The organism is Rhizobium sp. BK251 (assembly GCF_004345245.1).
GTDB lineage: Bacteria > Pseudomonadota > Alphaproteobacteria > Rhizobiales > Rhizobiaceae > Rhizobium.
This window is the reverse complement of record NZ_SLUQ01000008.1, coordinates 455,639-499,800: the sequence shown is the minus strand read 5'-3', so window position 1 is coordinate 499,800 and position 44,162 is coordinate 455,639. Positions and strand designations below refer to the sequence as shown.

42 protein-coding genes (1 of these 42 cut by a window edge) are annotated in these 44,162 nt (G+C 62.7%); 21 read left to right on the top strand and 21 right to left on the bottom strand.

Annotation, left to right across the window (positions count from 1 at the left end):
* Positions 1-169: 169 nt before the first annotated feature.
* From EV286_RS22880 to EV286_RS22865, 4 genes are all read right to left on the bottom strand, one after another.
* Positions 170-583, bottom strand: a complete 414-nt coding sequence (locus EV286_RS22880; RefSeq protein WP_165932914.1) for an SH3 domain-containing protein — start codon at positions 581-583, stop codon at positions 170-172.
* A 62-nt stretch (positions 584-645) separates the two neighbouring features.
* Positions 646-1,173: a hypothetical protein gene (locus EV286_RS22875; RefSeq protein WP_132959451.1), complete on the bottom strand. Its 528-nt coding sequence runs from the start codon at positions 1,171-1,173 to the stop codon at positions 646-648.
* An 87-nt stretch (positions 1,174-1,260) separates the two neighbouring features.
* A complete protein-coding gene (locus EV286_RS22870) occupies positions 1,261-2,604 on the bottom strand; it encodes an ATP-binding protein (protein ID WP_132959450.1) in 1,344 nt (447 codons plus the stop codon).
* A 3-nt stretch (positions 2,605-2,607) separates the two neighbouring features.
* On the bottom strand, positions 2,608-3,324 hold the full coding sequence (locus EV286_RS22865; RefSeq protein ID WP_132959449.1) for a response regulator: 717 nt from the start codon (positions 3,322-3,324) through the stop codon (positions 2,608-2,610).
* Positions 3,325-3,497: 173 nt separating this feature from the next.
* Between EV286_RS22865 and EV286_RS32785 the strand changes: the two genes are divergently transcribed.
* The 17 genes from EV286_RS32785 (at position 3,498) to EV286_RS22785 (ending at position 23,128) form a co-directional block, all read left to right on the top strand.
* A complete protein-coding gene (locus EV286_RS32785; RefSeq protein ID WP_281041104.1) occupies positions 3,498-3,623 on the top strand; it encodes a hypothetical protein in 126 nt (41 codons plus the stop codon).
* On the top strand, positions 3,620-3,868 hold the full coding sequence (locus tag EV286_RS22860; RefSeq protein ID WP_132959448.1) for a hypothetical protein: 249 nt from the start codon (positions 3,620-3,622) through the stop codon (positions 3,866-3,868). The genes EV286_RS32785 and EV286_RS22860 overlap by 4 nt, the downstream gene beginning before the upstream one ends.
* Before the next feature lie 191 nt (positions 3,869-4,059).
* Positions 4,060-4,851 carry a pseudouridine synthase gene (locus EV286_RS22855; RefSeq protein ID WP_245500796.1) on the top strand — a complete coding sequence of 264 codons (792 nt, stop codon included), beginning with the start codon at positions 4,060-4,062 and terminating at the stop codon, positions 4,849-4,851.
* A gap of 15 nt (positions 4,852-4,866) precedes the next feature.
* Positions 4,867-5,568 (top strand): phosphoribosyltransferase, encoded by a 702-nt coding sequence (locus EV286_RS22850; RefSeq protein WP_132959490.1) that lies wholly within the window; start codon positions 4,867-4,869, stop codon positions 5,566-5,568.
* Between the two features lie 89 nt (positions 5,569-5,657).
* Positions 5,658-7,397, top strand: coding sequence for an SLC13 family permease (locus EV286_RS22845; protein ID WP_132959446.1), 1,740 nt, complete (start codon positions 5,658-5,660; stop codon positions 7,395-7,397).
* A 91-nt stretch (positions 7,398-7,488) separates the two neighbouring features.
* A complete protein-coding gene (locus tag EV286_RS22840) occupies positions 7,489-8,439 on the top strand; it encodes a phosphoribosylaminoimidazolesuccinocarboxamide synthase (RefSeq protein ID WP_132959489.1) in 951 nt (316 codons plus the stop codon).
* A 138-nt stretch (positions 8,440-8,577) separates the two neighbouring features.
* Complete coding sequence (locus tag EV286_RS22835; RefSeq protein ID WP_132959445.1) at positions 8,578-9,180, top strand: TetR family transcriptional regulator; 603 nt, start codon at positions 8,578-8,580, stop codon at positions 9,178-9,180.
* Positions 9,181-9,392: 212 nt separating this feature from the next.
* On the top strand, positions 9,393-10,616 hold the full coding sequence (locus EV286_RS22830) for an efflux RND transporter periplasmic adaptor subunit (RefSeq protein ID WP_132959444.1): 1,224 nt from the start codon (positions 9,393-9,395) through the stop codon (positions 10,614-10,616).
* 52 nt (positions 10,617-10,668) lie between these two features.
* On the top strand, positions 10,669-13,761 hold the full coding sequence (locus EV286_RS22825; RefSeq protein ID WP_132959443.1) for an efflux RND transporter permease subunit: 3,093 nt from the start codon (positions 10,669-10,671) through the stop codon (positions 13,759-13,761).
* A 153-nt stretch (positions 13,762-13,914) separates the two neighbouring features.
* Positions 13,915-15,336: an efflux transporter outer membrane subunit gene (locus EV286_RS22820; protein ID WP_132959442.1), complete on the top strand. Its 1,422-nt coding sequence runs from the start codon at positions 13,915-13,917 to the stop codon at positions 15,334-15,336.
* Positions 15,337-15,611: 275 nt separating this feature from the next.
* Positions 15,612-16,688 (top strand): LacI family DNA-binding transcriptional regulator, encoded by a 1,077-nt coding sequence (locus tag EV286_RS22815; RefSeq protein ID WP_132959441.1) that lies wholly within the window; start codon positions 15,612-15,614, stop codon positions 16,686-16,688.
* Positions 16,685-17,707, top strand: a complete 1,023-nt coding sequence (locus EV286_RS22810) for an ABC transporter substrate-binding protein (RefSeq protein WP_132959440.1) — start codon at positions 16,685-16,687, stop codon at positions 17,705-17,707. The genes EV286_RS22815 and EV286_RS22810 overlap by 4 nt, the downstream gene beginning before the upstream one ends.
* 87 nt (positions 17,708-17,794) lie before the next feature.
* Positions 17,795-18,622 (top strand): ABC transporter permease, encoded by an 828-nt coding sequence (locus tag EV286_RS22805; protein ID WP_132959439.1) that lies wholly within the window; start codon positions 17,795-17,797, stop codon positions 18,620-18,622.
* Positions 18,619-19,398: an ABC transporter permease gene (locus tag EV286_RS22800; RefSeq protein ID WP_132959438.1), complete on the top strand. Its 780-nt coding sequence runs from the start codon at positions 18,619-18,621 to the stop codon at positions 19,396-19,398. Before EV286_RS22805 ends, EV286_RS22800 begins: the two co-directional genes overlap by 4 nt.
* Positions 19,391-20,419: an ABC transporter ATP-binding protein gene (locus EV286_RS22795; RefSeq protein WP_132959437.1), complete on the top strand. Its 1,029-nt coding sequence runs from the start codon at positions 19,391-19,393 to the stop codon at positions 20,417-20,419. The genes EV286_RS22800 and EV286_RS22795 overlap by 8 nt, the downstream gene beginning before the upstream one ends.
* A gap of 4 nt (positions 20,420-20,423) precedes the next feature.
* On the top strand, positions 20,424-21,344 hold the full coding sequence (locus tag EV286_RS22790) for a nucleoside hydrolase (RefSeq protein WP_132959436.1): 921 nt from the start codon (positions 20,424-20,426) through the stop codon (positions 21,342-21,344).
* Complete coding sequence (locus EV286_RS22785; RefSeq protein WP_132959488.1) at positions 21,344-23,128, top strand: adenine deaminase; 1,785 nt, start codon at positions 21,344-21,346, stop codon at positions 23,126-23,128. Before EV286_RS22790 ends, EV286_RS22785 begins: the two co-directional genes overlap by 1 nt.
* Here EV286_RS22785 and EV286_RS22780 read toward each other — a convergent pair.
* The 7 genes from EV286_RS22780 to EV286_RS22750 form a co-directional block, all read right to left on the bottom strand.
* A complete protein-coding gene (locus EV286_RS22780) occupies positions 23,125-24,300 on the bottom strand; it encodes a M20 aminoacylase family protein (protein ID WP_132959435.1) in 1,176 nt (391 codons plus the stop codon). The two genes, EV286_RS22785 and EV286_RS22780, sit on opposite strands and share 4 nt — an antisense overlap.
* 175 nt (positions 24,301-24,475) lie before the next feature.
* A complete protein-coding gene (locus tag EV286_RS22775) occupies positions 24,476-25,981 on the bottom strand; it encodes a tripartite tricarboxylate transporter permease (protein WP_132959434.1) in 1,506 nt (501 codons plus the stop codon).
* 9 nt (positions 25,982-25,990) lie between these two features.
* Positions 25,991-26,452, bottom strand: coding sequence for a tripartite tricarboxylate transporter TctB family protein (locus EV286_RS22770; RefSeq protein WP_132959433.1), 462 nt, complete (start codon positions 26,450-26,452; stop codon positions 25,991-25,993).
* Positions 26,453-26,680: 228 nt separating this feature from the next.
* Positions 26,681-27,664, bottom strand: coding sequence for a tripartite tricarboxylate transporter substrate binding protein BugD (locus EV286_RS22765; RefSeq protein WP_132959432.1), 984 nt, complete (start codon positions 27,662-27,664; stop codon positions 26,681-26,683).
* Positions 27,665-27,939: 275 nt separating this feature from the next.
* The gene (locus EV286_RS22760; RefSeq protein ID WP_245500795.1) at positions 27,940-28,635 is read right to left on the bottom strand and encodes a gamma-glutamylcyclotransferase; all 696 of its coding nucleotides are present in this window, start codon (positions 28,633-28,635) and stop codon (positions 27,940-27,942) included.
* 47 nt (positions 28,636-28,682) lie between these two features.
* Positions 28,683-30,014 carry a sigma-54 dependent transcriptional regulator gene (locus EV286_RS22755; protein ID WP_132959431.1) on the bottom strand — a complete coding sequence of 444 codons (1,332 nt, stop codon included), beginning with the start codon at positions 30,012-30,014 and terminating at the stop codon, positions 28,683-28,685.
* The gene (locus EV286_RS22750; RefSeq protein WP_281041106.1) at positions 30,011-31,819 is read right to left on the bottom strand and encodes a sensor histidine kinase; all 1,809 of its coding nucleotides are present in this window, start codon (positions 31,817-31,819) and stop codon (positions 30,011-30,013) included. The genes EV286_RS22755 and EV286_RS22750 overlap by 4 nt, the downstream gene beginning before the upstream one ends.
* A 268-nt stretch (positions 31,820-32,087) precedes the next feature.
* On the opposite strand from EV286_RS22750, the gene EV286_RS22745 reads away from it, so the two are divergent.
* The gene (locus tag EV286_RS22745) at positions 32,088-32,750 is read left to right on the top strand and encodes a sulfite oxidase-like oxidoreductase (RefSeq protein WP_132959430.1); all 663 of its coding nucleotides are present in this window, start codon (positions 32,088-32,090) and stop codon (positions 32,748-32,750) included.
* A gap of 23 nt (positions 32,751-32,773) precedes the next feature.
* On the opposite strand, the gene EV286_RS22740 is transcribed toward EV286_RS22745, so the two are convergent.
* The 5 genes from EV286_RS22740 to cyoA form a co-directional block, all read right to left on the bottom strand.
* Positions 32,774-33,487 carry an SURF1 family protein gene (locus EV286_RS22740; protein ID WP_245500801.1) on the bottom strand — a complete coding sequence of 238 codons (714 nt, stop codon included), beginning with the start codon at positions 33,485-33,487 and terminating at the stop codon, positions 32,774-32,776.
* Between the two features lie 122 nt (positions 33,488-33,609).
* Positions 33,610-34,005 carry a cytochrome o ubiquinol oxidase subunit IV gene (gene cyoD / locus EV286_RS22735; protein WP_132959428.1) on the bottom strand — a complete coding sequence of 132 codons (396 nt, stop codon included), beginning with the start codon at positions 34,003-34,005 and terminating at the stop codon, positions 33,610-33,612.
* On the bottom strand, positions 34,002-34,634 hold the full coding sequence (gene cyoC / locus EV286_RS22730; protein WP_132959427.1) for a cytochrome o ubiquinol oxidase subunit III: 633 nt from the start codon (positions 34,632-34,634) through the stop codon (positions 34,002-34,004). The genes cyoD and cyoC overlap by 4 nt, the downstream gene beginning before the upstream one ends.
* A gap of 3 nt (positions 34,635-34,637) precedes the next feature.
* Complete coding sequence (cyoB, locus tag EV286_RS22725; protein WP_132959426.1) at positions 34,638-36,641, bottom strand: cytochrome o ubiquinol oxidase subunit I; 2,004 nt, start codon at positions 36,639-36,641, stop codon at positions 34,638-34,640.
* Between the two features lie 41 nt (positions 36,642-36,682).
* The gene (gene cyoA, locus EV286_RS22720; RefSeq protein WP_132959425.1) at positions 36,683-37,852 is read right to left on the bottom strand and encodes a ubiquinol oxidase subunit II; all 1,170 of its coding nucleotides are present in this window, start codon (positions 37,850-37,852) and stop codon (positions 36,683-36,685) included.
* Positions 37,853-38,466: 614 nt separating this feature from the next.
* On the opposite strand from cyoA, the gene EV286_RS22715 reads away from it, so the two are divergent.
* Complete coding sequence (locus tag EV286_RS22715) at positions 38,467-39,804, top strand: MFS transporter (RefSeq protein WP_132959424.1); 1,338 nt, start codon at positions 38,467-38,469, stop codon at positions 39,802-39,804.
* A gap of 66 nt (positions 39,805-39,870) precedes the next feature.
* Here the strand turns inward: EV286_RS22715 and EV286_RS22710 are convergent, their stop codons facing one another.
* A complete protein-coding gene (locus tag EV286_RS22710; protein WP_132959423.1) occupies positions 39,871-40,257 on the bottom strand; it encodes an EF-hand domain-containing protein in 387 nt (128 codons plus the stop codon).
* A 20-nt stretch (positions 40,258-40,277) separates the two neighbouring features.
* Positions 40,278-40,529, bottom strand: a complete 252-nt coding sequence (locus EV286_RS22705; protein ID WP_132959422.1) for a hypothetical protein — start codon at positions 40,527-40,529, stop codon at positions 40,278-40,280.
* Positions 40,530-41,034: 505 nt separating this feature from the next.
* Between EV286_RS22705 and EV286_RS22700 the strand changes: the two genes are divergently transcribed.
* Both EV286_RS22700 and EV286_RS22695 read left to right on the top strand, forming a co-directional pair.
* A complete protein-coding gene (locus EV286_RS22700; protein ID WP_132959421.1) occupies positions 41,035-42,165 on the top strand; it encodes a calcium:proton antiporter in 1,131 nt (376 codons plus the stop codon).
* Positions 42,166-42,269: 104 nt separating this feature from the next.
* The gene (locus EV286_RS22695; RefSeq protein ID WP_132959420.1) at positions 42,270-42,734 is read left to right on the top strand and encodes a cupin domain-containing protein; all 465 of its coding nucleotides are present in this window, start codon (positions 42,270-42,272) and stop codon (positions 42,732-42,734) included.
* A 43-nt stretch (positions 42,735-42,777) separates the two neighbouring features.
* On the opposite strand, the gene EV286_RS22690 is transcribed toward EV286_RS22695, so the two are convergent.
* The 3 genes from EV286_RS22690 to EV286_RS32270 all read right to left on the bottom strand — a co-directional run.
* On the bottom strand, positions 42,778-42,975 hold the full coding sequence (locus EV286_RS22690) for a hypothetical protein (RefSeq protein WP_132959419.1): 198 nt from the start codon (positions 42,973-42,975) through the stop codon (positions 42,778-42,780).
* A 909-nt stretch (positions 42,976-43,884) separates the two neighbouring features.
* A complete protein-coding gene (locus EV286_RS22685) occupies positions 43,885-44,079 on the bottom strand; it encodes a hypothetical protein (RefSeq protein WP_132959418.1) in 195 nt (64 codons plus the stop codon).
* Between the two features lie 78 nt (positions 44,080-44,157).
* Positions 44,158-44,162: the final stretch of a hypothetical protein gene (locus EV286_RS32270; RefSeq protein ID WP_207909913.1), read on the bottom strand. The gene runs 166 nt beyond the window's last position; the window shows 5 of its 171 coding nt (coding positions 167-171); its start codon lies off the right edge, out of view — the gene reads right to left on this strand; its stop codon occupies positions 44,158-44,160.

Sequence of the window (44,162 nt, the reverse complement as noted above, 5' to 3'; positions counted from 1 at the left end):
AAAGTTTTTTGACATTTTTGTAACATGCTGATTTTAAAAGGGAAATTTGAGCGACCAGTTTGGGGATAACCAATCGCGTCGAAGGCGCCCCAAAATTCCTTTTCCAACTGGTCAAAAAAAGAGACCGGCCCCTTCGGCCGGCCCCATTTCCATTCCTGAGCCCTCCCCTTCACCGCACGATCCAGACATGCGGCCAGGGATGCGTCACTCGCGGATTGGGCCGATACCACGGCTTGCGGATATAGTGACGCTGCCAATAGGCGTCGTTGAACTCGACGACCCCGATGCCTGCCACGGGTACGATGGCCGGACGAAGCACCACGTCGCGGCCCTGGTACGTCACCTGCATATAGTTCGCCGAGACCCATCCGCGCTGGCCCCGCCAGCCGACATCGCACCAGGACCGGTCCGCGAGGCAGCCGTGGACGGCAAGCGGTTCGCCGGTGCGAAGCGCGACGACGATGGGATAGACCGTTCCGGGACCAGCGCGCAGGTTGACGCCGGTCCGCGACACCGCTGGCGTCGCCGCAAGTGCACTACCTGCCGTCGCGAGCGCCGAGGCCAGGACCGCTGCGAATGCCATGCCCGATCCCGCAGCCTTCCATCCGGATATTCCTTCCGGCGATTTCCTGCCCATCGGACGTCTCATCCGGGAAAGCGGGCGCGATCAAGCTGCTCGGCGGTGAGCTGCTTGCGCAGTTCGGTCACCGCCAGCTTCAGGTCCTGCGCCTTCTTGCTGTAGGCAATCAGCGCGTCGGCGACGTGCTCGGCCCGGCCGAAAGCCTGCTGCGGCTCGTCCTCGCTTGCGCCGATCGAATGCACGACTTCATTTTCGGGAACCATCGCCATTATCGCCTGCGTATAGGCGCGCCAGGCCGCCTGTTGGTCGGCTCTTATGCCGATTGCGGTTTCCTGGGCCGACAGGACCATGCCGATCCGCAGGCGAAGCCGTGCGGAATCGTAGCGGTCCTTCATATAGCCGAGGCGGCCCGCATGACCGAAATGCCCCCAGCCGGCAAAGCCGCCGGCGGCTTGCAGCGGCAGATCGCGGGCCTGCCCTTCTCCGGGTGAGCTCTCGGCGGGCGGCGTGATGTCCTGGGCTCGGGAAGGACCATGCGATGCGAGCATGAAGCCGCCGGAGAGGAGAACGGCAGCAGTCGTCCTGAATGTCATGACTGATCCTCGATGTTGATGCGAGGATTGGAGTGTGACCTGCCTCTGTTGCGGCAATCGTTCAGCCGCGTAACGAAATGTAACGGCTCACGCGGCGGCGCGGTTCTCGGAGATGAGCGGCAGGGAAACGATTGCTGTCAGCCCGCCTCCCGGCCTGTCCTCGAAGGCGATCAGGCCGTTATGCGCATCCAGTATCTGCTTGACGATGGTCAGGCCAAGCCCGTTCCCGCCGAGCTCCCGGTTTCGGGATTCCTCGAGCCGCACGAACGGTTCGAGAACTTCCCTTCGCTTCTCCGCCGGAATGCCAGGCCCCCGGTCGGCCACCACGAGCAGCGCGAGCCCCTTGCGGCGCTCGACGGTGATATCGGCCCTGCCGCCATAGCGAACCGCGTTGCCGACGAGATTGTCGAGGACCCGCCGCAGCGCCGTCCGGCTGATCGCGACGGGTACCGCCCCCTCGGGCAGCTGCAACGAGACCTTCTCCGCGCTATCATGCCGTTCGTCGAGAGCCGACCGCACTGCGGCGGCGAGGTCGAGCTCCTCCTTCTCGTCGGCCACGATGGTGCTGTGGGCAAAACCGAGCGCATCCTCGACCAGCTGCTCCATGGCCTCGACATCGGCGATTGCCTTCTCGCGATGCGGCGTTTCGGGCATCATCTCCATGCGCAGGCGGAAGCGCGTGAGATAGGTCCTGAGATCGTGCGAGATCGCCCCCAGCATAAGCGTCCGGTTGTTGACGAGCGCGGCAATGCGCAACTGCATTTCGTTGATCGCGCGGATCAGGCTGCGAAGCTCGCAGGCGCCCTCTTCGGGGATTTTCACCGGGGTGAGGCCGTTGCCGAGCGAATTCACGTGGCGGCTGAGCCGCGTCAGCGGCCGCGTCTCGCGTGCCACGGCGCAGACGGCGATGACAGCGACGAGCAGGCCGAGCAACCCGGCCATGAAACCGACGGGGATGCCGCGGAGGCGAACGGTCGGCGTGTCCGGAATGTCGAAGACCGCGACCCTCCCTCCGGTGATGCCCACGGTCACCTCTATGGTGCGGTCGGCGCGGCCGACCGAAAACCACTGCTTGGGCCGCTCCGGAAGGCCGCGCACGCGCAGGAACCTCGTCTCGCCGGAAAGGTCGCTCTTCAGGCGGTGATGCCAACCCGGATCCATCAGCTTCTCGCCGCCGTCCGCCGGCGGGGTATCGGCCAGACGAACATTGACGCCACCCGCGGTCAGCGCTTGTGCGGCAAGCTCCTGCGCTTCCGGCGAAATGCCGTCGAAAAGGCGCACCGCCGACACGACCTGCAGCATCGGCGAAAGATGCCGGGGGACCGGCGCCTCCTGCTTGATCGAGGTCGCAAACAGCGCGACAAGCTGAATTGCAAACAGCGCCAGGGCGACGATCAGGATGATGCGGGAAACGAGGCCGAGCTTTCTCATGGCTCACACGTCCTTGACATCTGCTGTGAAGAGATAGCCCGCGTTGCGGACGGTCGTGATCAGCTGCGCGCCGTCGGGCAGATATTGCGAGAGCTTGGTGCGCAGCCTCGAAACGGTAACGTCGATCGTCCGGTCGAAGGGATCGGCGCAGCGCCCCCTCGTCCAGTCGAGCAGCTGGTCGCGCGACAAGACCCGGCGCGGCCGCTCTAGGAAGCAGACGAGCAGGTCGAATTCCGCGGTCGTCAGCCTGACCGGCCCCTCGCCTTCGGCTTCGATCGCGCGCCCGTCAAGGTCGATAACGAGGCCGGCGAAGCTCTTGCGCCGGCGCGCGCTCGCATCCTCCCGTCCCTGCGTACCCGAGCGGCGAAGGATGGCACGTATGCGCGCCAGCAGTTCGCGCGGATTGAACGGCTTGCCGAGATAATCGTCCGCGCCCATCTCCAGCCCGAGGATACGGTCGATATCCTCGCTCTTGGCGGTCAGCATCAGGATAGGCACGCTGCTGCGCGCCCTCAGCCGGCGGCAGGCCGAAAGCCCGTCCTCGCCGGGCAGCATCACGTCGAGGACCACGAGATCGGGCAGCCCCCTTGTCAGGGCGCGGTCCATGGCCGCGGCACTCTCCGCCGTCTCGACGGCAAAGCCCTCGCGGCTGAGGAACTCCTCGAGCAGTGCCCGTATTTCGCGGTCGTCCTCGACCAGTAGAAGTGTTGCTGGAGCCATATCCCGATCAATGCGTTGCCGAAACCCGGCTTGACAACAAGCAAAGCGACGCAGTTACAAACTGTAACAAATTCCCCCGTTTCTGAAAAACTCGCGAAAAATAGATCCCCCATCGTTGTTGTGTTCGAAGCACGGCAAGTGACGCTGCCACGGCCAACGACGAGGATCTTGAAATGAAGAAGTCGATGACGACGGCCGGTACGGCCACCCTGTTTCTGGGTCGTCCGACCGCAGACGCCCGGACACGCGACGACATGGTGACGACGAAACGCGGCGGCGCCCGGCAGCGAGAGCGATGAGACATCTGGCGATCGCAATCGCGCTTCTTTGCGCCTTTGATGCCTCGGCGGAGCAGCTGACGCCCGACGAGAGGGCCACGCTGCGCAATGCCTGCGGGGCCGACATCCGCGAACACTGCGCCGGCATTCTGCCTGGCGGCGGGCGGCTCGCCCGATGCATCCGCGAGACCTCCGTGCGGTTCTCGCCGGACTGCAAGACTACCATGAGCACCATTGCTGCATCCCGACCGCAACAACAGCAATGATGCTCGGCGCCGGAGGTGGTTGACGACATGTCTCCCCGACCTTGTCCTGTCCCGCTCCGGCTGAACGGCTGGACCTGCGCCATTCCCCGCGCGGGTCCAGCCGTCATTTCGGTCCCTTGCCTCTGGCGCGCGGCTCTCAACCATGCGAAATGAACGGTACAACCGTGAAGGAGCAAGGCAGGAATGGCAGAGTGAACAGGCGCCCACCGCAAAAATCCCGTGAACGCACGCGGACCGGTGAGAGCGCACAGGACAAGCGTGTCACCCTGCCGCGCGCGCTTTCCAAGCTCGGATATTGTTCGCGAACCCAGGCCGAACGGCTGATCGAGGCCGGCAGGGTCGGCGTCGACGGGCGCATCGTCACGGACGCCTCCGCCTGGGTGCGCCTCGACGTCGCCAGCATCACCGTGGATGGTGCTGCCGTCGCGGCCGAAAAGAAGATCTGCGTCATGCTAAACAAGCCTCGCGGGCTTGTGACGACCCGGAACGACCCGGAGGGGCGTCCCACGGTCTATGATTGCCTCCGGGATTTCGACGGACCGTTTCTCTCGCCCATCGGGCGGCTCGACAAGGCGAGCGAAGGCCTGCTGCTCTTCACCAACGATACGCATCTCGCGCAGGCACTGCTGGATCCGATCAGCCATGTCGCCAAGACCTATCATGTCCAAGTCAACCCGATCATGGACGACGAGATGCTGGCACGCATGACGGCAGGCCTCGTCTGCGACGGCGAATTGCTGAAGGCGACCTCCGTCCGTTCGCTGAGGACAGGCGACAGGAATGCCTGGATCGAGGTGGAGTTGAACGAGGGTCGCAACCGCCAGATCCGCCGCATGCTGGAGGCGCTCGATGTCGAGTGCCTTCGCCTCGTGCGCGTCGCGATCGGTGACCTCGTGCTTGGGGAGCTACCGAAGGGCGCTGTCCGGCCGCTGACGGAGATCGAGATGAAGGGCCTGCGCCGCCGCGCCGGCATCGAAAGATAAGACGACATGGAAACGATCGCCCCCCAGGATTTCTGGCAGGAGCTTCACACGCCCGGCAGTTTTGACCGAGGCGCGCATGCGGGCTTCTATGTGGCCGAACTGCCCGACGGACGGCAGTTGCGCCTTCCGATCCGCCCGCTTGCGGACGGGGAGCATGCCCTTGCCTCGCTGATCATCAACCAGGCGAGCTTCGCCGTGCAGGATGCGCTCGCTGCCGCCCTTGCCGAGAGGTTGCGACCGCTCGCGATCGATGTCGTCGTCGGCCTGCCGACGCTGGGACTGACGCTTGCCGGCGCAGTCGCCCGGGCGCTCGGACACGACCGCTACGTTCCTCTCGGAACCTCGCGCAAGTTCTGGTACCGCGAAGACCTGTCCGTCTCGCTGTCCTCCATCACCACGCCGACGCAGGAAAAGCGGCTCTACATCGATCCGCGCATGCTCCCCTTGATCGAAGGCCGCCGCGTGGCGTTGATCGATGACGTGATTTCGAGCGGCACATCCATCCTTGCCGGACTTGGCATGTTGCGGCTTTGCGACGTGGAGCCTGTATCGATCGGCGCGGCAATGCTGCAGTCCGACCGCTGGCGCGAGCGGCTGCATGCCGCCGACCCCGCCTGGGCGGAACGGACGATCGGCGTCTTCTCGACACCGCTGCTGCAGCGGGATGGGGCCGACGGCTGGCGCACCGCCGAACCTGCGGGTGTCCGCTCCGCGTAGAAATCAGCAATGTAGCCCGCAATCTCCCTGTACAGGGATCGCCGAACGGTTACATTTCCGGGCAAGCGATGGCGATTGCGGACCCGCTCATGTCGATGAACCAGGTAGCTCTCCTGATCCTTCTGGCCGTGATGCTGGTTCTCTTCTCGCTGGACCGGTTCCGCATAGAGATCGTCGCTATCGCCGGGCTTCTCGCCGGTTACGCGCTCGGCTTCTATCCCGTCACGGGCGTCTTCGCAGGGTTCGCCAATCCCGCCGTCATCACCGTCATCGAAATCCTGATGATCGTGCAGGTGCTCGCGCGTGCCCGGCTCTTTGCAGTGGTCGCAGAGCGACTGGCGACAGCGAGCATGGGTCGTTTCCGCGCGATTGCGGGCCTGTCTGCGATGACCGCATTCATCTCCGTGTTCATGAACAATATCGGCGCATTTGCCATCGCCCTTCCGGTGGCGCTCCGGCTCAGCGACACGACCTCCATCCCGCGGCGGCACTTGCTGATGCCCATCTCCTTCGCGGCCCTGCTCGGCGGCCTCGTCTCGCTGATCGGCACGCCTGCGAACCTTCTCGTCAGCGATGCGCTTGCGAAGTCGACCGGCGCCGGGTTCCATTTCTTCGACTTCGCCTTCGTCGGCCTTCCCGTCGCAGCATTCGGCATATTGATCGCGGCCTATGCGGTGCCGCGCCTCCTGCCGGGCGAAGGCAGCGCCCGCCGGATCGCGAATGCCGGCCGCCGCATCGTCACCGAAAGGAAAGTGCCGGTCGGATCTCCGCTTGCAGGCCGCCGGCTTGCCGACCTTCCATCCGAATTCGGCATCGCCCCGCACGCCCTCTTCCGCGACGGTTCCCTCCTCGGCGCAAAGGAACGGGCGGTCGTGAAGGAAAACGACGTCCTGCTTCTCGAGAGTACCGGCCCAATTATCGACAGCCTCGCTGCAGCCGGCATGCTGCTGTCCCAAAGGCTCGGCCCGGAGAGTTCCGACCTGATCCGCACCGAGGCCGTCGTGATGCCGGAAAGCACGCTGGTCGGGTCGCGCATCCGCTCGCTCGACGTCTTTCACAGCCGCGGCATCGCGGTGACGGGCCTTTCCCATCGCGCCGCCCGCGTCGAGGGAGGTTTTGCTGATCAGCGTCTTTCGATCGGCGATATCCTGCAGATAGAGGGCACGCGGGAAGCGATCGCGGAAGCGCTGGAGGAATGCGAGTGCCTGCCGCTCGCGCCAACCGTGCCACGGCAGCCGTTAACGCTCCTTTCGTGGCGACCGGTCGCGATCTTTGTCGCGGGCGTTGCCGCATCGGCATTCGGCCTGCTCACGCCGGACATCGCCTTTGCCTGCGTTGTCCTTGCGCTTGCGATCTTCGGTCATCTCAACATCCGCCAGGCGATGGCCGACCTCGACTGGCCGATCATCATCATGCTCGCGGCGATGATCCCGCTTGGAACCGCCGTGGGAACAACGGGCACGGCGGCAGCACTCGCCGACTGGCTCAGCCTTCATTTCCCCGTATCCGAGCCGATGGTCGGTATCGCCGTGCTGCTTCTGCTCGCAATGGCGATCACGCCTTTCGTCAACAACGCGACCGTCGCGATCATCCTGATCCCCATCGCCTTCGAACTCGCAAGAACGGCCGGCCATAGCCCCGGCGCCTATCTGATTGCGGTCGCCGCAGGCGCATCTCTCGATTTCCTGACGCCCTTCGGCCACCACAACAATACGCTCGCCATGGGCATCGGCGGCTATCGCTTCAGCGATTTCCTGCGCGCCGGTTGGCCGCTCGCCGTCTTCGGCTATATATTGACCCTGCTGTTGATCGATCTGTGTTGGCTTTAGCGCATGCCGTTGCTTGACATGAGCGACGGGCGAACTAAGGGTCCAGCCGGAAGCATCCGGCGGCGCGATGCAAGAAGGACTGGTGAGCGACTTGAGAATTCTGGCCGAAGCCCATTTTCCCGAACTGCCCAACTACTACCGGGGCAAGGTGCGCGAGAATTACGACCTGCCGGACGGCCGGCGCATCATCATCAGCACCGACCGCCTCAGCGCCTTTGACCGGATCCTCACCTGCATCCCCTACAAGGGCCAGGTCCTGACCCAGACGGCGCGTTACTGGTTCGAGGCGACGAAGGACATCTGCCCGAACCACGTGCTTTCCTATCCCGATCCGAATGTCGTGGTGGGCAAGCGTCTCGACATCCTGCCGGTGGAGATCGTCGTTCGCGGCTATCTGGCCGGCACGACGGGAACATCCATCCTGACGCTCTATAAGAAGGGCGAACGCGAAATGTACGGCATCCGCCTGCCCGATGGCATGCGCGACAATCAGATTTTGCCTGAGCCGATCATTACGCCGACCAGCAAGGAATTCGACGGCGGCCACGACGAGCCGCTGACGCCGGCCGAGATCGTCGAGCGCGGCCTGCTTACCAAGGCTCAGTGGCAGACGCTCTCCCAGTATGCGTTGGCTCTCTTTGCGCGCGGTCAGTCGCTTGCGCGCGAACGTGGCCTCATCCTCGTCGATACGAAATACGAGTTCGGCACCGACGCGGCGGGCAACATCATTCTCGCCGACGAGATACATACGCCGGACAGCAGCCGCTACTGGCTGGCCGACAGCTACCAGGCAAGCTTCGAGAGTGGAAAACGCCCCGCGAGCTTCGACAAGGATTTCGTCCGTGCCTGGGTTGCTGAACGCTGCGATCCCTACAAGGACCCGATTCCGGAAATTCCGGCGGACCTGATCGAGCAGACTTCCAAGGTCTATATCAGCGCCTATGAGGCGATTACCGCACAGCCCTTCGTTCCCGACGACAACGGCGAAACGCCGATCGAGCGGGTCCGGCGCAATCTGCAGCCCTTCTTCGCCAGCGCCTGACCAGAGGGCAAAACGCCTGATGCCATCTCGAGGCCGTCCCCGCATTCCGCACTCGACTTTGGGTGCGCCAGCACCTAGCCTTGTCGATGGGGAACGGGGCGCGATGCACGACGTTGCGGGCATTGCCGGGATTGATAAATGACACGCAGACCGCGGCGGAAGGCCGAAGAAACGCGAGAAGACATTCTCTCGATGGCTGAAATGCTGTTCAGGGAGCGTGGCTTCGTATCCGTTTCGATTGCCGACATCGCCGGTGCCCTGCGCATGTCGCCGGCGAACGTCTTCAAGCATTTCCATTCGAAGGTCGCGCTGGTCGATGCAATCGCCGAGCGTCATCTGGAGCGGAACGCGGAGCGCTTTACCGCCTTTTCCGAAACGCTGCCCGCCAAGGAGCAGTTGCTCAACTTCGTGCTGCGCCTCCTCGACAACCATCTCCAGGACATTCAGGAAAACCCCTATATCTTCGAGATGGTCCTTATGACTGTGCAATCGAAGCTCGAGGCCGGCCAGCGCTATCGCCAGAGGATCATAGAGGCGCTGACCACGATCATCCGACGGGGCGCTGCCGAAGGCAGCTATCGTTGCCCCGACCCCGTCGCCGCTGCAGCAATCGTGACGGATGTGCTCGCCAGCGTCCTACATCCTGTGATCATTGCTGGTGAGACGCGAGAAACGCTCTTGTTACGCGCTCGCGAAATCGTGAGCTTCACGGACTGTGCACTGCAAAATTATCCTTGCTAAGTGACGATTGTTTCATTACGTCACTTCACAAAGCTTTTCTTAAATATGGGTTGAAAGCATTTCGGCCCGGGCAAATCGTTGTTTTAGGCCTGTGCCGTTTAGGCACGCGAACTTGCCAAGCCCTCCGTATGGAGATCATAATCTCGCGGCGGCCTTGGTCGGAATAAGCGAAACCGCCCGGCAGATGCCTTTCCTATCAGGGAATTCATTGCATGGTACGGCGCACTCTTCTTGCAACATCCGCTCTTCTTGCTGCGGCGCTCCTCGCGGCCTGCAGTGACAATTCGAGCGGCGGCGCGACTGCGGGGGCAGGCGCCGGAGCCAAGGCGGCGCAGCAGGCGCCGGGAGTCGGCGTCATCACCCTGAAGCAATCCGTTCTGCCGGTTACAACCGTGCTGCCCGGCCGCGCCGCGGCCTACCAGACGGCGGATATCCGCCCGCAGGTGAGCGGCATCATCAAGGAAATCGCCTTCAAGGAGGGCAGTGAGGTCAAGCAGGGCGATCTTCTCTACCAGATCGATGACGCACCTTATCGCGCCGCCGTTGCGCAGGCCCAGGCGACCCTTGCGAAGGCAGAGGCAAGCGTGCCGAGTGCGGAAGCGAACCTCGACCGCTACAAGCGCCTGGTCAACAGCGGCGCTACCCAGATTGAATTTGAATCGGCCAAGGTGACGCTGCTGCAGGCCAAGGCGGATGTAGAACTCGCCAAGGCCTCCCTCTCCTCTGCCCAGATCGACCTTGACCACTCGCAGATCAAGGCACCCTTCGACGGGCTTATCGACCAGACCGCATTCAACGTCGGCAACGTCGTGACGGCGAACCAGACGACTGCGCTCACCACGGTGCGCCAGCTGGATCCGATCTATATCGAGGTCACCGAGTCGAGCACAAACCTCCTGAAGCTCCGCAACGCCTTCGCCTCCGGCGAATTGAAGGGCAACGTCAACAACGTCTCGATCCGCGTCACGCTCGAGGATGGCAGGGAATACGACCAGCGCGGCACCGTCGACATGTCGAAGACGACCGTCAGCGAAACAACCGGCACCTTCATCATTCGCGTGGTCTTCCCGAATCCGGATCATCTCATCCTGCCGGGCATGTATGTGCGCGCGACCGTGCTCCTCGGCGAAGAGAACGGCTTTCCGATTCCACAGCTGGCCTCCAGCCGCGACGCGAGCGGAAATCTGATTGCCCAGTTCGTTTCGGCCGATGGCAAGGTGGAGACACGGACATTCAAGACCTCCACCTCCTCCAACAATGCCTGGCTCGTGACCGAAGGTGTGAAGGATGGCGATCAGTTGATCGTCTCAGGCCTTCAGTCGATCACTCCCGGCATGTCGGTCAAGCCGACGGAGATGACCATCAATGAGAATGGCGTAGTCGTGACGCTGGATCAGGCCAAGTCGGACGTGCCTGTGCAGCCCGCCGCCCAGTAACCGGGCAGCGAGCCTCTCACCCAGCAAGCTTCAGGCGCACAGGAATTCCCGCATGGCCAAGTTCTTCATCCGACGTCCCATTTTCGCATGGGTCATTGCTATCACGATCATGCTCGCCGGCTGTCTTGGCATCTATACGCTGTCGATCTCTCAATATCCCGACATCGCGCCGACCACCGTCCGCATTACCGCGACCTATCGTGGCGCGAGCGCCGAGACGGTGGAAAAGTCGGTGACGACCATCATCGAAGACGGCATGACGGGCCTCGACGACCTGACATACATGACGTCGACGTCATCGACGGGCGCGGCCAGCATCTCGCTTACTTTCGGCAACAGCGTCAATCCGGACATCGCGCAGGTCCAGGTGCAGAACAAGCTGCAGCTGGTTCTCTCGCAGCTGCCCGACGACGTGCAGGATGCCGGCGTGCGCGTGACGCGCTCGACCTCGAGCATTCTGCTCGTCGGATCGTTGGTTTCCACTGACGGAAAGCGCACCTCCGTCGATCTCGGCAACATCATGTCGGTCTCGATCGAAGACCAGATCCAGCGCATAGAGGGCGTCGGCAGCATCAATACCTTCGGCTCCGGCTATGCCATGCGCGTCTGGCTCGATCCGTTCAAGCTGCAGAAATACCAGCTGACCTCCGGTGACGTGACCTCGGCCATCGAGGCGCAGAACACGCAGGTTTCGGTCGGTTCGCTCGGCGCCCAGCCGGTTACACCCGGCCAGCAGCTCAACCTGACGATCACCGCCCAGAGCCAGCTTTCGACGGTCGCCGATTTCGAGGCGATCATCCTGAAGGTCGAGAAGGACGGTTCCACCGTCAGGCTCCGCGACGTTGCGCGTATCGAGATCGGCCAGGAAAGCTATGGCGGCGCCTCGCGCTATAATGGCCAGCCGTCGAGCGGTTTCGCCGTCAATCTGGCGACCGGAGCCAACGCGATTGACACCGCCGCCCGCGTCCGTGGCGCACTCGACGTCATTGCCAAGGGCTTGCCGGAAGGCGTCCAGATCACCTACCCGTACGACACCACGCCCTTCGTGGAACTGTCGATCGAGAAGGTCGTCCACACACTCATCGAAGCGATCGTCCTCGTCTTCTTCGTCCTTCTGATCTTCCTCCAGAACCTTCGGGCGACCCTCATTCCGACGATCGCGGTTCCGGTCGTCCTCCTCGGCACCTTCGGCGTTCTCGCAATAACGGGCTATTCCATCAATACGCTGACCATGTTCGCGATGGTCCTGGCGATCGGCCTTCTCGTCGACGACGCGATCGTCGTCGTCGAAAACGTCGAGCGTATCATGTCGCAGGAGAAGCTCTCCCCGCTTGAGGCGACCGAGAAGTCGATGGGCGAAATCACCGGCGCCATCATCGGCATCGCGCTGGTACTCACCGCCGTCTTCATTCCGATGGCCTTCTTCGGCGGCTCCACCGGCGTCATCTATCGCCAGTTCTCGATCACGATCGTCTCGGCCATGCTGCTTTCGGCCGTCGTCGCCGTCGTGCTGACGCCGGCCCTCTGCGCCACGATGCTGAAGCCGGTCGAACAGCACCGCAAGAACAGGCTGGCCGACTGGTTCAACCGCAATTTCGAGCGCTCCACGAAGGGCTATGTCCGCAGTATCGCCTATCTCCTGAAGCGGCCGCTGCGGGTCATGATCGTGTTTCTGCTCGTCGGCGGCGGTTGCGCCTACATGTTCAACAAGCTGCCGAGCTCCTTCCTTCCGCAGGAGGATCAGGGCGTTCTCCTGACGATCATCACGACTCCGCCGGGTTCGACGACGCAGCAGACGCAGGCTGTCGTCGAGAAGGTCGAGGGCTATTTCCGGACGAAGGAAAAGGATTCGGTGCAGTCGGTGTTCGGCGCCCTCGGCTTCGGCTTCAACGGTTCCGGCCAGAACAGCGCCATCGTCTTCGTCAAGCTCAAGGACTTTGCCGAGCGCACGAAGCCCGAGCAGCATGCCCAGTCGGTGGTCACGCGCGCCCTCGGCTATTTCTTCACGATTCGCGAGGCGCAGGTCTTCGCGCTGCTGCCGCCGGCCATCCAGGGCCTCGGCGTTTCCAGCGGCTTCTCGATGTATCTCGTCGATAGCGGAGGCCGCGGCACCGACGCGCTGACGGCCGCGTCCAAGCAGCTCATCCAGATGGGCAATTCCAGCGGCAAGATCGTTGCTCTGCGCAGCAACAACAAGGAGGTCGAGCCGCAGATGAAGATCCTGATCGACCAGGAAAAGATCGGCGCGATGGGCGTCGACCTGTCGGCGGTCAACTCCATGCTCTCGACGATCTTCACTGGCCGCGACGTCAACGACTTCACCCTGAACGGCGAGATCAAGCCTGTCTACGTCCAGGGCGACGCGCCCTATCGCATGCAGCCGGAGGATCTCGACCACTGGTATGTCCGCAACACTCAGGGAGAGATGGTGCCCTTCTCCTCCTTCACCCGCGTCGAATGGGTGAAGGGTGCGCCGTCGCTTGCCCGCTTCAACGCCACCAGCGCCGTGCCTCTCGATGGCGCGGCAGCGCCTGGCGTCAGCTCCGGTGACGCGATGATCGAGATGGAACGGCTGACCGATCAGCTGGGCGGCGGTTATTCGGTCGCATGGCAGGGCATCTCCTACCAGGAACGCCTCTCGGGATCGCAGGCGCCGGTGCTCTATGCGATTTCGGTTCTGGTCGTCTTCCTCTGCCTTGCCGCTCTCTATGAAAGCTGGTCGATCCCGTTCTCGGTCATCATGGCCGTTCCGGTCGGCGTTCTCGGTGCTCTGGCGGCGGCAACATTCTTCGGGCAGGCGAACGACGTCTACTTCAAGGTCGGCCTTCTGACCACGATCGGCCTCGCGGCCAAGAACGCGATTCTGATCGTCGAATTCGCGAGGGACCGCGCCTCTACTGGTATGACCGCGATCGAAGCCACGCTCGAGGCGGCGCGCCTGCGCCTGCGCCCGATCATCATGACTTCACTCGCCTTCATCCTCGGCGTGGCGCCACTTGCGGTGGCAACCGGCGCCGGCTCTGCAGCCCAGAATGCGATCGGCATCGGGGTGCTGGGTGGTATGCTTTCTGCAACACTCCTCGGAATTTTCTTCGTTCCATCGTTTTTTGTCATCATTCGGCGGGTATTCGGCCGCCAGAAATAGTAAAAGGTACTGGGCAGTTAGCAGACTCGTTGCTACATTGCCGCGCACTGCTACTGATTTGGGGTCAGTGATTTTTGCAAGTTTCTGCTGATCGCCCTGGGCTTTTGAGTCTGGGACGGCCCCGATGAAATTTGGCGAATATAGGATTAACTGATGGCGTCTATTCGAATTGCTGCTCCCGCTTTGCTGCTGCTCCTAGCAGGCTGCGTCAGCGGTCCCGACTACAAGGCTCCCGAAATATCGCTTCCCGGAAAATATGCAGAAGGCGGAGCCAAAAGCGTCGGCGCCGACGTCTCGAGCGTTGCCTGGTGGACCGCCTTTGGCGATCGGAAGCTGAACGCCTACGTTGACGCGGGCCTCGATCAGAACCTCGATGTTCAGCAGGCTCTGGAAAGAATCAACTCCGCGACGTCCAACGTGACCGTCGCGGGCGCCGGCGCCCTCCCGAGCCTCATTGCCGGTGCCGCGAACACCACCAGCGGCCAGGCCGGCAATCTGCGTACGCAGTTTGATACCGAGAACTCGACGTCCGGACAGGCATCCCTGTCCTGGCTTCTCGACTTCTTCGGCGAGTTCCGACGGTCGAAGGAAAGCGCTCTTGCCTCGCTCGATGCGGCCAACGCTTTGGCCGATGCCTCCAAGCTCGCGTTCATCTCGGATCTTACGATCAGCTATATCAACGCTCGTGCCTTCCAGGAGCGCATCGCGCTGTCGAACTCCGACCTGAAATCGCGGCGTGAAACCCTGCAGCTGACGCAGTTCCAGTTGGAAGCCGGCGCTGCCTCGCGACTCGACGTCGTCCAGGCCGAAGGCCTCGTCGATACGACCCTTGCCGAAATTCCGGCGCTCGAGACGAGCTTCCGCACTTCGGTCCACCATATGGCGACGCTGCTCGGCCTGCCTGCTCCCGCGCTTCTCGGCGAGATGCTGAAGGGTGCTCCGCAGCCCGTCGCGCGCGTGCCGTTCAACGCCGGTATTCCTGCCGACGTCATCCGCAATCGTCCGGACGTCCGCGCTGCCGAAAGACAGCTCGCCGCCGCGACCGCGCAGATCGGTGTAGCCGAGGCGCAGCTTTATCCGAGCATTTCGCTGAGCGGCAACATCACGCCGTCCGTGATCCATAGCTCGAACAACGGCGGCCTGACCACCTGGTCCTTCGGTCCGACGCTTTCCCTGCCGATCCTCGACGGCGGCTTGCTGGGTGCAAACGTCCAGATCGCCCAGTCGAATGCACGCGGGCAGTATCTGGCCTGGAAGCAAACGGTCCTCCAGGCGATCGAGCAGGTGCAGAATGCGCTCGCCGCGCTGCGGCGTGACGGACAGACGGTCGATGCGCTGCGCGCTTCGGTCAAGTCTGCCCAGGAAGCACTCGAACTGTCGACCGCAAGCTACAAGGACGGCGCGTCCTCGCTGCTCGACGTCCTCGATGCGCAGCGCTCGGTTTCTGACGCGCAGGCGTCTCTCGCCCAGGCCATCGGGCAGACGGCAACCGACTACGTGAACCTGAACATCGCGATCGGCGGCGGCTACAACCCGGCCAAGCCGGCTGTGGCTGCGAAGAAGCTTACGAACTGAGATCAGTCACATCTGACCTTGGAAAACGCCGCGCCAGTCGCGGCGTTTTTCGTTTGAGCGAGGCTCAGCGGCGCCGCTTTCTCGTGGCTTTCGGTTGCCTCAGCAGCGCTGGACAGCCGAGGCGCGCTCGCTGAGCCCCTTAACGATCCGCGTCTCTGACGGTGCCCTCCCCACGTATTTCAACCGATATTTTACCTGCTCTGGAATTTCGAATCGACAAGCCATGGGTCCTGCTGTAATCGTCTGGTTAAACGATTAAGCAGATTTCTCGATTAATGGCTCTCGCCCGCTCCGGACCCAACCTCAGCAGGATCGCAAATTCGCTCGGCGTCTCCGTCGCGACGGTGTCGAACGCGCTTTCGGGCAAGGGTCGCGTCTCGGCTGAACTGGCCGAAAAGATCCGCTCCCGGGCGGCGGAACTCGGCTATGTCCCAAGCCAGGCGGGCCGCGCGCTGCGCACCGGGCGAAGCGGCGTTCTGGGTCTCGTCCTGCCGGATATCGCCAATCCTCTCTTCCCGAATATCGCCCAGGCGATCGAGTTTGCCGCCTCTGCGGCCGGCTATGGCGTCCTGATTGCGGATTCGCGCGGGGATACCGCCATGCAGATGGAGGCGATAAACCGCCTCATCGAGCGCGATGTGGACGGCATGGTGATCGTTCCGAGGCGCGGTACGCGCATCGCCGACATCGGTTGCCCGGTGGCCGTTATCGACTCCCCCTCCACGCCGGGCAACACGGTTGCCGCGGACCATTGGCATGCGGGGCGCCAGATCGGCGACCATCTGGTCGCACTCGGCCACGAGCGGGTCGTTATCCTTGCCAACAATCCGGATTCCAACGTTCAGAACGACCGTGTTGGCGGCATTCGGTCCGCGCTGACGCCCCATATGAAGGCGGAAGTCATCTGGGCCGAGAAGGTGGAGTTGAATGGTGGAAGAGGCTGCACGCTTGGCCTTGCCGAAAAGGCTCGCCAGGGTTTCACCGCCTTCGCCGCCGTGTCGGATCTGCAGGCGCTGCGGGCTCTCACGGAGCTGCAGCAGGCAGGCATAGGCGTGCCCGATTGCGCCAGCGTGACCGGCTTCGACGATCTCATCTGGTCACCCGTCGTCACCCCCGCGCTTACCACCATGCGCATGGACACGACGGCAATCGCTGAAATCGCCGTTTCCGCGCTGCTGGATGCCATTGCCGAGAGACCGATGGTGCTCTCGGCTCGGCCCGCCGCGAAGACCTACGGCAATGTCGTCTCGGCGCCGACGTCGAAGGTTCCGATGCAGCTCATAATCCGCCAATCCTCCGGGCGCGCGCCGTCCGGCAATACAAACCTCGCAGAAGGAGAACATGCCAAATGAAAAAGGTCTTATTGGCTTCGGCCGGTCTCGTCGCAATCTCTGCCGCCGGCGCCTGGGCGCAGGAGCGGACGCTCACGATTTCCGTCTATGCCTTCGCGCAGGATGACTTCAAGGAGCTGGTCTACGATCCCTTCGAAGCAAAATGCGGCTGCAAGCTGGTGGTCGAGACCGGCAACAGCGTCGAGCGCCTTGCCAAAATGGAAGCCAACAAGGCAAGCCCGGTCGTCGATCTCGCTGCGGTCTCGATGGCAGATGCTCTGGCCGCCTCCCGCGCCGGCCTGATCGACAAGGTTGATACCTCCAAGCTCGCCAACTTCGGCAAGCTCTACGACATCGCCAAGGACCCGAACGGCGACGGCATGAGCGTGGGCTACACCTTCTATGCGACGTCGATCGCCTACCGCTCCGACAAGATGAAGATCGAGTCCTGGGCCGACCTTCTGAAGCCCGAATATGTGGGCCACGTCGCCTGGCCGAACGTCACCACCAACCAGGGCCCGCCGTCGCTCTATATGCTTGGCCTCGCTCTGGACAAGAATACGCCTGATCTCAAGGCCCCGATCGAGGAACTCGGCAAGTACAAGGATGATATCGTCACCTTCTACGTGAAGTCCTCGCAGCTCGTGCAGCTGATGCAGCAGGAAGAAATCTGGGCTGCTCCGATCGGCCGCTTTTCCTGGGCCGGGTTCACCAAGCTCGACGTGCCCGTCGCATGGGCGACGCCGAAAGAGGGACAGACCGGCGGCATGAACGTGATGGTCCTCACGAAGGGCTCGAAGAACCAGGATCTGGCGCTGCAGTTCATGGACTTCTGGCTCTCCACGGAGGTCCAGACCAAGCTTGCCGAAAAGCTTGTCGACAGCCCCGCCAACAAGGACGTGAAGCTCTCGCCGGAAATCGCCGAGAACCTGACCTATGGCGAGGAAACCGCAAAGAGCCTGAAGCTCATTCCCTCCGCCACGGCGCTCGATAATCGCGATGTCTGGCTGAAGGAGTGGAACGCCAGCGTCGGCCAGTAACAGCCGGCCGCAATGCTCCGGTTCCCGGCGCCCCTGCCGGGAACTTCCGCATCTCTTTTCACCCCGATTGCCTCCGAAAGGGCGCTCATGTTTCAGAACCGCGCGGAAGCCTTGGCGCTCGCCCTGCCGGCGGCGATCTTTGCCTGCATCGTCTTCCTCGTACCCGTTGTCGTCCTGTTGTCGGAGGGCTTCCGCACCGGCAGCGGCTGGACCCTTTCGGCCTATGTCGGCTTCTTCTCCGAGCAGCTGAACCGCACCGTCTTCCTGCGCACCTTCAGGCTCGGGCTCGAGGTCACGGCCGTCTCAGCCATCATCGGCTACGCTGCAGCCTTTGCGATCGTCAACCTGCCACCCCGCGGCAAGGGACGCATGATCGGTCTCGTGGTTCTCCCTCTGATGATCTCGCCGGTCGCCCGCACCTATGCCTGGATCGTCATCCTTGGCCGCACCGGCATCATCAACAAGGCGATCACGGGCATGGGTCTCAGCGCCGAGCCGCTTCGCCTGCTCTTCACGGAGACGGCCGTCTTCATCGGCCTGCTGCAGCTCTTCCTGCCACTGATGATCCTGTCGCTGGTCAGCGCATTGGAAAACATGCCGAAGGATGCGATTCCGGCCGCACGCGTGCTCGGCGCAAACTGGTTCCAAGTGTTCTGGAAGGTCATCCTGCCGCTCACCAAGGAAGGTCTCGTCGTCGGCGGCACGCTCGTCTTCACCGGCTCGCTGACCGCCTATATCACGCCGGCGATCCTCGGCGGCTCGAAGGTGCTGATGCTGGAGACCCTGCTCTACCAGCAGGTGACAGTCGCCAACGACTTCGTCTCGGCGAGCATCATCGCCTTCATCCTCATCGTCATGAGCTTTGCCGCAAACATCCTGCTCAAGCGACTTGCAACCGCGAGGAACAAGCGATGACCGCGCGTATCTTCTCCCCTGTCGTCCTCTTCCTCGTCATCGCCTTCCTGATCGGACCATTCCTCATCATCGTGGCGGCGTCGCTTTCGGCCGGCGATACCCTGGCCTTTCCGCCGCAGGGCTTTTCGCTGCGCTGGGTCGCCAAGGTCTTCACCATCGAGAGCTTCCGCGAGAGCTTCGTGATGTCGATGTTCCTCGCCATCGGCGGAACGCTGGCCGCACTCGTGCTCGGCGTACCCGCTTCATACGCGTTGTCGCGCTACAAGTTGCCGTTCGCCGAGACTGTGCGCACGATCGTCTCGCTGCCGATCATCGTTCCCGGCATCATCGTCGGCCTGGCCCTCCTGCGCTATCTCGTGATCCCGCTCGGCTTCAACATCACCCTCGCGCTCTTCCTGGCCCATACGGCGCTGGTCCTGCCCTATGCCGTGCGCGTCGTCTCGGCGAGCCTCGGCAACCTGCGCTCCGATATCGAGGAAGCGGCGGTCCTTCTCGGCTCCTCGCGCGTCGGCGCCTTCTTCCGGGTGGTCATGCCGAACATCCGCGGCGGCATTCTCGCCGCCTTCATCCTCGGCTTCGTCACCAGCTTCAACCAGGTGCCGGTCTCCCTCTTCCTCTCCGGCCCCGGCATCCGGACGCTCCCTGTCGACATGCTGGGATACATGGAGACGACCTACGACCCCTCCATCGCCGCGCTCTCCGCGCTGCTCGCCTTTCTTTCCATCGGCATCGTCTTCCTTGCCGAGCGCTTCCTGGGACTTTCCCGCTATGTCTGATGCCTCCTATCTCCGTCTCGACAAACTGACCCTGTCCTATGGCCAGACGGTTGCCGTCCGCGACCTCGATCTCTCTATCGGAAGGGGCGAACTCGTCGCCCTCCTCGGCCCTTCGGGCTGCGGCAAGACGACGACCATGCGGGCAATCGCCGGCCTGCTCACGCCGACATCCGGCCGCATCAATCTCGATGGAGCGGACATAACCCGCGTCTCAGCCAACAAGCGCGCCGTCGGTCTCGTCTTCCAGTCCTACGCTCTCTTCCCGCATCTGACGGTCTTCGAAAACGTCGCCTTCGGCCTGCGGCTCAAGGGCATGGGCGGACGCGACCTGGAGGCCAAGGTCAACGGCGGGCTGAAATCCGTCGGGCTCTCCAATTTTGCCGGCCGCAAGCCAGCCGAGCTTTCCGGCGGCCAGCAGCAGCGTGTGGCGCTCGCCCGCTCCATGGTCATGGAACCGAAGGTGCTGCTGCTCGACGAACCGCTTTCCAACCTCGACGCGCGGCTTCGCCTCGAGATGCGCGCCGAATTGCAGCGCGTGCAGAAAGAGACCGGCGTTACCATGATCTTCGTCACCCACGACCAGGTTGAGGCGCTGGCGCTCGCAGACCGCATCGTCGTCATGCTCAACGGCGGGATCGAGCAGATCGGCACGCCGGAGGACATCTACAACCGCCCGGTTTCCGCCTTCGTTGCGGATTTCGTGGGTTTCGAGAACGTCTTCGAGCTTCGGGACGGCAAACTGAAAACTGCCGACGGCACGGTTGAACTCGTGGGCGCGGCGCCTCGCAACGCTGCGGGTCTGGCCTGGCGGCCGCGTGCGGTAAGCCTTGGTTCTGGTCCTTTCCGTGGCACCGTGCGCGGCATGTCCTTTGCCGGGAACACCCGCGAATACCTGCTCGATACACCTCTCGGTGCCATCAAGGCCGAGGTCGACGCAACCCTCCCCGCCCATGCCATGGGCAGCACCCTGAATTTCGATCTGCCCGTCGCCGGCGCAGCATCGCTCTCGCGCTACGGATAAGATCATGGGTATCTGGATCGACACGGACATGGGTTTCGATGACATCGCCGCCATTCTGGTGGTGGCGCATGCGGGTCTCGATATCGACGGCATCTCGCTCGTCTTCGGCAATACGCCGCTGCCGCAGGTGAGGACGAATGCCGCGCGCGCGGCGCAGGCGTTCGGCTGGACCATGCCCCTCCATGCCGGCCGGGCTCGCGCAGTCCTCGGCGAAATCGAGACGGCGCAGGCCATTCTCGGCGACGACGGTATTCCGACGGCGGGCAGGACTCTGCCGGCCGCACCGGAGCCGCCAATGGGCGATGCCTTCACGGCACTCTGCAAATGGCTGGAGGCCGACGGACCGCACCGCATCCTGGCGCTCGGGCCGCTCACCAACATTGCGGCTCTCGCTCTCGCAAGGCCGGATCTCGCCGCCCGCATCACCGAGCTGACCTGGATGGGCGGCGGCGTCACCATCGGTAACCACACCGCCTCGGCGGAGTTCAATGCCTATGCCGACCCCGACGCGCTTGCGATCGTTCTGGCGCATGGCCTGCCGCTGCGCATGGTCGACCTCGATATCTGCCGCAAGGTCCTCGCCACGCCCGCCGATGTCGAACCGCTGCGGCAGGCTGGCGGCGCCAATGCGGAATTGCTGGCCGATCTTCTCGCCGGCTATGTCGCGATCGGAACCAGCCGCGGCCGTCCGGCCATGGCAATATACGACCCGACGGCGGCGGTGGCCTTTGTCGCGGCCGATGCAGTCACCTTCCGCGCAGCGCGAATCGATGTGGAACTCGACGGACGCCTCACCCGCGGCCGCACCGTCGTCGAAACCCGCGCCACGCACGCGACCTTCAACGCACATTACGCAGCAGACATCGATGTCGATCGGGCTCGCTCCATCATTCTCGGTGCACTCACGAAAGAAGCCCGCCGATGATGACCTCCCGCCCGGCCGAACCGGCCGACATCAACGATCCTGCGCTGCGTGCCGACGCCGTCGCCGCTGCCCGCGGCGACCGGGCCTTCGATACCCTCATCACCGGCGGCCGGCTGGTCGATATGGTCACCGGGCAAATCAGGACTGCGGACATCGGTCTTGTCGGGGCCCTGATTGCAAGCGTGCACGCGCCCGGCGGCCGCAGCGACGCGGCGGAGACGATCGATGCCGATGGCGCCTATATCGTGCCCGGCTTCATCGACACGCACATGCATGTGGAAAGCTCGATGGCGACGCCGGCGGAATATGTCGCGACTGTCCTGCCGCGCGGGGTTACCACCGTCGTCTGGGATCCCCACGAGTTCGGCAACGTCCACGGGTTGGACGGAGTCCGATGGGCGGCGGAGGCGGCCGATTCCCTGCCGCTGCGCATGATCCTGCTTGCGCCCTCCTGCGTCCCCTCCGCCCCCAGGCTGGAACTCGCCGGCGCCGATTTCGATGCAGACGCGATGGCGGAGATGCTGCGCTGGCGATCGGTCGGCGGCGTTGCCGAGATCATGGACATGCAGGGCGTCATCGCCGGCAACCCTCGCATGGCGGCGATCGTGAGCGCCGGCCTCGCTTCGGGCAAGCTCCTTTGCGGCCATGCCCGCGGGCTTTCCGGTGCCGACCTCAACGCCTTCATGGCAGCCGGCATCACCTCCGACCACGAGCTGACCTCGGGCGCCGACCTGATGGCGAAACTCTCCGCCGGCATGACGATCGAGCTTCGCGGCTCGCACGACCACCTCCTGCCGGATTTCGTCAAGGTACTGAACGAGCTCGGCCATCTGCCGCAGACGGTCACCCTCTGCACCGACGACGTCTTTCCCGACGATCTCCACGATAACGGTGGCCTGGACGATGTCGTGCGCCGCCTCGTGCGTTACGGCCTGCGGCCCGAATGGGCGCTCAGGGCCGCGACGCTGAACGCGGCCCAGCGGCTCGGCCGCAACGACCTCGGTCTGGTTGCTGCCGGCCGCCGCGCCGATATCGTCCTCCTCGAAGACCTGGAGGATTTTCGTGCCCGCCGCGTGCTGGTCAACGGTCGAACCGCTGCTCGAGATGGAGCGATGCAGGCTGCCCTGCCGCGCCTCGACGCCACCCCACTCAGGGATTCCGTCAAGCTGCAGCCGCTATCGGAAGATGACTTCCGCGTCCCGGCAGAGAAGGGCCGCGTGCGGATAGCGACCATCGACCGCCCCCGCTTTACCCGTTGGGGCGAGATGGAGGCCGAAGTCGTGGACGGCTTCGTGGAGCCGCCGGAAGGCACGACGATGATCGCTGTCGCCCATCGCCACGGCAAGGCGGACAGCCGGCCGCGGATCGGCTTCCTGACCGGCTGGGGCAAGTGGCGCGGCGCCTTCTGCACTACCCTTTCCCATGACAGCCACAACCTCACCGTCTTCGGCGGCAACGTGCGCGACATGACGCTTGCAGCCAACGCCGTCATCGCCGCCGGCGGCGGCATGGCCGTGGCATCGAACGGCTGGATCGACGCCATTCTCCCGCTGCCGCTGTCGGGTCTCGTCACCGAGGCATCGCTGAAGGACACGGCGACTACCTTCCGCTCGATCCGCAAGGCAATGGATGCAATCGTTGACTGGCAGCCGCCCTATCTCGTCTTCAAGGCCTGTTTCGGCGCCACCCTCGCCTGCAATGTCGGCCCGCACCAGACCGACCGCGGCATCGCCGACGTCCTGACCGGAAGAGTCCTGGAAAGCCCGGTACTGGAAGCCCTCTAGGCTTCCGGCACGAGCTCGCGTTCGACCAGCGCCACCCAATAGGCGGCACCATAGCCGAGTGCTTCGTCGTTGAAGTCATAGGCGGTGTTGTGGTGCAGCGCGCCGTCGACGGCAGGTCCGTTGCCGAGCCAGACGTAACAGCCCGGCGCCTTCTGCGCGAGGAAGGCGAAGTCGTCGCCTGCCGTCGAAGGCGGAAAGCTCGTCCGCACCCTCTCGCCGAACACCGCAGTCGCCGCCGCAAGTGCCCGTCCCGTGCTGCCGGAATCGTTTACGACGGGAGGGATTCGACGTTCAAATTCGTACTGAGCCTCGATCCCGAACATTGCCGCGGTTCCCTTGGCAAGCCGCCCGATCTCCCCTTCGAGCTGGTCACGCACGTCGGGCGAATAGGCTCGTGCCGTGCCGCCGATCTCGACCACATCGGGAATGACATTCAATGCCTTGGGATCGCCCGCCCGCAACGAACAGGCGCTGACGACCGCCGGCTGCAGCGGATCGACCACACGCCCGACGATGGTCTGCAGCGATGAAAGGAACGTGCCGGCCGCCGTGATCGGATCGCGGCCGAGATGCGGCTTGGCGCCGTGCGTGCCCGTGCCGCGGAAGGTCAGGCGCCAGCTGTCCGAAGAGGCGAGCTGTGGCCCCTCCACGACGGCAAGCTCGTCGACTGCGAGCCCCGGCATGTTGTGTAGCCCGTAGACCGCATCGCAGCGGAAGAGTTCGAAGAGACCATCCTCGACCATGCGTCTTGCGCCACCCCTTCCCTCCTCGGCCGGCTGGAAGATGAAATGCACGGTTCCGGAAAAGCCGCGCGTGGCGGCGAGATGGCGCGCCGCGCCGATCAGCATGGCGGTATGACCGTCATGTCCGCAGGCATGCATCTTTCCGGGCACCGTCGACTTGTAGGGACGATCGGCCACCTCCGGCATGGCAAGCGCGTCCATGTCCGCCCGCAGGCCGATCGTCCGGCTGCCGTTCCCGACCTTAAGCGTACCGACGACGCCGGTGCCGCCTAGGCCACGGTGGACGGCAATGCCCGCCTCTTCGAGAAGCTTGGCGACGATGCCGCTGGTGCGCTCTTCCTCGAAGCCGAGCTCGGGATGGGCGTGCAGGTCACGGCGCAGGGAGGTGAGAAAAGGCAGATCTTGCTTGATCCGGGCGGGGATGCTCATGGGCCTGGATATCCTGTGATGCGAAACGGGCACCGAACGGTGCCCGCCTCCAAAGATTCTCTTTTTCAACAAACGGGCGGCAAGCGCAACCCCTTGTTGAGGCTTGACCTTTCACGGATTCGTCAACGCACGTTGCGTTAGGTGCTGCTCCGCAAGGAAAGCCGTTGAAGGATTTCTAGCCCTCCTCGACGAAGACCTCCTCGCGCTTCGCCTTCACGCTCGGCAGGAAGACGATGATAAGCACCGCCAGCGCAATGGCGAGAAGCGTGGCACTGATCGGTCGCGTCACAAAGGTCGTCGGATCGCCGCGCGAGAGGATCATCGCACGCCGCAGGTTTTCCTCCAGCAGCGGCCCGAGCACGAAGCCGAGCAGCAGCGGCGCCGGCTCGCAGCGCAGCTTGGCGAGCAGGTAGCCGATCAGTCCGAAGAAGGCGACCGCATAGAGGTCGTAGACGTTGGAATTGACGCTGTAGACCCCGATCGAGCAGAAGGCCATGATGATCGGGAAGAGCACATAGTAAGGCACTGTCAGCAGCTTCACCCACAGCCCGATGAGCGGCAGGTTCAGCACGACGAGCATCAGGTTGCCGATCCACATCGAGGCGATGATGCCCCAGAAGAGCGCCGGCTGCTCCGTCGCAACGTTCGGGCCAGGAACGATGCCCTGGATGATCATTGCCCCGACCATCAGCGCCATCACCGGATTGGCTGGAATGCCAAGCGTCAGGAGCGGAATGAACGAGGTCTGCGCACCGGCATTGTTGGCCGATTCCGGGCCGGCAACGCCCGCCACGGCACCCTTGCCGAATTCATCCGGCTTCTTTGAGACGCGTTTTTCGACCGTGTAGGACGCGAATGACGCAAGGATCGCCCCGCCGCCCGGCAATATGCCGAGTGCCGAGCCGATGGCCGTGCCCCGGATGACCGGCGCGATCATCTCCTTGAATTCCGCGCGCGACGGCAGGAGCCCTGTCACTTTCGACATGAGGATCGTGCGTGTCTTCTCGCCCTCGAGATTGCGCAGGATCTCGGCGATGCCGAAGACGCCGACCGCCAGCGCCACGAAATTCAGGCCGTCTGCATATTCCCTGATGCCGAGCGTGAAGCGCGGCGTGCCGGTGTAGATATCGGTACCGACAAGGCCGAGCAGCAGGCCGAGCGCCACCATCGCAAGCGCCTTGACGATCGATCCATGCGCGAGCGCGATCGACGAGACGAGGCCGACGATCATCAGCGAGAAATATTCGGCCGCACCGAATTGCAGCGCGATGCTGGTGAGCGGCGGGGCAAAGACGGCGACGAGGAATGTCGAGACCGTGCCTGCGAAGAAGGAACCGAGCGCCGCGATCGCAAGTGCTGCGCCCGCCCTCCCCTTGCGGGCCATCTGGTAGCCGTCGATCGCCGTCACCGCCGAGGATGATTCGCCCGGCATGTTGATGAGAATTGCGGTCGTCGAACCGCCGTACTGGGCGCCGTAGTAGATGCCGGCGAGCATGATCAGCGACGAGACCGGCTCCAGCTGAAACGTGATCGGCAGCAGCATCGCGATGGTCGCCGTCGCGCCGATGCCGGGCAGGACGCCGATCAGCGTACCGAGAAGCACGCCGATCAGGCAGAAGAGCAGGTTGGCTGGCGATGCGGCGGTGGCAAAGCCGAGAGCGAGGTTTGAAAAGAGATCCATGGCGCGCTCCTAGAACCTGGTCCACGGGCCGAAGCGCTCGAAAGGCAGGCCGAGGCCATAACTGAAGACCGCGACCGAGAAGATCGTGAGCAGCACGGAAAGGAGGAGCGCCGGCAGCACTCCCATTCTTTGCGAGGCGAAGCAGGCGATCAGCGCTGTCAGGAAGATCGACGGCACGAAGCCGAGGCCGCGCACCGTAAGGCCGAAGAAGATCGGTGCCGGCAGGATGAACAGCGCGCCGCGCCAGGCAATCGGCCCGATCGGCTCGCCCTCCACGCGGAACGACTGGACGAGAATGACGAGACCGAGCAGCGCGAGCACCGCGGACAGCACCAGTGGAAAATATCCCGGGCCCATGCGCAGGGCGGTGCCGGTCTCAAGGCTGAGCGACTGAAAGCCGAAGAACAGGCCAGTGCCCGTAAGAAGCGCTCCGCAGAGCGCGTTGGTCGTATCGAAGGAAACGGATTTCATGCTGTCTCCTGAATTGGAAATGGTTCGCGTTCCGCTGAAACAATGCCTCTCATCCACTCCGCCGCATTCGCCTCGCAGAACAGGAGACGGCCGGCGCCGCCATCCTACACCCGACGGGCGCAGCTGGCGCGCAAGCGCGCGGAGCGAATAAACCGGCACATCCCTCGCCGCTCAGGGAGAGGGCGCAGAGGGGGCAGCGAACGCCCCCTCCGTCAACCGATCGCAAGATCAGTCCGCATATTCGCCAGCGGCCTCGATGATCGGCTTCCAGCGCACGATCTCGCCTTCGAGCTTGGCCTTAAGCGCGGCAGGCGTTGCGTCGGCATCCGAGGACGGAACCGTGCCGAGCTCGGCGAAGCGTGCGGCGACGTTCGGGTCCTTGAGCGCGACCTGCAGCGACTTCGACAGGCGGTCGGTAACCTCAGCCGGCGTGCCCTTCGGCACGTAGATGCCGTGCCAGATGCCCACCTGGAAGCCCGGCAACCCTGCTTCTTCCGCGGTCGGTATGTCCTTCAGCACGTCGAGACGCTGCGGCGAGGTCACGGCATAGGCCTTGATCGTGCCGCCCTGGATCTGCTTCGTCGTGTTGGTCGTCTGGTCGCACATGATGTCGACCTGGCCGCCTAGAAGGTCGGTCATCGCCGGACCGGTGCCCTTGTAGGGGACCGTCGTCAGCGGTGTCTGGATGGCGCTCATGAACATCATGCCGCAGAGATGCGAGGCAGCGCCGATGCCGGCATTGGCAACCGTCACCTTGTCGCTATTCGCCTTCACATATTCCACGAGGCTCTTCAGGTCGGTCGGCCCAAAGTCCTTGCGCGCGACGATCGTCATGGGAACGTCGGTGACGAGGCCGACATAGTCGAAGTCGTTCAGGGTGTCGTAGGCGAGCTTGCGGTAGAGCGTGGCGCTCGTCGCCATGCCGATATGGTGAAGCAGGATCGTGTAGCCATCGGCATCGGCGGATGCAACACGACCGGCGCCGAGCGTACCGCCCGCACCGCCGACATTTTCCACCACGATCTGCTGGCCGAGATCCTTCGACATGGATTCAGCAACGAGACGCGCGACCGTATCCGTCGGTCCGCCCGCAGCAAACGGTACGACCATGGTGATCGTCCGCTCGGGATAGGTTTGTGCCGAGCTGGCATTGGCGAAAAGCGAGACTGCAACGGCCGCGGTCATGCCGAGCATGGCCTTCAGAATTTTCATCTTTTGTCCTCCCTGACAAAATCCGTATCCCGCCGGCGCATCCTCCACGCCGGCCCCCAGGACGGCCCATTTGCTGCCCTGCAAATGAAGCCCGCAATCTCGATCAGGGAAATGCGGCGCCCAATTTCGACCTGTGCGGCGCAGCATGGGTCGAATTGGAAACAAACGACCCATGCGATGGGTGGAAATCCACCCATCGCATGGGTCGTTACTTGAAAGGGCGTCGCAAACAATCGCCAGGGCATTGCCGGGATTTGCATCCTCTGGGGGCGGTCTCAATGCGGATAAAGCAGGCGGATCTCGTCCGCCACCAGTTGCTGCAATCGCCAGAGATTGCGGTCGCGTATTCCGAACTCCTCGAGATGGAGCACGGTGTTATAGAGATATTCGGCGCAGGAGCCTGCATGGCCGCAGGCGCGGGCGATGATCCAGGCGACGGTCTCGAGTGGCTGCCGAAGCGATATGCCCTGCCCCGTCGGTCCCACCCAAAAGCTCAGGACTTCGCAGCTACCGCTCGTCCCCTGCACTGGTATCCAGCGCACCGCGGGAACAAATTCATGTTCCGATAACTCTCGGCGCAGGAGGCGCTCGATCTGCGCCCGGCGATCGCCTTTCGGCAAGCGATAGGCAACGCCGTCGCATACCCCGCCACGCTCGAGCGCCATCATCAGTCCGGGCTGCGATGGTGTTCCCCGCCACTCCTGCAACTCGATGCAGAAGGAGCGATGCCAGCCATATGCCGTCATCCGCCGTCTCTCCTCCGCCTCGAATGCCGGCCGCCAGATCAGCGATCCGTAAGCAAAGACCCAAAGATCGTCGCCGCCCCCGCTGGCTGCAAGTCGCTCCGAGAGTTGCTGGTAGTCGGCGTCCGTCAGCGGCGTGAACCTCGGATCGGGCTCACTTTTCGGCTCGTCCCGATGGCAAAGCCTCACGAGTTCGGGCGTCAGGGCCATGATGCGCTTCTTCGACATTCCTCCGCCCCCTGAAAAGTCGGGTCGCATGCGCATTCTCGAAGGGACTAGTTCTCGGTAAGCAGGATCCGCTTGTCGAGCCCGTATTTCTGCATCTTCTCATAAAGGGTCTTCCGCGAGATTCCGAGCGATTCATAGACCGGCCTGAGGCTGCCCCCATGGGCGACCAGCGCGCTGGCGATCACGCCGCGTTCGAACTCGGCAACGCGCTCGGCAAGCCCCGCGGCTTCCGCCTGTCGGCCCCCGCCGTCCAGGCCGAGCACCAACCTGTCGGCGGCATTGCGCAGTTCCCGCACATTTCCCGGCCAGTCGCGCTGGGCAACGTCTGAGATCACATCAGGCGGCACGACCATCTCGTCGCGGCCATAGCGCGCGGCCGCTTCGCGCGCGAGATGAAGGAAAAGAAGGGGGACGTCCGCCCGCCGCTGGGAAAGCGACGGCACGTGAATGGTCGCTACATTCAGACGGTAGAGCAGATCGGCGCGGAAGCGACCCGCCGCCACCTCCGCCTCCAGGTCGACCTTGCTGGTCGCGATGACCCGCACGTCGAGCGGCACGACCTCGTTTGACCCTAGCCGCGTGATCACGCGCTCCTGCAGCACGCGGAGGAATTTCGCCTGCAGGTCGACGGGCATGGAGCCGATCTCGTCGAGCAGGATCGTGCCGCCGCGCCCATGTTCGAATTTGCCGTAGCGCGGCCTGACGGCACCGGGAAAGGCGCCTGCCTCATGGCCGAAAAGCTCGCTCTCGATGAGGTTGGCCGGAAGTGCCGCGCAGTTGATGGCGATGAAGGGCCGGCTCGCGCGGGCGCTGATGTCGTGGAGCGCCCGCGCCACGACCTCCTTGCCGCTGCCGGTATCCCCGACGATGAGGGTATCCGCATCGCTCGCCCCGATCGCGCGGATGCGGTATCGCAGGTCGACCATCACCTGGGTGCGCCCCGGCAGCCGCGCCTCGATGTCGTCACGCTTGCCGGCAACGGCCTTCAGGAGGCGATTTTCCAGGACGAGGCTGCGGCGCTCCAGCGCGCGGCGGATGACCCCCGCCAGCATCTGCGGCGTGAAGGGCTTCTCGATGAAATCATAAGCGCCCTCGCGCATCGCCTTGACGGCAAGCTGGACGTCGCCATGGCCGGTCACGAGGATGACAGGGACTTCGCTGTCGATCTCGCGGATTTTCTGCATCAGCGTCATGCCGTCCATGCCCGGCATGCGGATGTCACTGACGACGACGCCGGGGAAACTGTAGCCGATCAGTTCCAGCACGTGGTCGGCGTTCGAAAACGTCTCAACATTGAAACCGGAAAGCTCCAGCGCCTGCGCCGTCGAGCGGCGCAGTTCCTCCTCGTCGTCGATCAGAAGAATCTTCTGCTCGTTCATTCGGCTGCCTCCGGCATCATTCCCGCCGCCGATTGAAGCTCGATGCGGAAGATCGCGCCGCCTTCCGGATGGTTGCCTGCCGTCAGGCTGCCGCCGAAATCCTTGACGATGTTGTAGGAGATTGAAAGCCCGAGGCCGAGCCCCTTGCCGACCCCCTTGGTGGTGAAGAACGGATCGAAGATGCGCTCCGAAATCGCCGCCGGAACGCCAGGCCCATGATCGCGCACCGTCAGCACCACCTTGCGGCCCTCCTCCGAAGCCGTGATCTCGATACGTCGGTCCTCCAGCCCCTCGACTGCATCGGCAGCGTTGGAAATCACGTTGACCAGCACCTGTTGGAGGCGCACCGAACCGGCACGCACGACCGGTGGCCTCTGCCCGAGGTGGAGCTGCAGGTCGGCTTCCGCCGCCTTTAGCCGCCAGGCCACGATCTCCAGCGTGTCGCGCATCGCCTCGTCGAGCGGAACGGGACCGAGCTTCTCGTTCGGCTTGCGCGCAAAATTGCGCAAATGCTTGCTGATCGAGGCCATGCGGTCGATGAGCCCGCCAATCCTCGAGATGTTGTCCTTCGCATCATCCACCCGCCCTCGGTCGAGCAGCACCGAGGCACTGTCGGTATAGGTCTTGGCGGCGGCAAGCGGCTGGTTGAATTCATGAGAGAGCGCCGCCGACATCTGCCCGAGCCCGGCAAGCTTGCCGGCCTGGATGAGGTCGGCCTGCGTCTGGCGCAGTTGCTGCTCCGTCAGCCTGCGTTCGGCGATTTCTTCCTCGATGCGGCTGTTGACGCGGGCAAGATCGGCGGTCCTTTCCTCGACACGCCGCTCCAGCTCGTTGCGCGCCTCGACCTGCAGGAGCATGCGTTCGTTGAGCCGCATGCGCCGCTGTCTGAGGACGGCGAGCCCGAGCCCGCCGATGCAGAGGAACAGGAACACGGCGGCAAGTGCCGTATGCGCCTGCGTGCGCAACGAGCTCGTCTCCATAAGCACGTTCACGGTCCAGTCCTCTTCCGGCATGTAGTGGGAAAGCACCAGATATTCGCGCTGCGAACTACCCTCGGGGATGGTCATCAGCTCATGGTCTTCGAAGCGGCTGCGCTCCACCGGCAGTTCCACCAGGTCGGCATTGGCATAGCGGCGAGAGGCGGCCGTCCGCGCGACGCGATCGGGCGTCAGGGGCAGAAGCGCGCCGTAGAGCCATTCCGGATTGCCGCTCATGAAGATGATGCCCTCCGGATCGCAGACGAAGATCCGGTACTCGCCACCGCCCCAGGAAGCTTCGATCATGTCGATGTCGACCTTGAAGACGATGACGCCGCGGACAGCTCCCTCAACGAGGATCGGCGAGGAAAAATAGTAGCCGCGCTTCAGCGAGGTGGTGCCGAGCGCATAGAACCGCGCTTGCCGCCCTTCCACCGCATCCTGGAAATATGGCCGATAGCTGAAGTTCTGGCCGACGAAGCTGGCCGGACCGTCGTAGTTGCTCGCCGCGATCGTCTCGCCGTTCGGCTTCATGACGTAGATGTCGGAGGATTTGAGGAGGCCATTGATCTCCTTGAGGTAAAGATTGGCCGCATCCCGAAGTCTCGCATCCTCCGGAAAGCTCACCAGTTCCTTGATGTCGTCATGGTCGGCGATCAGCGCCGGCAACGCCTCATACCGACTGAGGTGACCGCTGAGCGCCGATACGGCAAGCCTCAGCGCCGTACCCGCCTGGGAAGCGGCCTCGCTCATGTAGCTGCGCGTCGCAAAGGCGCCGCCGTAGAAGAAGAGCGTCGCGGCCACAAGCGGCAGCAGGCAGAATGCCAGCAGCAAACGGTATTTCGCGAACAGTCCGAACTCCTCCTGCCTTCGTCGGCCACCCCTCCTCGGTAGGCCACACGGCCAAAGCTTAATGAGCAACCATCCGATTTCCAAGACCTGCTTGCGGGCGATGCTCTTGCCCGGCGATGGCGGGTGCGGAGAGGCGGCATTCGAAGAGTTGAAAACTGGTGAAGCCGGCCGAAGGCTCGTTGGCTTGACATGCGCCGCTCCGCCATGCCCAACTTCCGCGACCCTCCCAAAGGCGAGAACCCCGATGACCGACGAGCCCGCCACACCCGATAGCAAGCTTACCCTCTCCAAGCGCCGCTGGGCGGCGGAGGGGAAATTTCTGACCGGGCGCATCAGCCGGCCGGAAGCGGAACGCCTGCCGCCGGGCCAGCATCTGGTGAAGAACTGGCCGGTGCTCGATCTCGGCCAGCAGCCGGTCATCGCCCTGGAGAGTTGGCGGCTGGAAGTCCGCGGGCTGGTCGAGACCCCGCTCGACCTTTCATGGACGGCCTTCAAGGCCCTTCAGCAGAGCAAGAGGCTGACCGATATCCATTGCGTGACGACCTGGTCGCGATACGACAACCGGTGGGAGGGCGTTGCCGTGCGTGACCTGCTGGATCTCGCCATGCCGAAGCCGGAAGCGCATTACGTGATGCTCACGAGCTATGACGGCTACACGACCAATCTGCCGCTTGCCGATTTCGCCGCCGAGGACGCGATACTCGCGACCGCCTGGGAGGGCCTGCCGCTCACGCGTGAGCACGGCGGGCCGATGCGCCTCGTCGTGCCGCATCTCTATTTCTGGAAGAGTGCCAAATGGCTGAGCCGCATCGACCTGATTCCGGCCGACAGGGCCGGCTTCTGGGAGAAGAACGGCTATCACATGTTTGGCGATCCGTGGCGGGAACAGCGCTACAGCGACGATTGAGCCGGCTGCCGCAGCACTCCGGCTCACTTCCCGCGCGGTCCGCTCCGGTGCCGGCCCGACATTTCCGTCCTGACGAGATAGACGAGCATCCCGAATCCCATCAGCGCCAGCACGTACCATGTGATCGCGTAGACGAGATGGTTGTTGGGGAAGACGAGCTGCGTCAGCCCGCCGACCGGCAACCCGCCCGGGTTGGCGGTCGCATCCGCATCAATGAAGTAGGGAGCCACGTCGGTCAGCTGGCGCGTTGCCGCAATCGCTGCGACATCGCGCGAATACCAGCGCTCTGCCGCCGGATCGTTTGATCTGAGGAACCCGCCGCCGGGCTCGGTCGGCCGCAACAGACCCGTCACCGTGACCGGACCCGAGATCTCGCCTTGCGGCCGGCTCTTGGGATCGCGTTTGTCGGTCGGCACGAAGCCGCGGTTGACGAGAACGGTCCAGCCTTCCGTCGTCTTGAGCGGCGTCAGCACCCAGTAGCCCGCGCCGAGGCTGGTCGCGGCATAGACCTGCACTTCGCGGTCGTTGAGGAGCGTACCGGTGACCGTAACGCGGCGATATTCGTCGGCCGCGACGTTCATGCCGGCCCATTCGGCCGGGCCCGGGGCGGCGACGGGGTCTGCATGGACCCTTGCCTCGACGCGCGCGATCAGGTCGAGCTTCCAGTGGAGCCGTTTGATTTGCCAGGTTCCAAGCGAACCGAAACCGAGGATGGCGACGACGGCAAAAAGGGCCATCAACGTGAAGGCCAATGGCGAACGTTGCCGCCGGGCCGGGATATCGGGATTGTTGTCTGTCATTCTTATCTCGTCCGTTCCGGGGTGGAACGGGGCGGGCGGAGAACCGCCCGCCATTGGTGTCAGGGCATGTTCCGCATCATGTCGGGCGACATAGGCGGCATCATGTTCGTATTGAGGTGGTACATGACCCAGATCGAGCCGCTGAGGGCGATGACCACGATCACGATCGTGAAGATCAGCGCCATGATCGACCATCCGGCCTCCACCCTCACGTTCATGTGGAGGAAGTAGATGACGTGGACGACCATCTGCACGGCCGCGAAGACCAGGATGATCGCAGCCGTAATGGCATGGTTTTGAAATACCTCCGCCATGACCAGCCAGAAGGGAATGGCCGTCAGGATCACCGACAGGATGAAACCCGTCATGTAGCCCTTCATCGTGCCGTGCGGGACATCGTCGTGACCATGCCCGTGGTCGGCGCCGTGATGCTGCGTGTGTACGTCCGAGCTCATCCGAGAACTCCCATCAGGTATACAAAGGTAAAGACGCCGATCCAGATGACGTCCAGGAAGTGCCAGAACATCGAAAGGCAGTTCAACCGACGCCTGTTTTCCGCGATCAGCCCGTGCCGCACGGTCTGTACCATCAGCGTGATCAGCCAGATGATACCGCTGGTGACGTGAAGTCCGTGCGTGCCGACCAGCACGAAGAACGATGACAGGAAGGCGCTGCGCTGCGGACCGGCACCCTCATGGATGAGGTGCGCGAATTCGTAAAGCTCGAGCCCGACGAAGGCCATGCCGAACAGCCCGGTCACCGCCAGCCAGAAGAGTGTCGATCCGACCTTGTCCTTCTGCATCTCCAGCATGGCGAAGCCATAGGTGATGGAGGAGAACAGCAGCATCGACGTGTTTACTGCCACCAGCGGCAGGTCGAAGATATCGGCCGGTGACGGCCCAGCCGCATAACTGCGGCCGAGAACGGCGTGCGTGGCGAAGAGGACCGCGAAGATGAGGCAGTCGCTCATCAGGTAGATCCAGAAGCCCAGCATGGTGCTGCCTTCCGGATGGTGCTCCTCCTCCATGTAGAAGACGGGAGCCTTGCCGTCCTGCCTAGTCGTTTCTGCGTGAATTGTCGCCATGTCTTACACCTGCCCCGCAAGCTGCCTTGTGCGCGCTTCTTCCGTCTGGGTAACCTCGTCGACGGGGATGTAGAAGTCGCGCTTGTAGTTGAACGTGTGCCCGATCGCGACCGCGAGCATGGCGACGAAGGCGAGGATGGCCATCCACCAGATGTACCAGATCATGCCGAAGGCGAAGACGATGCTCAGCCCGCCGAGAATGGCGCCCGTGCCGGTGTTCTTCGGCATGTGGATCGGCCTGTAGCCGGCCAGCGGACGGACGTAACCCCGCTTCTTCATATCCCACCAGGCATCCTGCTCGTGGACAACAGGCGTGAAGGCGAAGTTGTATTCCGGGGGCGGCGACGAGGTCGACCACTCGAGTGTGCGCCCGTTCCACGGGTCACCCGTCGTATCGCGCAATTCCTCGCGGCGCCTGAAGCTGACGACCAGCTGGATGATCAGGGCGGCAATGCCGACCGCGATCAGCGCGGCGCCGAAGGCGGCGATCAGGAACCATATCCGCAGCGACGGATCGTCGAACTCGTTGAGGCGGCGGGTGACGCCCATCAGCCCCAGCACATAGAGCGGCATGAAGGCGAAATAGAAGCCCGTCAGCCAGAACCAGAAGCTCACCTTGCCCCAGAAGGGATCGAGCTTGAAGCCGAACGCCTTCGGGAACCAGTAGTTCACGCCGGCAAACATGCCGAAGAGCACGCCGCCGATGATGACGTTATGGAAGTGGGCGATCAGGAACAGCGAATTGTGGAGGACGAAGTCCGCCGGCGGAACGGCGAGCATCACGCCGGTCATGCCGCCGATGACGAAAGTCACCATGAAGCCGATTGTCCAGAGCATCGGCACGTCGAAGTGGATCCGGCCCTTGTACATGGTGAAGAGCCAGTTGAATATCTTCGCCCCTGTCGGGATCGATATGATCATCGTGGTGATGCCGAAGAAGGAATTGACGCTGGCGCCGGAACCCATCGTGAAGAAGTGGTGCAGCCAGACGAGATAGGCGAGGATGGTGATGACCATCGTCGCATAGACCATCGAGGCATAACCGAAGAGGCGCTTGCCGCAGAAGGTGGCAACCACTTCCGAGAAGACGCCGAAAGCCGGCAGGATGAGAATGTAGACTTCCGGATGGCCCCAGATCCAGATGAGGTTCACATACATCATCGGATTGCCGCCGAGATCGTTCGTGAAGAAGTTCGTGCCGACGTAGCGGTCAAGCGAAAGCAGCGCCAGGACGGCCGTCAGGATCGGGAACGATGCGACGATCAGGATGTTGGTGCAGAGTGCTGTCCAGGTGAAGACCGGCATCCTCATCAGATGCATGCCCGGAGCGCGCATCTTGATGATCGTCGCGATCAGGTTGACGCCCGACAGCAGGGTTCCGATACCGGCGACCTGCAAGCCCCATATGTAATAGTCGACGCCGACATCAGGACTGTAGGCGATCCCCGAAAGCGGCGGATAGGCAAGCCAGCCGGTACGGGCGAATTCGCCGATGAAGAGCGAGATCATGATGATGATCGCGCCCGCCGTCGTCATCCAGAAGCTGAAGTTGTTGAGGAACGGGAACGAGACGTCACGCGCGCCGATTTGCAGCGGGACGACGAAGTTCATCAGTCCTGTGACGAAAGGCATCGCCACGAAGAAGATCATGATGACGCCGTGGGCGGTGAAGATCTGGTCGTAGTGGTGCGGCGGCAGGAAGCCGTCCGAGCCGTTGAAGGCAAGCGCCTGCTGGGTGCGCATCAGAATGGCATCCGAGAAGCCGCGCAGCAGCATGATCAGCGCCAGGACGATGTACATGATGCCGATCTTCTTGTGATCGACGCTCGTGATCCAATCCTTCCAGAGAGGCACCCACCAGCGGAAATAGGTAATTATGCTGAGAACGGCGATGGCGCCGATCGCGACGCCAATGAATGTCACGATCAGAATAGGCTCTTGATAAGGGATCGATTCGAGTGTCAACCGGCCGAAGATCAACTTCATTAGGTCAGGATTTGAAAACATGATTCAGGCCTGTTCGCTTTGTGTCTGTTTGACGCCAGGCGTCAGTTGCTGTCGTTGGGTTGCGCCGGGGCGGACTCGCTGCCGCCACCCATGCCGGGCATCGAGTGGCCGTCATGCATGTTCATGTTTTGCATGTCGTGACCGCCGCCGCCTTCCTGGGCTTCCGTGCCGGCCGGTTTAGCGGCCGCAGGCGTCGCCGCGGGCTCGCCGCTTCCGAAATGACCTGCCTCGTAGTGATCGGCGTGACGGTTGTCATATTGCAGGCGTTCGCGGTTCTCCTGGCTTTCCGTGCCGCCGCCGCCACTCATGTCGATGTGCATCATCTCGTTCATGCACATCTTGCCCGGTGCCGCGCACATGTTGAGAATTGCGCTGTAGAGGTCGGGATCGACCGAGGAGAAGTGGTGGACAGGTTCGCGCTCGCTAGGCTTTTCGAGCTCGAGATAGACATCCCGGCTGAGCGGATTGGACTGGCTCTTCACCTTCTCGACCCATTGGTCGAAGCCGGCCTGCTCGAGGCCGTGGAATGTAAAGCGCATATTGGAGAAGCCGGCGCCGCTGTAGTTGGCGGAGAAGCCCTCATATTCGCCCGGCTTGTTGATGACGGCGTGCAGCCGCGTCTGCATGCCGGCCATCGCGTAGATCTGGCCAGCCAGCGCCGGCACAAAGAAGGAGTTCATCACCGCCGCCGAGGTGATCCTGAAATCGAGCGGAACGTTGACGGGAGCGGCAAGCTCATTGACCGTCGCAATGCCCAGGTCCGGATAGATGAAGAGCCACTTCCAGTCGAGCGCGACTACTTCGACGGTCAGCGGTTTCGTATCCGGCGCCACCGCCTCCGAGGCATTGATGCGTGAAAGCTGACGGTAGGGGTCGAGCTGGTGGGTGGCGATCCAGGTCACGGTGCCGAGCACCATGATGATGGCGAGCGGCGCCAGCCAGATCACAAGCTCGAGGCGTGTCGAGTGGTGCCACTCCGGATCGTAGGTCGCGCTCGTATTGGACTGACGGTATTTCCAGGCGAAAAACAGAGTGAACAGGATCACCGGGATGATGATGACCAGCATCAGGAGGGTGGAAAGGACGATCAGGTCGCGCTGTTGGACCGCGATATAGCCCGAAGGGTCCAGCACGACCATGTTGCACCCCGCCAGAGCCAAAAGCAGCGGCACCACCAATAAGCGGCTGAAGAATTTGGACAGTTTGAACACGTCTCTCACTCAGTTCGTTTCGTTCTGACCCGCGAGTAATGGATACCCGCACATTGCGACATGAGGTCTTTCGTCGCATCGCGGCATTTTGTGTGCACTGCAACAAAAAGCCTAAAAAAGCCCCACCTTATAAATCCTGACCGGAATTTGCAGGATTTTTGCAATTAAATCATCCTGGACATCCGCAATCTTGCAGCAAATGATCACCTATCGCGTAAAACGCGTCGTCCACCGGCCCGTCCATGCGAAAAGGTTGTATGCTGCAAGGTCGCGATGCCGCGGATTTTCTGCTACTATGTGACGCATAAAACGTTTTGGCGCGGCATTATGGCCACAGCCCTCGCGTCCGCCCCCGAGAGGAAGGCACGCCGAAGACCGATGACAGGTTTACCCAATATTAGGAGGTAGTAAAATAATGATCCCATGCTCTTTTTAAGAGCATGGACCGGAAGCTGCAATCCCTACTGAAATTTCATCCCGCCGCGCAAGTGACGAAGACGGCATATGCGACCAAAACCAACGATTTAGGTCACCTGCCCCTTGATAAGCGCTCCGCATTTGCCAAGATCAGATTCGAGGAATTCCTCAGATGAGGAAGAATGGGAGAATTCGTAATGAGCAGTTTCATCCACGATCACGCGGATACGCCGACGTCCGGCCTTGAGCACGACGCTCGAATGATCCACGCGACCGATCCGATCGCGCCCGGCAGGATCGCCATTGGCGTCGTAATAGCCCGCATGACGGAATTCTTCGATTTCTTCGTCTACGGCATCGCGTCGGTGCTCGTCTTTCCGCACCTGTTCTTTGCTGCGAGCGACCCGCTGACAGGGATGCTCTATTCCTTCGCGGTATTTTCCGTCGCCTTCATCGCGCGTCCTTTCGGCTCCGTGCTCTTCATGAGCGTCGACCGCCAGTTCGGCCGCGCCGCAAAACTGACCGCCGCACTCTTCACGCTCGGCGGCTCGACGATTGCGATCAGCTTCCTGCCATCTTATGCGGACGCCGGCCTGTTGGCCCCCATCCTGCTCATCGTCTTCCGCATCGGCCAGGGCCTCGGTCTTGGCGGTTCGTGGGACGGGCTCGCATCGCTGCTCGCCCTCAATGCGCCGGAAAAGCACCGGGGCTGGTATGCAATGATCCCTCAGCTCGGAGCGCCGATCGGCTTCATGCTGGCAAGCGGCCTGTTCATCGTCTTCGTCCACAGCCTCACGCAGGAGGAATTCCTGGAGTGGGGATGGCGCTTCCCCTTCTTCGTCGCCTTCGCGCTTAACGTGGTCGCCCTGTTTGCGCGTCTGCGGCTGCTGATGACGTCGGAGTTCGGCTCGCTCCTCGACCGGCACGAACTCCAACCCCGCCCGGTCGGCGAGATGCTCCGCGTCCACGGCCGCGACGTTCTGGCGGGCGTATTCGTGCCGCTTGCAAGCTTCGCCCTGTTCCACCTGATGACCGTCTTCCCGCTCGGCTGGGTAACGCTCTTCAGCGACCAGGAAGTGGCCTGGTTCCTCTCGGTCCAGTTCACCGGCGCGCTCGTCGCGATCGCGACGGTCGTGCTTTCGGGCATCCTTGCCGACCGCCTGGGGCGCCGCACGCTCCTCGGGATCGCCGCGATCCTGATCGCGATCTTCAGCTTCGTGGCACCGCATCTCCTGGCCGCCGGCCCGACCGGCCGCTACACATATGTCCTCGTCGGCTTCGCGCTTCTCGGCCTTTCCTTCGGTCAGGCCGCCGGCGCGCTGGCCTCGCGCTTCAGCCTTACCTATCGCTATACGGCTTCGGCCGTCACGTCCGATATCGCCTGGCTGATCGGCGCCGGCTTCGCGCCCCTCGTCGCGCTGAGCCTGTCCAGCGCGTTCGGGATCGCCTTTGCCGGCTACTACCTTCTCTCCGGCGCCGTCTGTACGCTGATCGCCCTGGCATTCAGCAAGCGGCTGGAAATCACCAACGAATAGCAATGAAAAACGGGCTGCGGATTTCGATCCGCAGCCCGCTTTGGATTTTGAGATCGTGCGGTGGCTCTACTGCAGAGTGCCGTCGCCGGTCTTGTCGGCCGAGGCAAAGTCCGCCATCACCCGCTTCATGAATTCGTCGCGGCTGACACGACCGTTGCCGTCGGTGTCGATCGCCGAGAATTGCTGCGGTGTCAGGACAACGGTTACCTCCTGAATGCGCAGGCTGCCGTCCTTGTTCTTGTCGAGGCTGTTGAATGCGGTGGTCATGAAGGCTTCGTATTCCGCCTTATCGACCGATCCGTTGGCATTACTGTCGAGCTTGTCCTTCTGCCCTTGATACACGGCGGGGGTCTGCGGTTGCGCCTGGGGCTGCTGCGGCTGTTGTGCCTGCTGGGCCATCGCCGCGGTGCCGAAAGTCAATATGATAGCAGTTGTCAGAACGAGATATTTCATCGCGCGTGATCCTCTCTCAATCATCTGCAGGCCAGACGGTTGCCCAGATAGCCGCCGCCGCCAATACCAACACCGATAGCCGCCAGCTGCCCGGTTCCTGCACCGATCGTGCTGCCGACGAGACCTCCGACGATGGCGCCGCCGACCGTGCCGGCGATGCAGCCGAATTCCGCATTCTTGTCTGCGACGGCCTGCGACGTCGGCGTCGAAGATTGGCAGGCAGACAGGCCAAGACCTGCCGCGAATAGAATCGTTATCATGCGTTTGGGCATTTTCCCCTCCAGGTACAATCAAAGGATTTCATGGAAACCGGCACCGCGCCTACGGCAGTCCGGTCGAAAAATCAGATGTCAAACCTCCTCTGTTACATCGGGAAGCGGTTCCTTGGTCCGTACGCCGCCTGTTGATCGTTTCCGACCAACGACGCGCCAGGGCAGGACTTCCCCTGCCCGGGATTCGGCATGCCCTGTTGCGTTGGCGTGGCCCTCTGGAATCCTTTATTTCACTAATATTACATTCCGGCAGGAGCATGACAACCTTTCGGGGTCCTGCAACCCTGCCGGATGCGGCAACCTCGAAGGCCGACCGCTGCGCACGATTTTGCGGAGCGACCGCCCCGATAATTGACAATCCGCCTGCTGCGTCGCTAGCTAGAAAAATCGAGGCCATCGCTATGATCGGCCGGGCAGGCATCGGCATTCCACTTGCAACCGCACGGCACTGAAATCCGCTGCTTCGGCGGCGAGAGATCGTGCCAAACAGGCATGCGTCAGGGCCATGAGTGAGAACGCGCATCAGGCGGTCGTTGTCGGGAAGGCGCTGCTGCGCCGTGAAGGCTTCCTTGCCTTCAGCGTAGCGACGGTGCTCGTCTTTTCCAGCCTGGGGCACCGGCTGCTGGCCGACCTGTCGAACCCGGTCTGGTTTGCCTTTATCTTCCTGTGGCTTTTCTCCACCATCCTGGGCTCGGCGCTCGCAGTTGTTCGCCATGCCGATCGCCTTGCCGTCCGCCTGGGCGAGCCCTACGGAACATTGATCCTGACACTGTCGGTCACCTCGATCGAGGTCATGAGCATCACCGCCGTCATGATGCATGGCGAGAACAATCCGACGCTTGCGCGTGACACGCTTTTCTCCGTGATCATGATCATCTTCAACGGCATGGTCGGCCTTTCGATCCTGATGGGCAGCTGGCGTCACCGCGAGCAACACCACAATCTCCAGGGCGCCAACGCCTATCTGGGCGTGATCATCCCTCTTGCTGTGCTCAGCCTCGTGCTGCCGAGCTACACCCGCACCACGCCCGATCCGACCCTGTCCGTGCTGCAGGAGATCTTCGTGGTCCTGACGACCATCGGCCTCTATGCCGCCTTCCTCGGCACCCAGGCCGGCCGCCACCGAAGCTACTTCACTCTGGACAGCGAGCCCGAGGAGGATCCGGTGGCGGTCGCAGCAGCCCGGTCCCTGCTTCCTAGCGTTCTTCTGCTTGCCGCTTACATGGCGCCGGTCGTCTTCCTGGCGGAGCAACTCGCGCATCCCGTCGACTATGTTATCGAGACGCTGGGCATGCCGACGACGATTGCCGGTGTCGTCATGGCGGTTCTCGTGGCGACACCCGAGGCGATCAGCGCCGTGCGCGCGGCAATGGCCAACCACCTGCAACGCTCGATCAATATCTTCCTCGGTTCGGTGCTCTCCACGATCGGCCTCACCATCCCGGCGATGATGATCGTCAGCTATTTGATCGGTCGCAACATCATTCTCGGGCTGCAGGGCACCGATCTCGTCATGCTGCTGTTGACGCTTGCGGTCAGCATCGTCACCTTCGCGAGCGGCCGGACCCACATCCTGCAGGGCATCGTTCACATGATCCTGTTTGCGGCGTTCCTGCTGCTGATCTTCCAGAACTGATGCGTTCGCGGCCGCCCAGATGAGGCTTGCCGGAAAAGGCCGGATATGCCCATCATCTTCGTCGCCGGTGCAAGTGGGCATCGCGCAAGGCTTGGGAGATCTGCATGGCATTCACCTCCTGGCATTCGAAGGATGAAGACGGCATCCGGATTCCTGCCATCGGGCTCGATCTGCGTGTCCGCCTGCCGCCCGCCGCTTCGGACAGCGCATTGACGATCATCGAAACGACCAACGCTCCGGGCTTCGGGCCGCCGCTTCATCGTCATCCCGAAACGGAGGTTTTCCGGGTACTGGCGGGCCGTTACCTGTTCGAGGTCGACGGGGCGCGCTTCTACGCCGAGACGGGAGACCTGGTATGCGTGCCCGGCGGAGCGGCGCATGGCTTCGTCAACGTCACGGACGCCCCCGGGCAGCAGCTCGTGATGATCATGCCAGGCCTCGACGCGGAAGCCTTCTTCACCGGACTGGGCGATATCATGAAGGATGGCATTCCAGATCGCGCGGCGCTCAACCTCTTTGGCGGGCGCTGGAACGTGGAGTTTCTCGGGCCGCCGCTGCGACCCGACTAGGCATCAAGCGGAGTTGCGTCGGCAACCCCCATTGGCCGATGGCTCAAGCAAAGCCCGGTGGAATTTCCGAAACCGTGCGGTTGGCCCCGTAGTCACGCTCATGGGCCGAACGCTCCCCCTCCTTGCGGCGGAGGCTCGCGACATCCGTCGCGGGAAAGTGGAAAGCGCCATCGGCGAAGGTGCCGGTCGCCTCATCTTCAACAGCCTCGGCGCGCTTGGCGGTGAAAATCTTGAACAGCATACGCTCCTCCCAGGTCGCGGCCCAACCCAGTGCCAGCCGCTCTCCGTCCTCTGATAATGAGCCAATGGTTAAAAAATTAACCATGTCTGTTAGCAGTAGTTTTACAAGTCGTACTAAAACTGATGCAAATGTAACGGCAAATCCCGGCCGTGCCGCCAAGCCCGCGACGTGCGCCGCGCTCACCGCTGCGCAAGGCAATGTATCGCGCCCGCATGACGCTTGAAAGTCACCGTCGCGCCCGGCATCCGAACGTGCCGTCGTTTAATTCTACCAATGGTAGACAGCATTACATTAGAACATTGAAAAATAGCGGCGACGGCCGTCAATGCACGCATGGGTCGCGCGCTCACCGACTCTTACAGAGTGATGCAATCTTTGATGCAGGAAAGATTTTTTTCGCCCCTGGCATTTTAGGGTCTGTCGGCGCGACAGAAATCTCATTTCTGCCGTGTCTGATGAGCGAAAATAACAAAACAGCGCCTGATTTGATTCGTCTACGTCGAAATAGGTAGGATGCAAGCCGTTGACCAGACGGTAAAATAAGCTGAATCTTACACAGGGCTGAGGGGGCCAGGAAACCGCTGCATGCGCAAGAGAAGAACGGCGTGTAGCGGTTTCCACCATCTTGCCGGGCCTCGTCAAGGCCGGCACTTTTCACGAAAATATGCGATTTGGATCTGCCGCTGCTTGGGCTGAAAATGGCCGGGCAGCGCTGGTTCGCAACCGAACCGGCCATTTCATTCCAGGATTGCAGCTTTCACGCCGTCCCAACCGCTGTAAGCGGGACGCAACGAACTCAACCAACGCTCTGCCCTCGACATCGAGGTGATCGCGGCCGATCGATTCCGCGCAACCGAATGCGCGGACACCGACCCCGCCAACTCGCGCCCTGCAGCGGCTAATCCGATCCTATGCCTGGACCTGATAGCCCCACAGGGACAACACGTTTCGCGTTGTCTCACTCATTTGGCGATAAGCGTAATCGTCGCAAATCGCCTTGACCCTGTATTGGCTGATATCGAATGCCTTGCCGATTGCGGCAAACGTCATCCCACGGCTTCGCATCTCGACGATCTGTCGATTTCTCTCGATCTTCTGTTCCATAAGAATTGGCTCCCCAGCCTGCATTCCTAGTAAAATGCTAACATGGACTGAGGGAAAAGCAGTAGACGCCAAAATGGGCTACT

What these genes read in the sequence shown, in the direction of transcription:
- EV286_RS22880 (WP_165932914.1), bottom strand. Translation starts at nt 583, where the DNA reads ATGGCATTCGCAGCGGTCCTGGCCTCGGCGCTCGCGACGGCAGGTAGT.
- EV286_RS22875 (WP_132959451.1), bottom strand. Translation starts at nt 1,173, where the DNA reads ATGACATTCAGGACGACTGCTGCCGTTCTCCTCTCCGGCGGCTTCATG.
- EV286_RS22870 (WP_132959450.1), bottom strand. Translation starts at nt 2,604, where the DNA reads ATGAGAAAGCTCGGCCTCGTTTCCCGCATCATCCTGATCGTCGCCCTG.
- EV286_RS22865 (WP_132959449.1), bottom strand. Translation starts at nt 3,324, where the DNA reads ATGGCTCCAGCAACACTTCTACTGGTCGAGGACGACCGCGAAATACGG.
- EV286_RS32785 (WP_281041104.1), top strand. Translation starts at nt 3,498, where the DNA reads ATGAAGAAGTCGATGACGACGGCCGGTACGGCCACCCTGTTTCTGGGT.
- EV286_RS22860 (WP_132959448.1), top strand. Translation starts at nt 3,620, where the DNA reads ATGAGACATCTGGCGATCGCAATCGCGCTTCTTTGCGCCTTTGATGCC.
- EV286_RS22845 (WP_132959446.1), top strand. Translation starts at nt 5,658, where the DNA reads ATGTCGATGAACCAGGTAGCTCTCCTGATCCTTCTGGCCGTGATGCTG.
- EV286_RS22835 (WP_132959445.1), top strand. Translation starts at nt 8,578, where the DNA reads ATGACACGCAGACCGCGGCGGAAGGCCGAAGAAACGCGAGAAGACATT.
- EV286_RS22830 (WP_132959444.1), top strand. Translation starts at nt 9,393, where the DNA reads ATGGTACGGCGCACTCTTCTTGCAACATCCGCTCTTCTTGCTGCGGCG.
- EV286_RS22825 (WP_132959443.1), top strand. Translation starts at nt 10,669, where the DNA reads ATGGCCAAGTTCTTCATCCGACGTCCCATTTTCGCATGGGTCATTGCT.
- EV286_RS22820 (WP_132959442.1), top strand. Translation starts at nt 13,915, where the DNA reads ATGGCGTCTATTCGAATTGCTGCTCCCGCTTTGCTGCTGCTCCTAGCA.
- EV286_RS22815 (WP_132959441.1), top strand. Translation starts at nt 15,612, where the DNA reads ATGGCTCTCGCCCGCTCCGGACCCAACCTCAGCAGGATCGCAAATTCG.
- EV286_RS22810 (WP_132959440.1), top strand. Translation starts at nt 16,685, where the DNA reads ATGAAAAAGGTCTTATTGGCTTCGGCCGGTCTCGTCGCAATCTCTGCC.
- EV286_RS22805 (WP_132959439.1), top strand. Translation starts at nt 17,795, where the DNA reads ATGTTTCAGAACCGCGCGGAAGCCTTGGCGCTCGCCCTGCCGGCGGCG.
- EV286_RS22800 (WP_132959438.1), top strand. Translation starts at nt 18,619, where the DNA reads ATGACCGCGCGTATCTTCTCCCCTGTCGTCCTCTTCCTCGTCATCGCC.
- EV286_RS22795 (WP_132959437.1), top strand. Translation starts at nt 19,391, where the DNA reads ATGTCTGATGCCTCCTATCTCCGTCTCGACAAACTGACCCTGTCCTAT.
- EV286_RS22790 (WP_132959436.1), top strand. Translation starts at nt 20,424, where the DNA reads ATGGGTATCTGGATCGACACGGACATGGGTTTCGATGACATCGCCGCC.
- EV286_RS22785 (WP_132959488.1), top strand. Translation starts at nt 21,344, where the DNA reads ATGACCTCCCGCCCGGCCGAACCGGCCGACATCAACGATCCTGCGCTG.
- EV286_RS22780 (WP_132959435.1), bottom strand. Translation starts at nt 24,300, where the DNA reads ATGAGCATCCCCGCCCGGATCAAGCAAGATCTGCCTTTTCTCACCTCC.
- EV286_RS22775 (WP_132959434.1), bottom strand. Translation starts at nt 25,981, where the DNA reads ATGGATCTCTTTTCAAACCTCGCTCTCGGCTTTGCCACCGCCGCATCG.
- EV286_RS22770 (WP_132959433.1), bottom strand. Translation starts at nt 26,452, where the DNA reads ATGAAATCCGTTTCCTTCGATACGACCAACGCGCTCTGCGGAGCGCTT.
- EV286_RS22765 (WP_132959432.1), bottom strand. Translation starts at nt 27,664, where the DNA reads ATGAAAATTCTGAAGGCCATGCTCGGCATGACCGCGGCCGTTGCAGTC.
- EV286_RS22760 (WP_245500795.1), bottom strand. Translation starts at nt 28,635, where the DNA reads ATGTCGAAGAAGCGCATCATGGCCCTGACGCCCGAACTCGTGAGGCTT.
- EV286_RS22755 (WP_132959431.1), bottom strand. Translation starts at nt 30,014, where the DNA reads ATGAACGAGCAGAAGATTCTTCTGATCGACGACGAGGAGGAACTGCGC.
- EV286_RS22745 (WP_132959430.1), top strand. Translation starts at nt 32,088, where the DNA reads ATGACCGACGAGCCCGCCACACCCGATAGCAAGCTTACCCTCTCCAAG.
- EV286_RS22740 (WP_245500801.1), bottom strand. Translation starts at nt 33,487, where the DNA reads ATGGCCCTTTTTGCCGTCGTCGCCATCCTCGGTTTCGGTTCGCTTGGA.
- cyoD (WP_132959428.1), bottom strand. Translation starts at nt 34,005, where the DNA reads ATGAGCTCGGACGTACACACGCAGCATCACGGCGCCGACCACGGGCAT.
- cyoC (WP_132959427.1), bottom strand. Translation starts at nt 34,634, where the DNA reads ATGGCGACAATTCACGCAGAAACGACTAGGCAGGACGGCAAGGCTCCC.
- cyoB (WP_132959426.1), bottom strand. Translation starts at nt 36,641, where the DNA reads ATGTTTTCAAATCCTGACCTAATGAAGTTGATCTTCGGCCGGTTGACA.
- EV286_RS22715 (WP_132959424.1), top strand. Translation starts at nt 38,467, where the DNA reads ATGAGCAGTTTCATCCACGATCACGCGGATACGCCGACGTCCGGCCTT.
- EV286_RS22710 (WP_132959423.1), bottom strand. Translation starts at nt 40,257, where the DNA reads ATGAAATATCTCGTTCTGACAACTGCTATCATATTGACTTTCGGCACC.
- EV286_RS22705 (WP_132959422.1), bottom strand. Translation starts at nt 40,529, where the DNA reads ATGCCCAAACGCATGATAACGATTCTATTCGCGGCAGGTCTTGGCCTG.
- EV286_RS22700 (WP_132959421.1), top strand. Translation starts at nt 41,035, where the DNA reads ATGAGTGAGAACGCGCATCAGGCGGTCGTTGTCGGGAAGGCGCTGCTG.
- EV286_RS22695 (WP_132959420.1), top strand. Translation starts at nt 42,270, where the DNA reads ATGGCATTCACCTCCTGGCATTCGAAGGATGAAGACGGCATCCGGATT.
- EV286_RS22690 (WP_132959419.1), bottom strand. Translation starts at nt 42,975, where the DNA reads ATGCTGTTCAAGATTTTCACCGCCAAGCGCGCCGAGGCTGTTGAAGAT.
- EV286_RS22685 (WP_132959418.1), bottom strand. Translation starts at nt 44,079, where the DNA reads ATGGAACAGAAGATCGAGAGAAATCGACAGATCGTCGAGATGCGAAGC.